The following is a 56,334-nucleotide window of genomic DNA, read 5'->3' on the forward strand; positions in this document are numbered from 1 at the left end:
ACGCGCCAAGGCGTCACGACGTCCGCCGGACGACCACGCACCGATTTTCACGCACACAGGGTGTCGCCGTCAGGCGACCGGATTACTGACCCCGGCATGAAGCGACTCGCCCTGCGCACCGGCGTCCGGTGGCTCCATCTCCCGGGGACACCCCCCGGACCCCCGGCAGCAGCCACCGCACACCCGCCGCACCCCGGATCAGAACAGGCCGCCGCATGAAGCGACTCGCCCTGCGCACCGGCGTCCGGTGGAAGATCAGCATCGCGATCGCCGCCGTCGGTGCCCTCATCGCGTTCGCGCTGAGTGTGGTCGTACACAACGCCGCCCGCATCTCGATGCTCGACAACGCGCGCGATCTGCAGATGAACCGGCTGCTCTTCGCCCAGCGGATCTACGAGACCACCAAGCCGAAGGCCGAGCCCAAGTTCGGCACCAAGCTCAACGACCCCGCGCTGCCCCGCGAGGTGAGGTACCTGCTCGAGGACGGCCGCCAGGCCACCTATGTGCAGGAACACCACAGCGGCGCCCCCGACATCTGGGCCGCCGTGCCGCTCGGCAACGGCGATGTGCTGTCGCTGCACAACCGGTTCGCCGACCGCAGCGCCGCGATCATGAAGGATCTGGACCGCGCCCTGATCATCGGCTCGGTGTCGGTGGTCTTCGTCGGTTCCGCGCTCGGCGTGCTCATCGGCGGCCAGCTCTCCCGCAGGCTGCGCAAGGCCGCCGCGGCGGCCGGCAGGGTCGCGCAGGGCAACACGGAGGTACGGGTCCGGAAGGCCGTCGGCGGCGTCGTACGCGACGAGACCGACGAGCTGGCACGGGCTGTCGACGCCCTGACCGACGCGCTGAACGAGCGCATCGAGGCGGAGCGCCGCGTCACCGCGGACATCGCCCACGAGCTGCGCACCCCCGTGACCGGGCTGCTCACAGCCGCCGAGCTGCTGCCGCCCGGCCGGCCCACCGAGCTCGTACGGGACCGGGCACAGGCCATGCGCACGCTGGTCGAGGACGTGCTGGAGGTGGCCCGGCTCGACAGCGCGTCGGAGCGGGCCGAGCTGCAGGAGATCGCCCTCGGCGAGTTCGTCAGCCGCCGCGTCACCGTGCTGGATCCGGACGCGGTCGTAAGCGTCGTGCACGAGTCCTGGGTCAACACGGATCCGCGCCGGCTCGAACGGATCCTGGGCAATCTGCTGGCCAACGCCGCCAAGCACGGCAGGACGCCGGTCGAGGTCACGATCGAGGGCCGTGTGGTGCGGATACGCGACCACGGCCCCGGCTTCCCCGAGGCGCTGCTGCGCGAGGGTCCGAGCCGCTTCCGGACGGGCGCGAGCGACCGCGCCGGGCAGGGGCACGGTCTCGGCCTCACCATCGCGGCCGGCCAGGCCCGCGTCCTCGGCGCCCGGCTGACCTTCCGCAACGCGAGCCCCGAGGGCACCGCCGATCCCGGTGCCGCCGCCGGCGGGGCGATCGCCGTGCTCTGGCTCCCGGAGCACGCCCCGACGAACACCGGCAGCTTCGCGATGCCCCAGCTCCCGGTCTGAGACCTAACAGGCCCAGTCCTGGTCCAGGTCCAGTCCCCCCTCGCGACGCTGCGTGAACGAGAACCAGTTGCCGGAGTCGTCCCGGAAGATGGCCTCCGTGCCGTACGGACGCTCCTGCGGTTCCTGGAGGAACTCCACGCCCTTCTCCTTCAGCCTGGCGTAGTCGCCGTGGATGTCGTCCGTGGTCAGGACCCCGGCACCGAGGACGCCCTTCGCGATGAGCCGCTTCATGGCCTCCGCCGACTCGGGGTCCATGGCCGGCGCGCCCGGGACCATCAGCGTCAGCTCGACGTCCGGCTGGTCCTTCGCGCCGACGGTGAGCCAGCGCATTCCGCCCTCACCCATCGTCATGTCCGTCCGGACCTCCAGGCCGAGCTTCTCGGTGTAGAACTCCTTGGCCCGGTCCTGGTCGAGTACCCAGACGGTGGAGATGGCGAGTCCCTTGATCATTTCGTGCTCCTGGTCGACGCTCGTCGTGCTTGCCCTGCCACCGTAGGCAGCGGCCCGGTCAACCGGCTTCTTCAGAATTGCGGTCCTTGCCGCCGGGGCCACGGCGCTCCGGGAAGCCGCCCGCCCAGAGCAGGGCGTAGCACCCGGGTATGAGCGCCGCGCCGCGACCCACGTGCTTCGTCCGGTACTCGCTCGGGGTCAGGCCGGTCTGCTTCTTGAACCGGGCGGAGAACGTGCCGAGGCTGCTGAAGCCGACCAGTGAGCAGATTTCGGTGACCGAGAGATCCGCGGAGCGGAGGAGCTCCTCGGCCCGCTCGATCCGTCTGCGCGACAGATACTGGCCGGGCGTCTCCCCGTAGACCACCTTGAAGGCGCGGACGAAGTGGAAGCGCGAGTAACCGGCATGGGCGGCCACCGCGTCCAGGTCGAGCGGCTCGGCCCAGTCGCGGTCCATGGCGTCCTTGGCGAGGCGCAGCTGCCGCAGATGGGCGAGGTGCGCCGTCACCGGGGTGGCGTTCCCCCCGTGCTTCTCCACGGACTCGATGCTTGCACGCCCCACTGACAACGGCCCCCGGTGCCTGTGCACCGAGGGCCGCGCCGACGAGTCGACCTGCCGGTCAGACGGCCTCCACGACCTTCGCATCGGAACCGGTGCCGGTACCCGCACCGGCGTCGGCCGCCGGCTTCGCCGGGCCCGCGCCCTTCAGCGGCACCTCCTTGACGAAGAAGGCCGCCACGAACCCGATCACCGCGACCGCGGCGCCGAGCAGGAACGCCGCATGCGTACCCGAGGAGACCGCGAGCTGGTACGCCTCGCGCACCTGCTCCGGCAGCTTCGCCAGGCTCGCGGCGTCCAGCTGCGCGGACTGCTTGGTGACCGCGGACCCGCCCCGGGCCGTCATCTCGTCCTGCACCCGTGAGGTGAACAGGGCGCCCATGATCGCGACGCCGAAGGAGGAGCCGAGCGTACGGAACAGGGTGGTGGACGAGGACGCGACGCCCATGTCCTTGAGCTCGACGCTGTTCTGCGCGACCAGCATCGTGATCTGCATCAGGAAGCCCATGCCGGCGCCGAGGACGGCCATGTAGAGCCCGGAGGTGAGCCGGGACGTACCAGTGTCCATCTGCGCCAGCAGGAAGAGACCCACCACCATCAGTGCGCCGCCGATGATCGGGAAGATCTTGTACTTGCCGGTGTTGGTGGTGACCCGGCCCGCGATGAGCGAGACGATCATCATCGACAGCAGCATCGGCAGGAGCAGCAGGCCGGAGTTGGTGGCCGAGGCTCCCTGCACGGACTGCTGGTAGAGCGGCAGGAAGAGCACGGCACCGAACATCACGAAGCCGACGATGAAGCCGATCACCGACATGAGGGTGAAGTTGCGGCTGCGGAAGATGTGCAGCGGGATGACCGGGGCCGCGGCCTTGGTCTCGACGAAGAGGAAGCCGACGAGCGAGACCACACCGATCGCGACCAGCTCCATGATCACGGCGGAGTCCCAGGCGTACTCCGTGCCGCCCCAGGTCGTGACCAGCACGATCGACGTGATGCCGACGGTGAGCAGCGCGGCACCCAGGTAGTCGATCGGGGCCTTCGCCGCGCTCCGGTCCCTCTTCGGCAGGTGCAGGACGATGGTGAGCATGGCGAGCGCGACCGCGCCGAGCGGCAGGTTGATGTAGAAGCTCCAGCGCCAGCCCCAGTGGTCGGTGATGGTGCCGCCGACCAGCGGCCCGCCGATCATGGCGAGGGCCATCACGCCGGCCATCATGCCCTGGTACTTGCCGCGCTCGCGGGGCGGAATGAGGTCACCGATGATGGCCATGACGCCGACCATGAGTCCGCCCGCGCCCAGGCCCTGCACGGCGCGGAAGCCGATCAGCTGGCCCATGTCCTGGGCCATGCCGCTGAGCGCCGAGCCGATCAGGAAGATCACGATCGCGGTGAGGAAGACGCCTTTGCGGCCGTACATGTCGCCGAGCTTGCCCCAGATGGGGGTGGAGGCGGCCGTGGCCAGCGTGTATGCGGTGACCACCCAGGACAGATGCTCCAGGCCGCCGAGTTCGCCGACGATCGTCGGCATCGCGGTGCCGATGATCATGTTGTCGAGCATGGCCAGCAGCATCGCGATCATCAGCGCGAGCAGGACCACGCGGACGCTGCGCTGCTTCGGACCGTCCGGTTCCTCGGGTATCGCTTTCTTCGTCGCCTGTCCGTCTTCCTGTCCCGCCGCCATCGGTCCCACTCCCTGCGCCCTGTGTACTTACTTGCCGCCCGGCTAGTTCACTATACTGGGGAAAGTAGACCCGCAACTAGCCGGGCGTCAAGTAAGTAATGATGTACGCACGCCCCAGGAGAGACCAATGGCCAGAGGCAACACTCGTCAGCGGATTCAGGACGTGGCCCTGGAACTCTTCGCCGAGCAGGGCTACGAGAAGACCTCGCTCCGCGAGATCGCCGAAAGGCTGCAGGTCACGAAGGCGGCGCTGTACTACCACTTCAAGACCAAGGAAGACATCGTCATCAGCATCTTCCAGGACCTGAACCGGCCGATCGACGAGCTGATCGCCTGGGCCGAGGAGCAGCCGCGCACCCTGGAGACCAAGCAGGAGATCCTGCGCCGCTACCAGGCCGCGCTCGCCGGGGCCGCCCCCCTCTTCCGGTTCATGCAGGAGAACCAGGCCACCGTGCGCGAGCTGAGCATCGGCCTGACCTACAAGGAGCGCATGATCACCCTGACCGGGCTGGTCCAGGAGCCGGACCTGAGCATGACCGACCGGGTCCGCTGCGTCAGCGCGCTGTTCACGATGCACGCCGGAACGTTCTTCATGCAGAACGTCGAAGGCGACCTCGAGGAGAAGCGCGAAGCTGTCCTCGAGGTCGCCATCGATCTGATGACCCAGGCCTATCAGGGGCCGCAGGCATAGACGTCACATGGTGACGAGCGTCGGAGTGACGGGCGTCAGATGGTGACGCCGACGCCGCGCAGGAAGGTCGCCGGGTTCAGGGCGGAGCCGTAGTTCGGGGTCGTACGGATCTCGAAGTGCAGGTGCGGGCCGGACGAGTTGCCGGTGTTGCCGGACAGGGCGATGACCTTGCCGGTGTTCACGGTCTGGCCGACGGCGACGTTGATCTTCGACAGGTGGGCGTACTGCGAGTACTTGCCGCTGGCGTGCTTGATCACGATGGCGTTGCCGTAGGCGGGACCGTCACCGCCGCCGTTCGGGCCGGCCTTCACGACGACACCGCTGTTGGCGGCCTTGACCGGGGTGCCGACCGGAACGGCGAAGTCCTGGCCGGAGTGCTTGTGGGACCACATCGCGCCGCCCTGGTTGAAGCTGGCGGTCAGGGTGTAGTGGGTGACCGGCTTGACCCAGGAGGGGGCCTTCTTCGCGGTGGCGGCCTCGTCGGTCTTCGCCTGCGCGTCGGCCTGGGCCTGGACGGCAGCGGCGGTTATGGGGCTCGCGACGACGCCGGGGGTCTTCACCGTATCGGCGGCGGCGACACCGGCACCGGCTCCGACGACCATCACGGCGCCGAGTCCGGCAGCCACGACGGCGCCACGGGTACGGAGCACGGACGGGCGGAGACGGTTGATGTTGCGCTTCGACATGCGGGGAGAACCTCCGGGCTGATCGGGCAAGAACCGACCCGGCGCTGGAGCACCGGGTGCCTCACCTTGGTAACCCGGACCCCCAACCCACCTCAAACACCCCATCTACGACATCACGCCGTAGATGGGTCGGTGTGAGCGGGACCCTTGACGCCGCCGGAATGACAGTCCGGCATTGCCCGAAATCTCCTGACGAAGCCTGGTTTAGGTCCATGTAGAGGCACTTCAGGCTGGACGTCCGCCACGGGCCACCCACCCCTCCGCCGCCACCGGGCCGAAAGTCCCACCCGTCGCCCCTGGAAGCCCCGGAGTGCAACCCGAAACTCCCACTAAGGCGCCTAGTAGGCTCGGAACGGCCTGTGCGCCTTGTCACGGCCGCGACCCGGGCAGTGCGTCGTGGGTCACACCGAAAACGGCGATTTTCCGGGGGAAACCGCCCCCTTCCGGGCCCTGGGGATCTCGACGATCTGGGGGATCACGCATGGAACCCGCACTCATCGGCACCCGGCTGGCCTCGGCGGCCATCGCGCCGCTCCTGAAGCAGCTCCTCGTACGGGAGGGAAGCGGGGCCGGTCTGACGGACAAGCCCGTGCGCCTCGCAGGGCTCGTCTCCTTCCGGGGTGAGAAGCGGGCCCTGACCGACAAGGACGTACGCAAGCTCGCCGACACGCTCGTCCGCCAGTCCCAGGCGGGGCCCGGCGAGCCGCCGTTCCCGCCGGACGAGACCGAGGCCGTCGCCGACGCCCTCGCCCGCACCCTGCTCGCCCTCGGCGACCTGGAGATGGACGACGTCCAGGCGGTGCGCCTCGGCCACCGCGAGCTGGCCCGGCTGCTGCGGACCTCGGAGGGCGCCCGCCGCGCCGAGGCAGGGCTGTCGGCGGACGCCACCCTCTATCTCGACTCGGTCACCGAATGGGCCTGCCTCCACATCCTCCAGTTCTTCACGCAGCGCTCCTCCTTTGTCGCCCGCACTCTGGTCGAGCAGAGCCGCGTCCAGGCCGAGCTGCTCGCCAGGCTCGACGAGCTGATCGTGCGCATGCCGCGCGCCGACGGCCGCGACGTGGCCTTCGAGCGCCGCTACCTCTCGTACGTGGCGAAGAAGCACGGCAACCTGACGATCTACGGCATCGACCTGCACCACTCGCCGGATGCCTGGCCGATTGACCTGGCGTATCTGAGCCTGGAGGCGAGCGAGGCGGAGAGCCCCGACCGGCTGGCCGCGCTGGAGACAGCGGCCGGCTCTGAGGCCGAGCCGTCCGCACACACGGTGAAGGCCGCGTTGCGCGAGCACCACGTCCCGGTCCGCGCCGACGAGGCCCTGGCCCGGCACGACAAGGTCCTGCTCCGCGGGGTCGCCGGCTCCGGGAAGACCACGCTCGTCCAGTGGCTCGCCGTCTCCTCCACCAGCCAGGACCGCGACTGCGGCGCCACCGAGCGGATGGCCTACCTCCGCGACCGGATCCCGTTCGTCCTGCCCCTGCGCACACTCACCCGCCACGGGGAACGGCTGCCCGCTCCCGACCGCTTCCTCGCCGCCGTCGGCTGCCCACTCGGTCCGCCCGACGGCTGGGCCGACCGGGTCCTGTCCGCGGGCCGCGGCCTCGTCCTGATCGACGGGATCGACGAGATCCCCGAGGCCGAGCGCGAACGGACCCGCCGCTGGCTGCGCGACCTCCTTGCCACGTACGACACCGACAGCGGCAACCGCTGGCTCGTCACCTCCCGCCCCTCGGCCGTACGCGACGACTGGCTCACCCCCGACGGCTTCACCGAGCTCACCCTCTCCCCGATGAGCCGCACCGAGGTCACGTCCTTCGTCCACCGCTGGCACCGGGCCGCGGGCCCCGACGCCGCCTCGTACGAGCAGCCGCTCCTCGACGCCCTGCGCACCAAGCAGGACCTCGCGCAGCTCGCCACCAACCCGCTGACGTGCGGGCTCATCTGCGCCCTGCACCGCGACCGGCGCGGTTTCCTCCCGCGCGGCCGCAAGGCGCTGTACGAGGCCGCGTTGGCGATGCTGCTCGACCGCCGCGACCGGGAACGTGACATGGGCACCCCCTCCGGGGTCGACCTCCCCGAGGCCCCGCAGATCCAGCTCATCCAGCGACTCGCCTACTGGCTCACCCTCAACGGCCGCACCGTCATGGACCGTTCACGGGCCGAGGCGCTCGTGGCCGCCGCGATCCCCGCCGTCCCGGAGGCCGCGGCGGCCGGCGATCCGCAGGCGGTCTTCGGGCATCTCCTCCACCGCAGCGGTCTGCTGCGCGAGCCCTCCCCCGGCACCGTGGACTTCGTCCACCGCACCTTCCAGGACTACCTCGCGGCGAAGGCGATCGTCGACGAGTGGCACATCGGCGTCCTGACCCAGCACGCGGCGGACGACCAGTGGGAGGACGTCATCCGTATGACGGTCACCCACGCCAGACCCCGCGAATGCGCGGAGATCCTCCGGGAGCTGATGGCGGCGGCGGACGCGGCGCAGGACCGCGTCACACAGCTGCGCATCCTGGTCGTCGCCGCCGCGGCGATGGACCAGGCGACGGAGATCTCCCCGGACATCCGCGAGGCGCTGGGCACCCGCACCGCGGAGGTCATCCCGCCGCGCACGGCCGACGAGGCCCGCGAGCTGGCCACCGCGGGTCCTCTGGTCCTCGATCTGCTGCCGGGTCCGGACGCCGTACCCGACAAGGAGGCGGCCCGCATGAGCGTGATCACCGCCTCGCACATCGCGTCGGACGCGGCGATCCCCTTCCTCGCCCGGTACGCCTCGCACCCGTCGCTGCTGGTCCGCTCGCAGCTCGTCTGGGCCTGGGACCGGCATGAGACCCGGCATTACGCCGACGAGGTCATCGCGGCCGTCGACACGACGGGCCTGCAGTTCACCATCCGGAGTGCCGAGCAGGCCGAGGCTCTGATCGCGCTGGGCGGCAGGGAGTGGATCCACTTCAGCGGCGATCTCCCGCCAGAGCTGATCGGCAGGACCGTGCGGGCCTGCTCGCCCGACATGATCCGTATCTCACGCAACAGGTCACTGACGGATCTGAGCTGCCTGCCCAAGACGCCCGGCCTCGCGTACCTCGAAGTGGACCGCTGCCCGGGGCTGACCGACCTGTCGCTTCCGGGGAACGTCCTGGTCGGGGAGCTCGTGGTGGACAACGAGCAGTTCGAACGCACGGAAGCCGCCCCACGGGTCGGCAGGCTGCGCCTGGAGCTGCGGGCCCGGGGACATGCGCTGCAACGGGTTCCCCGCCTCTTCCCGGACCTCGCCGCGGCGGTCGTCGACCACTGCTTCCCGGGACGGGACTTCGTCGCCGATCTCTCGCCGCTGCATGCGATGGAGAAGCTCCGGACCGTTCAGCTCTACGGATCCTCGGAGCGGTTCACCGGCATGGACGGGTTCCCTGCCGATGTCCGGGTGGTCATCGACCGAACCCGGTAGGCGGCCGGCGTGTGCAAGAACCGGCTACCGAAAAGGATCTGCCCCGGACCCTCATGGGATCCGGGGCAGTCCTGCGAGCGCCAGGACGCCTTACGCGTCCTTCGACAGGTTCGGACCGGTGCTGCCGCCCGCCGCCGACTCGATCGGCGGGACGTCCGGCAGGGCCGACTTCTCCTCGCCGCGGAAGGTGAACTTCTTCTCCTCACCCTCGCCCTCGGTGTCGACGACCACGATGTGACCGGGACGAAGCTCGCCGAAGAGGATCTTCTCGGAGAGCAGGTCCTCGATCTCGCGCTGGATCGTCCGGCGCAGCGGCCGGGCGCCCAGGACCGGGTCGTAGCCCTTCTTCGCCAGCAGGAGCTTCGCCTCCTGGCTGAGCTCGATACCCATGTCGCGGTCCTTGAGACGCTCGTCCACCTTGGCGATCATCAGGTCGACGATCTGGATGATGTCCTCCTGCGAGAGCTGGTGGAAGACGACCGTGTCGTCGACGCGGTTGAGGAACTCGGGCCGGAAGTGCTGCTTCAGCTCCTCGTTGACCTTTGCCTTCATCCGGTCGTAGGTGCTCTTGGTGTCGCCCTGGGCGGCGAAGCCCAGGTTGAAGCCCTTGGAGATGTCCCGGGTCCCGAGGTTGGTCGTCATGATGATGACCGTGTTCTTGAAGTCCACGACCCGGCCTTGGGAGTCGGTCAGACGACCGTCCTCCAGGATCTGGAGAAGGGAATTGAAGATATCGGGGTGGGCCTTCTCGACCTCGTCGAAGAGGACGACGGAGAACGGCTTCCGGCGCACCTTCTCGGTGAGCTGGCCGCCCTCTTCGTAACCCACGTATCCGGGCGGGGAACCGAAGAGACGGGAAACCGTGTGCTTCTCGCTGAACTCCGACATGTCGAGGGAGATCAGCGCGTCCTCGTCGCCGAAGAGGAATTCGGCGAGCGTCTTGGAGAGCTCCGTCTTACCGACGCCGGACGGGCCGGCGAAGATGAACGAGCCACCGGGACGCTTCGGGTCCTTCAGACCGGCACGGGTGCGCCGGATCGCCTGGGACAGCGCCCGGATGGCGTCCTTCTGGCCGATGACGCGCTTGTGGAGCTCGTCCTCCATGCGGAGCAGCCGGGAGGACTCCTCCTCCGTCAGCTTGAAGACCGGGATGCCGGTGGCCGTGGCGAGGACCTCGGCGATCAGCTCGCCGTCGACCTCGGCGACGACGTCCATGTCGCCGGCCTTCCACTCCTTCTCCCGCTTGGCCTTCGCCGCGAGCAGCTGCTTCTCCTTGTCACGGAGAGACGCCGCCTTCTCGAAGTCCTGGGAGTCGATCGCGGACTCCTTGTCCCGGCGGACGGCCGCGATCTTCTCGTCGAACTCGCGGAGGTCCGGCGGCGCGGTCATCCGGCGGATACGCATCCGGGAGCCGGCCTCGTCGATCAGGTCGATCGCCTTGTCCGGGAGGAAGCGGTCCGAGATGTACCGGTCGGCCAGGGTGGCGGCCTGGACCAGGGCCTCGTCCGTGATGGAGACGCGGTGGTGCGCCTCGTAGCGGTCGCGCAGACCCTTGAGGATCTCGATGGTGTGCGGCAGCGACGGCTCCGCGACCTGGATGGGCTGGAAGCGGCGCTCCAGGGCCGCGTCCTTCTCCAGGTGCTTGCGGTACTCGTCGAGCGTCGTCGCACCGATGGTCTGCAGCTCGCCTCGCGCCAGCATCGGCTTGAGGATCGAGGCGGCGTCGATCGCGCCCTCGGCGGCGCCCGCACCCACCAGGGTGTGGAGCTCGTCGATGAACAGGATGATGTCGCCGCGGGTGCGGATCTCCTTGAGGACCTTCTTCAGGCGCTCCTCGAAGTCACCGCGGTAGCGGGATCCGGCGACCAGCGCGCCGAGGTCCAGGGTGTAGAGGTGCTTGTCCTTGAGGGTCTCGGGCACCTCGCCCTTGACGATGGCCTGCGCCAGGCCCTCGACGACCGCCGTCTTGCCGACGCCGGGCTCGCCGATGAGCACCGGGTTGTTCTTGGTCCGGCGGGACAGCACCTGCATGACCCGCTCGATCTCCTTCTCGCGCCCGATGACCGGGTCGAGCTTGGACTCACGAGCGGCCTGGGTGAGATTCCGGCCGAACTGGTCGAGGACGAGGGAGGTCGAGGGGGTGCCCTCGGCCGGGCCGCCGGCCGTGGCGGCCTCCTTGCCCTGGTAACCGGAGAGCAGCTGGATGACCTGCTGCCGCACCCGGTTGAGGTCGGCCCCGAGCTTCACGAGGACCTGGGCGGCGACGCCCTCGCCCTCGCGGATCAGGCCGAGCAGGATGTGCTCCGTGCCGATGTAGTTGTGGCCCAGCTGAAGAGCCTCGCGGAGCGACAGCTCCAGCACCTTCTTGGCACGGGGGGTGAAGGGAATGTGCCCGGACGGGGCCTGCTGGCCCTGGCCGATGATCTCCTCCACCTGCTGGCGGACCGCCTCGAGCGAAATCCCGAGGCTCTCCAGGGCCTTAGCGGCGACACCCTCACCCTCGTGGATAAGGCCCAGGAGGATGTGCTCGGTGCCGATGTAGTTGTGGTTGAGCATCCGGGCTTCTTCCTGAGCCAGGACGACAACCCGCCGCGCGCGGTCGGTGAACCTCTCGAACATCGTTAATCGCTCCTCAGAGCGGTCAGTCAGTTAGGGGTCGATCCCCTCCCTGTCCTTCCGCAGCTTAGTCCCGCAAGCGGGGACCGCTCATTCCAACTGCCGACACCCGTCGATGGCCTCCTTGCCCCGAACGCCGACAAATGCTCCAACCCGATGGTGCGAGACGATGTTCCCGCAGGCCAGGCAGTTACCCGTGCCACCTGTACGCCGATGGCGAACGCGAGACTCCAAAGACTGCGTGTCGTCCGTCCCCACTAGGGATGTCTTACCCGTAAGCAGTGACACTCCATGCGGCAGACACCGGTTCCCTCAGCTACGGGCGAACATCCTTGCGTCTTCGAACAGCTCGACACCTCCCACTTTTGGCCACACTGTGCAATCAATTATCCACAATGCGTAACCAAGGGAGTGTCCCGGAAGTTCCCGGAGCATGGACCGCCATGTCCCGCCCCCTCACCCGCCGCAGCCGGTGCCGCCGCCGCTCGGCGGCGTCGCGCGCTGGTACGAGAAGGAGCTCGGGTGGGCCACGACCGGCGGCTCGCCCGTTCGGTTGCTGACCGGGCTCCGCTTCGATGCGCTGGAGCTGCCGGCCGACGCCGGGTTCGACCTGCTCACGCGGTACGGACGGACCGGCCCGGTCGCCGTCACGGGCGGGGTCCCCCGGGCCGGAGGCCCTCGAAGGATGCGGCTGCTGGTGGCCGCGGGCAGCGCCGACGAACTGCCGGGGCTGCTCGACTGGCTGGAATGGGGCGGGATCGGTCTCGATCTGACCGCCCTCGGCACGGGTGCATGGATGACCGCCCCGGTGCCGCCCGGCTCCTTCGTCCCGCAGGGGGCCGCCCGGTGGGTGCGGCCCCCTGAGCCGGGTCGCGAGGTGGAACCGTCACTGCCGGCGCTCGCCCCCGTCGGGCGAAGTGCCGGACCCGGGGGCGTTGGGGGCACCCCCGACCTCGTACGGCTCGTGGACGCGGCGGCGAACGCATGCCACCGGGCCCGCTTGCTGCGTGCGAGTGCTCAGACGTTGGCCTTCTCGTAGGCCTCGCGGATCTCGGCCGGAACGCGTCCGCGGTCGTTCACGCTGTAGCCGTTCTCCTTGGCCCACTTGCGGATCTCCGCCGTGTCCTTGCTGCCCGTCGCGGCGGCGCGGCCCTTGCCACGGCCCGTCGCGGTACGGCCGCCGGTCCGCCGGCCGCCCTTGGTGTACGGCTCGAGCAGGCCGCGGAGCTTGTCGGCGTTGGCGGTGGTGAGGTCGATCTCGTAGGTCTTGCCGTCCAGAGCGAACGTCACGGTCTCGTCCGCCTCGCCGCCGTCGAGGTCGTCGACAAGAAGGACCTGAACCTTCTGTGCCACCGGATTTCCTTTCATCGAAAATGCAGTACGCGGAAAGGAAACCGCTTTTCCCGGAAAAACACAAACCCCTGGGAGAGGTTCAGAACCTCGAGAACGCGGGAAACATGCGCGATTCGGACATAGGGATCCGGTCGGCGTTCAGGCCGGCCTTCCGGTCCGTGTTCCGGTCGGCCTTCCGATGGACGTTCCCGTCCGCGTTCCGCCCGGGTTCGATCACAGGTGCAGAAGCATGCGACTGTTGCCCAAGGTGTTCGGCTTCACTCGTTCGAGGCCCAGGAACTCGGCGACACCCTCGTCATAGGAACGCAGCAGCTCGCTGTAGACATCTCCGTCCACCGGCGTCTCACCGATCTCCACGAAGCCGTGCTCGGTGAAGAAGTCGACTTCGAAGGTGAGGCAGAAAACCCGGCGCACTCCCAGCCAGCGGGCGGTGTGCAGCAGCTGCTCCAGCACCTGGTGGCCGATGCCATGGCCCCTGAACTGCGCGTCCACCGCCAGAGTGCGCACTTCGGCGAGGTCTTCCCACATGACGTGGAGAGCTCCGCAGCCGACGACTCGGGCGTCGGCGTCGCGTTCCGCGACCCAGAACTCCTGGATGTCCTCGTAAAGCGTCACCGTCGCTTTGTCGAGCAGGATGCCTTCGCTCACGTACGGGTCGACGAGCCGGCGCACGGCCGGCACATCGGTGGTCCTGGCCCGCCGGACGGTGACGGCATTTGCTGCGGCATTGGGAAGCGGATGCGCTGAGGGCATGACCGGACGCTATCGCCCCGCTCCGCCCGTCTCGTCGTCGCCCTCTACGTCCTGTTCGGGAGGCGCTTGCCGAGAGGCCCGCGGGGGCTCTTCCCTGGCGCCTTGCGCGGCCCCTTCCTGGATCTGGGGCTGAACGATGCGGACCGCGTCCTGGAGCGCCTCGCGTTGCTCCTGCGACATCATGCCGAAGAACGCGACAAGGGCCGCCGCGGGGTTGTCACTCTTCGACCATGCTTCGTTCATCAGTGCGGCCGAGTACGCGGCCCTGGTGGAGACCGCGGTATATCGATAGGCGCGCCCTTCGACTTCCCTGCGCACCCAGCCCTTCTGATGGAGATTGTCCATTACCGTCATGACGGTCGTGTAGGCGATGGACCGTTCCTGCTGCAGATCTTCCAGGACTTCCCGGACCGTCACCGGACGGTTCCATTGCCAGATCCGCGTCATGACGGCGTCTTCGAGCTCTCCCAATTGACGGGGCACATCGCCACCATAGTGCGAGATGTCCGAATGGATGGCTATTGACGTACTACGGGTACGAAAAAGGACGTACGGCCTTGGACAGCCGTACGTCCTTGAGGGGACGGGGACCCCGGGGCCGGGAAGCCCCGGGCTCGCACCGCGGGTTCGGGCCCGGGGATCAGGCCCCGGTCGGGCGGTCCGCCGGAGCGGACTGCGGGGTGGCCTCCGCGCGGGCGATCGCCGCGTCCACCGCGGCGTCCTCCTTGGCCTTGTTGGGACCGCCCTGGCTCTTGACGATCGTCACGACGAGGCCGATGAAGAAGGCGGCCATCACGACGGGGGGCAGGAGCGCGGATACGTAGTCCATGCCCTCCAGAGTAGCTATCCGGCCGCCCGCTCCTCCGGCGGGGGCGCCGGCTTGCGGCGCGGGGGGAAGACCTCGCCGGGTGTGGGGATGGGGCGGTCCGGTCGCGGCGCGGGAGCGGGGCCGGGGGACGGCTTCGGGGCGGCCGGGCGGGGCTCCGGCTTGTCGCCCGCGGCGGACAGGCCGCCGGGGAGGGCCGTAAGGCGGGCCCGGGGGGCGGGCGGGGCGGGTGCCGCCACCTCGGTGGCGGAGGCGGCCGTACGGCGGGCGAGGCGGGCGCGTACCGACTTTTCCGCGAGGTCCTGGCAGCGTTCCAGCAGCGCGGCCGCGGCGGGCATGCGCTGCTGGAGGCCGCGCAGGGCAGCGAGATCCTCGGGGCCGGGGTCGTAGTCGGCGGCCAGGGCGTCCTGGAGGAGCTCCAGATAGCCGCCGGCCGAGCCGGGGAGTGCGGCGCGGTAGCGGACGAGGTCGGCGAGGAGGAACGCGCGCAGCCGCCCCGCCTCGCTCACGGCCTCGTCCACGGACTCGGCGAGCCGAAGACAGTCCTGGATGACGTTCTCACGGGGCTGGGCGGGATTGAGGGCGACGGCGAGGGCGCGTCGGAGCACTCGCAGCTCGTCTGCGCTGAACGCCATGCCGCCGCGGGATCCGTAAGGCGTGGGCATGCGCCGACACTACGCGCTAATCGGACAAAATTCGTTTAACGCAGATACGTGGCGCGGCGCCTCTTTGTGCGGCTTTGGGAGATGCCTCTTGCGGGGCGCCACCTTGTGGGCACCTCTTTGCGGGGCGTTCGCGGGGCGCCTCTTTGTGCGGCGGCCCCGTGGCAGCCCCACGGGCAGGCGCCGCGCTCACATACGGGAGACGTTCCGCTCGTACACGAGCCGCAGGCCGATCAGTGTCAGCCAGGGCTCGTGCTCGTCGATCACGGACGACTCGGCGAGCACCACCGGCGCCAGCCCACCCGTCGCGATCACGGTCACCTCGTCCGGGTCCTCGGCGAGCTCCCGCTTCATGCGCTCGACGACGCCGTCCACCTGGCCCGCGAAGCCGTACACGATGCCCGCCTGCATCGCCTCGACCGTGTTCTTGCCGATGACGCTGCGGGGGCGGGCCAGCTCGATCTTGCGGAGCTGGGCGCCCCTGACGCCGAGCGCGTCGACCGAGATCTCGATGCCGGGGGCGATGACCCCGCCCGCGTACTCGCCGCGGGCGCTGATCGCGTCGAAGGTCGTCGCCGTCCCGAAGTCGACGACGATCGCCGGGCCGCCGTAGAGCTCGACGGCGGCGACCGCGTTGATGATGCGGTCGGCGCCGACCTCCTTGGGGTTGTCCGTCAGGACCGGCACGCCCGTCTTGACGCCGGGCTCGACGAGGACGGCGGGCACGTCGCCGTAGTACCGGCGGGTCACCTCGCGCAGCTCGTGCAGCACGGAGGGGACGGTCGCGCAGATGGCGATGCCCTCGATGCCGTCGCCGAGCTCCACGCCGAGCAGCGGGTGCATGCCCATCAGACCGTTGAGGAGCACGGCGAGCTCATCGGCCGTGCGGCGCGGGTCGGTGGAGACGCGCCAGTGCTCCACGATGTCCTCGCCGTCGAAGAGGCCGAGGACGGTGTGGGTGTTGCCGACGTCGATGGTGAGCAGCATGGGATCAGTTCCCGGCCTCTCGGGGGTCCCGCAGGTCGAGGCCGATGTCGAGGATCGCGGACGAGTGGGTGAGGGCTCCGACGGCGAGGTAGTCGACGCCCGTCTCGGCGTACGCCCGGGCGTTGGCGAGGGTGAGCCGGCCGGAGGACTCCAGCACCGCCCGGTTCTTGACGAGGGCGACGGCCTCCTCGGTCTCGGTGGGGGTGAAGTTGTCCAGCAGGATCAGGTCGGCACCGGCGTCCAGGACCTCGCGGACCTGGTGGAGGGTGTCGACCTCGACCTCGATGGCGAGGTCGGGGGTGCCCACCTCGGCGAGCTTCTCGCGTACGGCCTTGAAGGCCTGGGCGACGCCGCCCGCGGCGACGACGTGGTTGTCCTTGACGAGGGCCGCGTCGGACAGCGACATGCGGTGGTTGACGCCGCCGCCGCAGCGCACGGCGTACTTCTCCAGGGCGCGCAGGCCGGGAGTCGTCTTGCGGGTGTCGCGCACGCGGGCGTTGGTGCCCTCGAGGACGTCGGCCCAGGCGCGGGTGGCGGTGGCGATGCCGGAGAGACGGCAGAGGATGTTGAGGGCGCTGCGCTCGCCGGTGAGGAGGTCGCGGGTGCGGGCGGTGACGGAGAGCAGCTTCTGGTCCGCCTCGACGCGGTCGCCGTCCTCGACGTGCCGCTCGACCTCGAACTCGTCGGTGCAGACGATCGACAGGACCGCCTCGGCGACGCGCAGGCCCGCGACGACGCCGGGCTCACGGGCGGTGAAGTCGCCGGTGGCGACGGCGTCCGCGGGAACGGTCGCGACGGTCGTGATGTCCAGGCCGCCGTCGAGGTCCTCCTCGATCGCCAGGTGGGCGATGTCCTCGACCTGGACGGGGTCGAGGCCCGCCTCGGCGAGGAGCTGGGCGAGGGCCGGGTCCAGGCCGCTCTCGTACACCTCGTCGGCGCAGCCGCAGCCCTCGCCGCAGCCGCCCGCCGAGTCGTCGGTGGCGGACACCGGGGCGCTGATCTGGATCAGGGGGACGTCCACGGGCTCCGGACGTTCTTCGGGCGTGCTCACGGTTGCGGCTCCCTGGGGGCGAGGGGGATGACGGGGGGAAAGGACTCGGTGCCGGTGCGGCGCACGACGAGGCGTCGGTCCGGAGTGAGCCGTACGACAATATGGCGGCGCCACTCCGCGTCGTCGCGGTCGGGGTGGTCCTCGCGCCAGTGGCACCCGCGGGTCTCCGCGCGCTCACGGGCGGCGGCGACGAGGACGCGCGAGACGAGCAGGAGGTTGGTGGACTCCCAGGACTCCACGCCCGGCTCGGCGGACTTGTCGAACTCCTCGGCGTCGTGCGCCGCGGACAGGTGCAGCGCCTCCAGCGCGTCGGCGGCGTCGTCGAGGCTGGCGGCGGACCGGAGCACGCCGGCACCGTGCGTCATGATCCGCTGGATCTCGTGCCGCGCCTCGGGGAGGAGCAGCGGCACGGGGCTGCAGCCGTCCGTGGCCGGCGGGGCCGACGTGGCAGGCGCCGCGGCGGCGACGGGCCTCGGGTCCCTCGCGATCGCCGTGGCGATGCGCTCCGCGAACACGAGGCCCTCCAGCAGCGAGTTGGAGGCCAAGCGGTTGGCGCCGTGGACGCCGGTGCAGGCGACCTCGCCGCAGGCGTAGAGACCGGGGACGGTGGTGCGGCCGTGCAGGTCGGTCCGGACACCACCGGAGGCGTAGTGGGCCGCCGGGGCGACCGGGATGGGCTGGGTCACCGGATCGATGCCATGGGCGCGGCAGGCGGCGAGGATCGTGGGGAAGCGGTTCTCCCACATCTCGGCGCCGAAGTGGCGGGCGTCCAGGAGCATGTGGTCGGCGCCCTGCTCCTGCATGCGGCGCATGATGCCCTTGGCGACGATGTCGCGCGGCGCGAGCTCGGCCAGCTCGTGCTGCCCCACCATGAAGCGGGTGCCGGACGCGTCGACGAGATGGGCGCCCTCGCCCCGTACTGCCTCGGAGACGAGGGGCTGCTGGCCCTCGGAGTCCCGGCCCAGGAAGAGGACCGTGGGGTGGAACTGGACGAATTCGAGGTCGCTCACCTCGGCGCCGGCCCGCAGCGCGAGCGCGACGCCGTCGCCGGTGGACACCGACGGGTTGGTCGTGGCCGAGAAGACCTGGCCCATGCCGCCGGTCGCCAGGACCACGGCGGGGGCGTGCACCGCGCCGACCCCGTCGTGCTGGCCCTCGCCCATGACGTGCAGGGTGATTCCGGCCGTACGCCCGCTCTCGTCCGTCAGCAGGTCGATGACCAGCGCGTGCTCGATGATGCGTATCGCCCGCTCGCGTATCGCCGTGACCAGCGCCCGCGAGATCTCCGCGCCCGTCGCGTCGCCGCCCGCGTGCGCGATACGGCGCCGGTGGTGGCCACCCTCACGGGTGAGCGCGATGTCCCCGCCGGCGTCCAGGTCGAACTGCGCGCCGGTCCCGATCAGCCGGCGCACCGCGTCGGGGCCCTCGGTGACCAGGGTCCGTACGGCCTCGTCGTCGCACAGCCCGGCGCCCGCGACCAGCGTGTCCTGCAGGTGCTGCTCGGGGGTGTCGCCGTCGCCGAGCGCCGCCGCGATACCGCCCTGGGCCCAGCGGGTGGAGCCGTCGTCGAGGAGGGCCTTGGTGACCACGACCGTACGCAGGCCCTCGGCCGCGCAGCGCAGTGCCGCCGTCAGGCCCGCGACGCCGGAGCCGACCACGACGACATCGGCGTCGATGGCCCAGCCGGGCACGGGGGCCGTCAGCCGTATGCCCGCGCCGGTCCCGGGTCCCGTTCCGGGGCGAGTGCCGGGGCCGCTTCCGGGACGGGTGCCGGGGCCACTTCCGGTCGCGGTCATGCGGGAGCTCCGAAGGTCAGGGGTACGTTGTCGATCAGCCGCGTCGCTCCGACCCGCGCGGCGACCGCCATGATCGCCTCGCCCTCGTACGCGTCCGGGACCTCGGTGAAGTCGGTCGGGTCGACCAGCGCCAGATAGTCCAGGTCGAGCGACGGCACGGCCTTGGCCGCCTCTTCGAGCACGGCGCGGGCAGCAGCCCGTACGGCATCGGCCCCGCCGCCCGGCTGGGCCGCCGCCACCGCGTGCGCGTCGGCGGCCGCACGGGCCTCGCCGAGCGCGGAGAGCGCGGCGGCACGGGCCGTCGGCGCGGGGGCGGACTCGGCGCGGGCGCGCAGCGCCTGCTGCGCGGCGAGCCGGTCGTGGGCGGCGAAGAGGGCCCGGGAGAGCGCGAGCGCGGTCCTCCGTTCGGCGGGCGACAGGTAGCGGTTGCGGCTGGAGAGCGCGAGGCCGTCCGGCTCGCGCACGGTCGGGACGCCGACGATCTCGACCCGGAAGTTCAGATCGCGGACCATCCGGCGGATCAGGGCGAGCTGCTGGGCGTCCTTCTGGCCGAAGAACGCCACGTCGGGCCTGGTGAGGTGGAGGAGCTTGGCGACCACCGTGAGCATGCCGTCGAAGTGGCCGGGGCGGAAGGCGCCTTCGACGAGCTCGCCCATCGGGCCCGCGGAGATCCTCACCTGCGGCTCGCCGCCGGGGTAGACCTCGTCCACGGACGGGGCGAACACGAGGTCCGCACCGGCCTCCTGCGCGGTCTTCACGTCGGCGTCCAGGGTGCGCGGGTAGCGGTCGAGGTCCTCGCCGGCGCCGAACTGGAGCGGGTTGACGAAGACGGTGACGACGACGGTGCCCTTGCGGCCGACGTGCTCGCGGGCGGAGCGGATCAGGGTGGCGTGGCCCTCGTGGAGGGCGCCCATGGTCATGACGACGGCGACAGGGCCACCGGAGGAGTGGTCCAGACGGTCGTCCAGGTCGTCGCGCGTGTGGATCAGCTCGGTGTCACGGCTCATCGGTTGTCTCCCTCGGCCAGTACCCCCAGCAGGTCCTCGGCCAGCTCCGGCTTGAGCAGACCGTGCGCGAGCGCCCGGTCCGCGGTCGTACGGGCCATCGCCAGATAGCCGGCGACGGTGCTCGGCGCGTGCTTGCGCAGCTCTGCCACGTGCGCCGCGACCGTGCCCGCGTCGCCGCGGGCCACCGGGCCGGTGAGCGCGGCGTCGCCCGAGCGCAGGGCGTTGTCGAGCGCGGCGCCGAGGAGCGGGCCGAGCATGCGGTCGGGAGCCGAGACACCCGCGGCGCGGAGCAGCTCCATGGACTGGGCGACCAGGGTGACGAGGTGGTTCGCCCCGATGGCGAGAGCCGCGTGGTAGAGCGGGCGGGCCTCCTCCTCGATCCACTCGGGCTCGCCGCCCATCTCGATGACCAGCGCCTCGGCCGCGAGCCGCAGCTCGGCCGGGGCGGTGACCCCGAAGGAGCAGCCGGCCAGCCGCTGGACGTCGACGCTCGTCCCCGTGAAGGTCATGGCGGGGTGCAGCGCGAGCGGGAGGGCGCCGGCCCGGCGGGCGGGGTCGAGCACGGCCGTGCCGTACCGCCCCGACGTGTGGACGAGGAGCTGTCCGGGACGCACGGCTCCGGTCTCCGCGAGGCCTTCGACCAGGCCGGTCAGCGCGTCGTCCGGGACGGTGAGCAGCACCAGCTCCGCGCGCGCGAGGACCTCGGCGGGCGTGACCAGCGGCACGTCCGGCAGCAGCATGGCGGCGCGGCGCACGGAGGCGTCGGAGACGCCGGAGACCGCGACCGGGCGGTGGCCCGCCAGCCGCAGGGACGCGGCGAGGGCCGGGCCGACACGGCCCGCTCCCACGACACCCACGGTGAGGCGGGCCGGGCGGTCCTTGGGGTCGACGGGCTCGGATGCGGGCGGGGTGGCTGAGGGTGGTGGTGCGTTCACGCGGCGACGGCCTTCCGTTCCAGTCCGCGGGGGGTACCGGACGATTCTTCGTCATGCTACGCCAGCGTTTCGACGGGGCTCCGGGTTGTCCACAGCCTGTGGAGGCGCGGGGGTTGCGCGCGCGCCGGGTGGGTGCCGTGGGGCGTGGCCGCCTGCGGCGGGCCTCTCCCCGCCCCGCCCCTTCCCGCTGTGTCGATGTGCGGCTCCGCCGCGTGGGGGGCTCCGCCCCAGTCCCCCTTCCGGGGCTCCGCCCTGGACCCTGCCCCTGCGCCCGGCGGGCGTGACCGCAGCAGGGCTCCTTTGGAGCCGGTCCGGCGCTGAGGACGGACCCCCGGCCGACCCGCCGGTACCGGACACGCCCCCGGGGCTCCGGGACCGGAAGCGGTGGCCCTAGAGGCAGTGAGGGCTTCCCCGGCGGAAGAGGCGGGTCGTGGCCGTGCGAAGCGGGTGGAGGGGGCGGCCCGCGAGGACCTTCGTGAAGCGGTGGTGGTCGCGGAGCGACCGCAGCGTACGCCAGTCGTCGCGGCCCGGCGGCGGTGGAGCCGGGGCGCCGTGCCGGGCGGCCCGGTAGGTGTCGAGGAGGTGCTGCTGGATGGCGTCCATGCCTCTCAGGCTCCGCCCGCGGCCCACCCCGCGCCCGTCGATTGACCAGCACCGTCAAATGGGGCGACGGATCGCCCCGGGGACCCCGCACCATGGGAGGCGTGAGTGTCACCATCGACATCGCGGGCCTGCCGCCCGAGCGGATCCTCTTCGAGATCTCGCCCCTCGCCGAGCTGGGCGTCGCGCTGCACGCGCTGGCCGAGCCCGGGCATCATCCGGGGCTGCATGGCTGGGCCACGGCCACCGCGGCCGGGCTGAAGCCCGATCTCGCCGACCGGCTGCACGAGGCTGACTTCCTCTGGACATCGACCTTCTCGGACGTCTTCATGCCGTTCGCCGGCGTACGCGGCGGCGACGGCCGCACGGGCGCCACCCTCGCCGAGGAGCTCGACATGATGGACCGGCTCGACGACGAGCGGTTCATCGCCTGCACCATGGAGTTCACCTGCTCCAGTACGTACGCCACGGGCGGCCCCGTGGACCTCGACCGGGCGCTGGAGCTCGCCGCCACCCGCGGCCCCAAGCAGCTCGACTTCGTCCGGCGGCTGATGGACGACCCCGCCTCCGTACGCGCCTGGCTGCGGCGCCTCTTCGAGGACTGCGAGCAGGCCTTCTTCGCGGACACCTGGAACCGGGTCCGCACCCAGCTCGCCGCCGACGCCCGCCACAAGACCGAGATACTGCGCCGCAAGGGCCTCGCGGAGGCACTGCGCGCCGTGTCCCCCGCGCTCTCGCTCGACGAGCAGACGGCGGCCCGTATCGAGGCCGACAAGCTCACGGTGGGCCACACGACCGCCCTGGACCCGGCCGTGGGCGCCGGGGTCACCTTCCTGCCCTCCAGCTTCGGCTGGCCGCATCTGATGGTGCTGCACGCCCCCGGCTGGCGGCCGGTCGTGCTGTACCCCGTCGGCTCCCCCGAGCTTCCCGGCCCCGCCTCGGTACAGCTGCTCAAGCTCCGGATGGAGGCGCTCGCCCACCCCATGCGCATGCGGCTGTGCCGCAACCTCGCCCGCGCCCCGTACACGACGGGCGAGCTCGCCGACACGCACGGAATCACCGCGCCCGAGGTCTCCCGCCATCTGTCGGTGCTGAAGAAGGCCGGCCTGATCACGACCCGGCGCCGCGGCCGGTACGTCCTGCACCAGCTCGACGTCTCGGTCGTGGCCCGGCTCGGCAGTGATTTCCTGGAGACGGTCCTGCGCTGAGGCCGAGGCGGAATCGGTCGGTCGAAGCGGATGTGGGACAGGCCCACCCTGGCCCGCCGCAGCCGGTGCCGCAGCCGGCCGTATGTGTTCGGTGCGAGGCGCAGCCCCGCCGACTCCGCAGTCCTGTCCGCGACCTGAGGCACGGTCATCCGGTCGGTACGGAGGTGCTCCGCGAACTCCGGCCCGCGCAGGCGCTCCAGGCACTGGTCCAGCTTCCGCACGGCGAAGCTCTCCCGCTTGGCCTGCGCCCGAGCCCCCGCTCGGTGAGACGCCGCACACCGTCTCGCGCTCGGCGAGCAGGGCGAAGTGGCGCACCTCGTGGCCGGCCTCGTCCCGCAGCCGCCCGACGACCTCCTCGAAGTACGCCGGTTCGACCAGGGTCATCGGGGCGATCACCACACCCCCTGCCCGCGGAGCGTCAGGTCCAGCACCTCGTACACGCCCTGGCGCCAGGACCGCAGGTCCTGGCTGTGTCCATCAGCGGCCCCCGGCCGCGGCCGTGCCCCAGCCCCCGCGGGATCATGCGGTGCAGCCCGAAGCCGACGCGCTCGGGATCGCCGACCACGCTGCCGGGCAGCCGGCGCGCGAGCTCGTACGCCGTCTGCGTCTTGCCGCCCCCGAAAGGCCGTTGATCCACAGCAGCGTGCGGCTCAGGCCGCCCCGCCGCCCGCCCGCACGAGACCCGTCTCGTACGCGAGCACCACCACCTGCACCCGGTCGCGCAGGTTCAGCTTGGTGAGGATGCGGCCCACGTGGGTCTTGACCGTGGCCTCGGACAGGACGAGCCGCGCGGCGATCTCGCCGTTCGACAGGCCCTGTGCGACCAGCAGCATGACCTCGCGCTCGCGGTCGGTGAGCCGCTCCAGCTCCTTGTGCTGCGGCGGCCCGCCGGGGGACGGCAGCATCGGCGAGAAGCGGTCCAGGAGGCGGCGGGTCGTGGACGGCGCGACGACGGCGTCTCCGCTGTGCACGGAGCGGATCGCCCCGAGCAGCTCGCCCGGCGGGACGTCCTTGAGCATGAAGCCGCTGGCGCCCGCCTTGAGCCCGGAGAAGGCGTACTCGTCGAGATCGAAGGTGGTCAGGATGATCACCTTCGGCGCGTCCGGTTCCGCGCAGATGCGGCGGGTCGCCTCCACGCCGTCGAGCTTCGGCATGCGTACGTCCATCAGGACCACGTCCACAGGGGTGGAGCGCAGGGCCTCGATCGCCTCGGCCCCGTCGCCCGCCTCGGCCACGACGTCCATGTCCGGCTGCGCGGCGAGCACCATGCGGAATCCCGTGCGCAGCAGCACCTGGTCGTCGACGAGCATCACGCGGATCGTCATGTACTGGTCCCCTGTCTGATGGGCGTGCCGGGCTCTGGTGGGCGTTCTGGACTGTGGTGGTGTGCTGGGCTAGTGGGCGGGTCTGAGCGGGAGCAGTGCGCTGATCCGGAATCCGCCGCCCGGCCGCGGCCCCGCGTCGAGCGTGCCGCCGACCATACCGACGCGCTCGCGCATGCCGATGAGGCCGTGGCCCTTGCCGTCCGCACCGCCGTCCTCGTACATCTCGTGCGAGGCTCCCCGGCCGTCGTCCTCGACCAGCAACCCGAGCCCGTCGTCGAAGTAGACGAGCCGCACGCTCGCCCCGACGTCCGGGCCGCCGTGCTTGCGGGTGTTGGTCAGGGCCTCCTGCACGATGCGGTACGCCGTCAGCTCCACGCCGCTCGGGAGCGGGCGCGGAGTGCCCTCGACCTTGAAGTCGACTGCGAGGCCGGCGTGGCGCACCTGTTCGACCAGCTCCTCGATCTGCTGGACGTCGGGCTGGGGCACGTACTCCCCGCTCTCCGGGGCGTCGCCGGTACGCAGCACGCCCAGCAGCCGGCGCATCTCGGCGAGCGCCTGGCGGCCGGTGCTGGAGATGGTCTCCAGCGCCTGGCGGGCCTGGTCGGGCGCGGCGTCCAGGACGTACGCGGCGCCGTCGGCCTGGACCACCATGACCGAGACGTTGTGCGCGACGACGTCGTGGAGCTCGCGGGCGATCCGGGCGCGCTCGGCGGCGACGGCGACCTTGGACTGCGCCTCGCGCTCCTTCTCCAGCCTGGAGGCACGCTCCTCCAACTGGGCGAAGTACGCGCGGCGGGTACGCAGCGAGTCACCGAGCACCCAGGCGAGCGCGAACGGGACGCTCATGACGACCGTGAAGAAGATCTTGCCGCCGGTGCTGGTGTTCTCTATGGGCCAGCGGATTTGCGAGAGCGTGGCGGCGGACAGTCCGCCGATGAGCGCGAGACGGGAGGCCCAGCGGGGGCCATCGTGCGCCGCGACCGTGTAGATGATCACCAGCATGGCGAAGTCCGCGGCATTGCCCTTGATGCCCAGCACGAGCTGGGCGATGCCGAGGGCAGCTACGAGCAGCAGCATCTTCTCGGGTGCGCGACGGCGCAGCGCGATGCTGAGGCAGAGCAGGAGGACGATGACGGCGGCCGCGATCCGGGGCTCGTTGCCGACGTTCTCCTGGATCACCCACATCATGGAGAACCCGAAGAGGACGACGGCCCAGAAGCTGTCGACGCCCGTCGGGTGTCTGCGGATGAAGTCGTAGAGGCGCTGCACGTAACCCAGCGTAGGGAAAGCGGAAAGGTGCATGGGTCAACCGGAGGGCCGATCCGGTCGGCGGACGCCTACTCCGCAAGGTGGAGACTGACACGCGTGACGAATGAGGCGACATATCAGGCAACGGACGGGCCGGCCGCCGGCTGGCTCTCCTGGCGGGAGGCGACCGAGCGGGCGCTGTACGGGCCCGGTGGGTTCTATCGGCGGCCCGAGGGGCCCGCCGGGCACTTCCGTACGTCGGTCCACGCCTCGCCGCTGTACGCCTCCGCGGTGGCCCGGCTCCTGACCGAGACGGCGGAGTCCCTGCCGGGTGCCTCCGAGATCGCCCTGGTCGACATGGGCGCCGGGCGCGGGGAGCTGCTGACGGCCGTGCTGGCGGCGCTACCCGGCGGGCGGCTGCCGGACGGGCGTCCGGTACGGGCCTGCGCCGTCGAGCGGGCAGACCGGCCGGAGGGGCTCGACCCGCGCATCGACTGGGCCGGGCGGGCCCCGGCCGGGGTGACCGGGCTGCTGTTCGCGAACGAGTGGCTGGACAACGTCCCGGTGGACGTCGCGGAGGTCGACGGGGCGGGCGTCGCCCGGTACGTCCTGGTCCGCGGCGCGGACGGCGAGGAACGCCTCGGGGAGCCGGTGACCGGGGCGGACGCGGAGTGGCTGGACCGCTGGTGGCCGCTGATGGAGCCCGGGGTACGGGCGGAGATCGGGCGGCCGCGGGACGAGGCGTGGGCGGCGGCGGTCGCGACGCTCGACGCGGGGCTCGCGGTCGCCGTCGACTACGCGCACCGCGCGGGCGCGAGGCCGCCCTTCGGGACGCTGACGGGCTTCCGCCAGGGCCGGGAGGTGCCTCCGGTCCCGGACGGCGGCTGCGACATCACGGCGCACGTGGCCCTGGACGCGTGCGCCGGCGCCTTGGGCGGTGAGGGTGGCGGCGGCGACTTCGAATTGGTGACCCAGCGCGATGCCCTGCACCGCCTGGGCATCACGGGCGAGCGCCCGCCCCTGGCCCTGGCGTCGACCGACCCCGCGGCGTACGTACGCGCCCTGTCGTCGGCGGGCGAGGCGGCCGAGCTCACGGCCCGCGGCGGCCTCGGCGACTTCACATGGCTGCTGCAGCGGGTCCCGGCGGAACTTCCCCCTCCCCACCCCTTCCCCTGACCGGGGCCCATCCGACGGCCCCGGCACACCCCAAGCCCGTCCGGCGCTGAGGACGGACACCCGAGTCCACCGCGCGGTCCCGGGCACCCTCACAGCCCGTCCGGCCCTTGGGGAGGGACACCCCGGTCGGCCCACGGTCCCGCGCGCCCAGGCGCCCGGGGCCCGGGCCCGTCGGGGCTCGGTGTCCGGAGCGTGGGCGGGGCCGCGCGGGGTTCGGCGCGCGAGGGATACTGTCGCTCATGACGGAGACGACGATCGGCATCGGCGGCGCGGCGGAGAGCACCGACATGGTGCTGAACATCGGCCCGCAGCACCCCTCCACCCACGGCGTGCTCCGCCTCCGTCTCGTCCTGGACGGAGAGCGCATCCAGCACGCCGAGCCGGTGATCGGCTACATGCACCGCGGCGCCGAGAAGCTCTTCGAGGCGCGCGACTACCGGCAGATCGTGATGCTGGCCAACCGCCACGACTGGCTGTCCGCCTTCTCGAACGAGCTCGGCGTCGTCATGGCCGTCGAGCGCATGCTCGGCATGGAGGTGCCGGAGCGGGCGGTCTGGACGCGGACGCTCCTCGCCGAGCTGAACCGGGTCCTCAACCACCTGATGTTCCTGGGGTCGTACCCGCTCGAACTGGGCGGGATCACCCCGGTCTTCTACGCCTTCCGTGAGCGCGAAGAGCTCCAGACGGTGATGGAGGAGGTCTCGGGCGGCCGGATGCACTACATGTTCAACCGGGTCGGCGGCCTCAAGGAGGACCTGCCCGCGGGCTGGACCGGCCGGGCACGGCAGGCGGTCGCCGACGTCCGCTCCCGCATGGACGTGTACGACCGGCTCGTCCTCGGCAACGAGATCTTCCGCGGCCGTACGCGCGGCGTCGGCGTCCTGACCGCGCAGACCGCGCACGCCTACGGCGTCTCCGGCCCCATCGCCCGCGCCTCGGGCGTCGACTTCGACCTGCGGCGCGACGAGCCGTACCTGGCGTACGGCGAGCTCCAGGACACCCTCAAGGTCGTCACCCGTACCGCGGGCGACTGCCTGGCCCGCTTCGAGTGCCTGCTGGAGCAGACCCACAACGCGCTCGACCTCGCGGACGCCTGCCTGGACCGGCTCGCCGAGCTGGCGCCCGGGCCGATCAACCAGCGCCTGCCGAAGGTCCTGAAGGCACCCGAGGGCCACACGTACGCCTGGACCGAGAACCCGCTCGGCATCAACGGCTACTACCTGGTCTCCAAGGGCGAGAAGACCCCGTACCGGCTCAAGCTTCGCTCGGCGTCGTTCAACAACATCCAGGCGCTGACCGAGCTGCTGCCGGGCACGCTGGTCGCCGACATGGTGGCGATCCTGGGGTCGCTGTTCTTCGTCGTCGGCGACATCGACAAGTAGCCCCGCGCACGCGCCGGAAAAGCAGAACGCGCCCGGAACACACCGGGCGCGTGGCGCCGGACGGCGGGCGCCGGATGCCCGACGCCCGACGCCGGACGCGTCAGGAAATCGCGCTGCGCAGCTCCGCCACGTCCAGCTGCTCGGTCTCGTCGTGCGCGGTCAGGTCGATGACCTTCCCCACGGCGCGGTCCGCCGCGGGCCTGCCAGCGGCCAGCGTCTCCTCGCCCACGACGTCCGCCAGATCCTCGTCCTGGACCGCCGCGAGCTGGGCGGCGGCCGGCGCCGCGCCCGTGCCGAAGAAGTCGAAGCCGCCCAGGGGACGCGGTGCCTGGCGGGCGGTGTACGGAACGATCGCCGAGGCGACCGGGACCGGCATCCTCGCGGGGACGGCGGACGACGGGCGGGCATGCTGCTCTCCCCCGGCGGCCGCCGCGTGCTTCCCCTGCGGCTCCTCCGCCTCCCGCGCCCGCTCGGCGAGATCGCGCCGACGGGCCTCCTCGACGGTGTGCCTGGCCTGCTGGGCCGCCGCGTTGCGCGACAGGTCCTCCAGCGCCTTGGCGGCCCGCAGATACGCGGACGGCGTCGGCGTGGAACCGGCGGGCAGCAGCTCCTTCGGTGCGGCGGCCTCGAGCGCGAGCTGCCGCCGGCCTTCGAGCGCGGTGGCCCGCTCCGTCTCGGCGTTCGCATAACGCCGCAGCAGCGCGGCGTGCTCGTTGCGCAGCCCGGCGAGCTCGACCCGCTTGGAGCGGAGCTTCGCGTCCAGCTTGCCGCGCAGCTCGCGGGACTCGTCGAGGTCGGCCTCCAGCTCGGCTATCCGCTCCTCGGTCTTCCAGGCGTCGCTGGCGCGGGCCCGGGTGAGCTCGGCGACGCGGCGGCCCGCGCTCCGGTCCCAGCTGCGCATGAGCACCGCGCCCGTGACCGCGGCTGCCGCCGCTGCCGCGACGAAGGTGCGCAGCACAACGGGATCCGCGAAAAGCCAGGCGCCGGCGGCACAGAGAACCGACGCTCCGGCGACCGCGGAGGGCTGCAGGAGCCGATGCAGAGGTGGGGAATGGCGGTGGCGTCCACGTGGCATGGCCAGAAATTTACCGTGCGTAGGTGACGAATGGGGGGCCGGACCGGCAATCTCTTGGCCACTTTGCCGCGCCGACCCGACTCCCTTTACCCATCGCCCACTTGAGCGACCACCTCTGCGGCCACTTCGGGGGCCACTTCGGCGGCTACTTCTTGATCAGACGCTTGGACTCCAGATACTCCTTGGCGACGTCCTCCGGCTTCGCCCGCTCCGCGTCCACCTTCCGGTTCAGCTCCACGAGATCCTGCGTGGTCAGCGTCTCGGTGAGCTTGCCGAGAACGTCGGCTATCTCCTGCGCACCGGCGTCCTTGGCGTTGACCACCGGCAGCACGTTGTCCGCGTTCTGGAGCTTCTTGTCGTCCTCCAGCAGTACGAGACCGAAAGTCTCCAGCGTGGCGTCGGTGGTGGTGGTCAGCACCAGCTGGTCCTCACCGTCCTTGACCGCCTGCTTCGCCTGGGGCGTGCCGACGCCCTTCGGGTCGATGCCCGCCACATCGATGCCGTAGGTCTTCTTCAGACCGGGCGCGCAGAAGGGCCGTACTTCGCACTCGTCGCCGGCCGCGATCCTCACCTCGATCTTCGCCTCGCCGAGATCGGAAAGGGTCTTGAGCTTGTTCTTCTCGGCGAATTCCTTGCTCACCGCGAACGCGTTCTGGTCGACCGCCTCTCCCGCGGGCAGCACCTTCAGTCCGCGCGGCTCCGCGAGCTTCTGCAGCCCGGCGACGGTGGCCGCGACATCGCTCGAGGCGACCGGCTTCTCCTCCGGTGCCTTCGGGCCGTTCACCTTCGCGTTGAGGAATTCCGCGACCGTCGCCGCGTATTCCGGTACGACGTCGATCTCGCCCTTCTCCAGCGACGGTTCGTACAGCTCGCGGTTCTTCACGGTCGTGACGGACGTGCTGTACCCGGCGTCGCCCAGCGCCTGCGCGTAGAGCTCGGCGAGCACCTTGGACTCCGTGAACGCCGCCGCGCCGACGACCAGCGTGCCCTTCTTGCCGCCGCCCGCGTCACCGCTTGAGCCGCCCGTACCGCCCTTCTCCTGCTCCAGACTGTCGCCGCCGCACGCGGCGAGCGAGCCGACGAGGGCGACGACGCCCAGCACCGCACCCGCCATACGCGAGGTTCTGCTCATGAGGTTCACCATCCAAGGGAGTGAGTCGTCACACGGATTTCCGCTGGGGGCGCAGGGGACTGCAGAGGCGGTCCACCAGCACCAGCACGGCCTCCACAAGGAGGGCCAGCACGGCCACGAGCAGGGCGCCCGCGACTACTTGAGGGGTGTTGTACGTGTTGAAACCGGCCGTGATGATCCGGCCGAGGCCGCCCTGACCGACCATCGCCGCGATCGTCGCGGTCGCGACGACCTGGACGGAGGCGGACCTCAGCCCGGTCATGAGCATCGGGTACGCAAGAGGCAGCTCGACCCTGGCGAAGAGCTGCCGGCCCGACATCCCCATGCCCCGCGCGGCCTCCACGACCGCCCGGTCCACTTCCCGCATCCCCACATAGGCGTTGGTGAGCAGCGGCGGTATCGCGAACAGCACCAGGGCGATGACGGTCGGGACATATCCGGCACTCCGCAGCGGCGACACCATGAACAGGGCGAGCACCGCGAAGACGGGGACGGCCCGCCCCACGTTGGAGACATTGACGGCGAGTGCACCGCCGCGTCCGATGTGTCCCAGGTACAGGGCGACCGGCAGGGCGACCGCACAGGCGAGCGCGAGGGCGACCCCGCTGACGTACAGATGCTCCCCCAGGCGGTGCCAGGCACCACTCTCTCCCGCCCAGTTGGACCCCGTGGTCAGCCAGGACCAGGCGTCGGCCATGACCCCCATCAGTGGGCCTCCCGGGTCCGGGGCGTACGTATGCGGGTCCAGGGCGTCAGCAGACGCTGGAGGCCGAGCAGCAGCAGGTCGGCGGCGACGGCCAGCAGCACACAGAGCACCGACGCGGTCAGCACCTGGGCCTTGAAGAAGCTGGGCAGCGCGTCCTCGATGAGATTGCCGAGGCCGCCGCGTCCGACGATCGAGCCGACGGTGGTGAGCGCGACCGTCGACACCGTGGCGATCCGCAGGCCTGCCATCAGCGCCGGGAGGGCCAGCGGCAGCTCGACCTCCCACAGCAGCCTGCCCGATCCGTACCCCATCCCCCGCGCCGCCTCACGCGCGTCCTGCGGCACGGCCTCCAGGCCCGCCAGGATGTTCCGCACGAGGATCGTCAGCGAGTACAGCACCAGGCCCGTGATCACCAGGGCGGCGGAGAGCCCGAAGAACGGCAGGAGCAACGAGAACATCGCCAGCGACGGAACCGTGTAGAGCACGGTCGTCAGGCCGAGGACCGGGCCCGTGAGGCGCGGACTGCGCCGGGCGAGCAGCGCCAGCGGGAAGGCGACGGCCAGTCCGATCAGCACCGACACCACCGTGATCCAGACATGCTGGACCGTGGCGTCGATCAACTCCTGGCTGCGGGACCGGAGATATTCACCGCAGATCCAGTCGTTCGTGACCAGGCAGTTCTGCCCGCTCATGCACCCCACCCCACCCCCGTCGCCCGTCGCCGCGTCGCCGGTCGTCCGTCGTCGAACGCTCGAATGTCCGACCGAAACCGACCCTAACCCCCGCCACTGACAATCACCGAGGAGCCTCGCGTTCCGGCAACACGCCCTTCACACATGGCCGGTCCCCACCCGCCACAATGGGGCGCATGATCCGATTCGAGCACGTCACCAAGCGCTATCCGGACGGCACCACGGCCGTCGACGACCTCTCGTTCGAGGTCGCCGAGGGCGAACTGGTGACGCTCGTCGGACCTTCCGGCTGCGGCAAGACGACCACGATGAAGATGGTCAACCGGCTCATCGAGCCCACCAGCGGCCGGATATTCCTCAACGATCACGACATATCCACCACCGACCCCGTCGAACTGCGCCGCCATATCGGCTACGTCATCCAGCAGGTCGGGCTCTTCCCCCACAAGACCGTGCTGGAGAACACCGCCACCGTGCCCCATCTGCTGGGCTGGAAACGCGGAAAGGGCCGCGAGCGCGCCGCCGAACTCCTCGACCTGGTCGGCCTGGACCCCAAGAAGTACGGCGACCGCTACCCGGACCAGCTCTCCGGCGGGCAGCGCCAGCGCGTCGGCGTGGCCAGGGCGCTGGCGGCCGACCCGCCGGTCCTGCTGATGGACGAGCCGTTCGGCGCGGTCGACCCGGTCGTCCGCGACCACCTCCAGAGCGAGTTCCTCAAGCTCCAGGCGGCGGTCCGCAAGACGGTCCTCTTCGTCACGCACGACATCGAGGAGGCCGTGCGGCTCGGCGACCGCATCGCCGTCTACGGGCAGGGCAGGATCGAGCAGTTCGACGCCCCGGCGACCGTGCTGGGCGCGCCCGCCACCCCGTACGTCGCGGACTTCGTCGGCGCGGACCGCGGGTTGAAGCGGCTGTCGGTCACCCCCGTCGAGGAGGGCGACCTCGACCAGCCGCCGGTCGTCCATCTCGACGACCCGCTGCCGCGCGAGCTCGGCGCACGCTGGGCCGTCGTCCTGGACGGGGAGGACAACCTGCACGGCTGGATCTCCGCCGAACAGGCCTCGGGCGGCAAGGGAGCCGTACGGGACCACGCCCGCCGGATGGAGGCCTGGCTTCCCGTCGGCGCCTCCCTCAAGCAGGCGTTCGCCACGATGCTGCAGCACGACGCGGGATGGATCGCGGTCATCGACCGTGAGGAGACGGGACGTTTCCTCGGCGTACTGACCCCGGCACGGCTGCACGAGGCACTGCGCCGCTCCATCGACGCGGACGCGCAGGACATCCCCCGGACGGCAGTGGAACTTCAGACGATCACGCCGCGCTGAGCCCCCGCCTCGGGCCGCGCCGAGCCCACACGTCCCACCGTGCTGAACCCCTGCGTCACGCCGCGCTGAGCCTGCCGCTCATCCACACCAGCGCCGGCGGGATCTCCCGGTTCCAGGTGTTGAAGTTGTGCCCGCCGCTGTCGAGCGTGATGGACGAGACGCGGGCGGGCGCCTTCACCTTCTCGACGAAGTCGAGCGTCCCCTTCAGATTTCCCTCGCCCTGCCGGGACGTGGTGACAAGGAAGGACGACTTGCCCTGCGGCAGGTGGTCCAGGCTCCAGAGCAGATTCGCCCGGTTCCGCTCCTTGCTGTTCCCGTGGAAGAGGTCGCCGGTCGTCACGTCCTCGGCGGCCTTGTAGTACGCCGACAGACCCGCGCCCGCCGCGTACCGCTCCGGGTGGTGCAGCGCGATCTTCAGCGCGCAGTAGCCACCGGTCGAGTTCCCCATGAAGCCCCAGTTGCGCGGCTCGGTGCCGACGCGGTACGCCTCCGACACGGCGGCCGGAAGGTCCTCGGCGAAGAACGTCTCGGTCCGCGGCCCGCCCGGAACGTCGGCGCACTCGGTGTCGCGGGGCGGCGCGACGGTCGGCCGCAGCATCACCAGGATCATCGGCTGCATCTTCCCGTCCTTGGCCTGCTGGTGCGCCGTTCTCGGGTACTTGAGGCCCTTGATCAGGTTCTCCGCGGTCCCCGGGTAGCCGGTCAGGACGACCGTGGCGGGAAAGGTCTTCTTCGCGTACGCCGCCTGGAAGTACTCGGGCGGCAGATAGACGTACGCCGGGGTGTCGATGCCCGACTTCTCGCCCTCGATCACGACCTGCTGGATCTGCCCGCCCACCGCGGCGCGCGAGCCTCCCGGCACGTCCGGCCTCTGCTTGCCGGTCACCTTGATGTGCGCACTGCTCAGCGAATGGTCCACGACCACGCCCATCTCCTGTTCCCGGCCGAGGAGATCGGCCCAGGACCCGTAGAACAGGAAGGACTTGTTGGCGGCGAGGCCGGCCGCGGCGAAGAGCGCCAGCTGTGTCGCGAGCAGCAGCCCCACCCGGCCGAGCACGGCACGCCGGCTGCGGCGTGACAGCCGTGGCCACAGCCAGATCGTCGCGGCGAAGAGAGCCACGGCGGCCAGTACGGCCAGCGCCAGAACCGTGTTGCTGGTGAGACCCATGGGGCGATCGAGCTTCTTCCGTGAGACGCGGACGTGAGATTTTCCTGAGAGGGGATGAACCCGCTCCCCCGAAGTGCCGTCCTAGAGAGCGCAAATTGTCCGAGCCGCCTGTTCTGCGGCCACGGACTCCACGATCTCTCTCGGAGCCACGGGAAGCGATGTCTGTCACGGTAGATGGGGACAAGTCGGGGTTGGTTCCGGTTCGGGTGCGCCGGATCCTCAGTGGCCCCCGCGCCGAATCCGTACCCACGCTGGTCGGCACGGCCTGCACCTTCATCGGCCTGATCGACATCGCCGCCGGCGTGTTCCCGCGCTTCCGGCACAGCCGGATGCATGCCTTGGCCGAGGTCCTCCCGGGCGCCCTCGGCCCCTTCGCCGCCGCGCTCTCGCTCAGCGCGGGCGTCCTCCTGCTGCTCCTCGCGCACGGCCTCAAGCGGAACAAGCGGCGCGCCTGGCGGGCCGCCGTCATCCTGCTGCCGGCGGGCGCGGCGGCCCAGTTCGCCTACCGCAATTCCGTCATCGGCGCCCTGCTGTCGCTGGCCCTGCTCGCGCTCCTGCTGCGCCACCGGGACCAGTTCGCGGCCCTGCCCGACCCGCGCAGCCGCTGGCGGGCCCTCGCCAACTTCGTCCTGATGGGCGCCGGCTCCCTCGGCCTCGGTCTGGTCATCGTCAGCGCCCACCCGTACAAGGTCGTCGGCAGCCCCAGCCTCAGCGACCGCCTCGAACACGTCCTGGTCGGCCTCGTCGGCATGGAGGGCCCCGTCGGCTACCGGGGCGGCGTCGACTGGACCGTCGGCTACTCGCTGGGCGCGCTCGGCCTGCTCACCGCCGTCACCACCATCTACCTGGCGTTCCGCCCCGAGCAGCCCGCCGCCCGGCTCACCGAGGACGACGAGGCCCGGCTGCGCGAGCTGCTCGCCCGGCACGGCGGCCGGGACTCCCTCGGCCACTTCGCGCTCCGCCGCGACAAGGGCGTCGTCTTCTCCCCCAGCGGCAAGGCCGCCGTCTGCTACCGCGTCGTCTCCGGGGTGATGCTCGCCAGCGGTGACCCGATCGGCGACGTCGAGGCCTGGCCCGGCGCCATCGAACGCTTCATGGACGAGGCCAAGGCCCACTCCTGGACCCCCGCCGTGATGGGCTGCTCCGAGACGGGGGGCGAGGTGTGGACCCGGGAAACCGGCCTGGACGCCCTCGAGCTCGGCGACGAGGCGGTGGTGGACGTCGTGGATTTCTCGCTCAACGGGCGCGCCATGCGGAACGTGCGCCAGATGGTGAAACGCATCGAGCGGAACGGTTACGAGACCCGTGTCCGCCGGGTCCGTGACCTCTCCGACGGCGAGCTGGAGCGGATACGCCGCGCCGCCGAGGACTGGCGCGGCACGGAGACCGAGCGCGGCTTCTCGATGGCCCTCGGCCGGATCGGCGACCCCTCGGACGGCGACAGCGTCATCGCCACCGCCCACAAGGAGGACGCCGACTCCCCGTACGGCGACCTGAAGGCCGTCCTCCACTTCGTCCCGTGGGGCACCGACGGCATGTCCCTGGACCTCATGCGCCGCGACCGCTCCGCCGACCCCGGCATGAACGAGCTGCTGATCGTCGCCGCCCTGCAGGCATCCCCGAAACTGGGCGTCGAGCGGGTCTCGCTGAACTTCGCGATGTTCCGCTCGGCGCTCGCACGCGGCGAGAAGCTGGGCGCGGGGCCGGTGCTGCGCACCTGGCGCGGGCTGCTGGTCTTCCTGTCGCGCTGGTTCCAGATCGAGTCGCTGTACAAGTTCAACGCCAAGTTCCGGCCGCGCTGGGAGCCGCGCTTCGTGGTCTTCCGCAACACCCGCGACCTGCCGCGGATCGGCTTCGCCGCGATGCAGGCGGAGGGCTTCGTGACCTTCGCCGTGCCCCGCCCGTTCCGCCGCCGGCGGACCCGCCCCGCACGCCCCTGCGCCCACATCCGCCCGGCCACCACGGCGGAGCGGGAGGTCCGCGCGGCGTAGCCGGGTGGGGGCACCTCCCGTGCCCGAAGGGCTACGGGGGAGTCGGTGACCGACGACAACGCGGCGAGGTGCCGTGTGGTGCGGTGCCAGGGCACGCGAGCCCGGCAAGATCCACACGACACCCCCTAGGCTGGACGCATGAGTACCTTGCGCGGACGGGGCACGGCCACGGGCCTGCCGGAGTGGGACCGCTGTGCGGTCATGGGAGTCGTCAACGTGACGCCGGACTCCTTCTCCGACGGAGGCCGCTGGTTCGACACCACGGCCGCGGTCAAGCACGGCCTCGACCTGGTCGCCGAAGGTGCAGACCTCATCGACGTCGGCGGCGAGTCCACCCGGCCCGGCGCCACCCGGGTCGACGAGGACGAGGAGCTGCGGCGCGTGCTCCCCGTCGTACGGGGCCTGGCGGCCGAAGGCGTCCCCGTCTCCGTCGACACCATGCGCGCCTCGGTCGCGGCACAGGCGGTCACGGCGGGCGCGGTGCTGGTCAACGACGTCTCCGGCGGTCTCGCAGACCCGGACATGGTCCCGGCCGTCGCCTCCGCCGAGGTCCCGTTCGTCGTCATGCACTGGCGCGGGTTCAGCGAGGACATGAACAGCAGGGCGGCGTACGAGGACGTCGTCGGCGAGGTCGTCGCCGAGCTGCGCGAGCGCATGGACGCCGTCGTCGCGGGCGGTGTGGCCGCCGAGCGGATCGTCATCGACCCGGGCCTCGGCTTCGCCAAGCAGGCCGAGCACGACCTCGCCCTGGTCGCCCACCTCGCCGACCTGCGCGCGCTGGGCCGCCCACTGCTGGTGGCGGCCTCCCGCAAGCGGTTCCTCGGCCGTGTGCTGGCCGAGGGCGCCGCCACCCCACCCCCTGCCCGCGAGCGCGACGCGGCCACCGCCGCCGTCTCCGCGATCGCCGCCCACGAGGGCGCCTGGGCGGTCCGGGTCCATGAGGTGCGGGCCACGGCGGACGCCGTACGGGTCGCCAGGGCCGTCGAAGGAGCGCGGAACGCCGAGGGAGCCCGGTGACTTCCCCCACGGACGTCGAAAGCGTCGAGGAGGCCAACACCGCCTTCTACGAGGCGATGGAGCGCGGCGACTTCGAGGACGTCTCCGCGCTCTGGCTGAACGGGGACGGCGCCGACGACGTCTCGTGCGTGCACCCCGGGTGGCCGGTGCTGTCCGGGCGCGGCGAGGTGCTGCGCTCGTACGCGCTGATCATGGCGAACACCGAGTACATCCAGTTCTTCCTCACCGACGTGCGGGTGAGCGTGGCCGGCGACACGGCCGTCGTCACCTGCACCGAGAACATCCTGAGCGGCGGGCCCGCGGAGGAGGCGGGCGAGCTCGGGCCGCTCGTCGGGCAGCTCGTGGTGGCCACGAATGTGTTCCGTCGCACACCCGACGGATGGAGGATCTGGTCACATCACGGTTCACCCGTTCTGGCCGAATCCGACGAGGACGAGGACGACGAGCCCCCCGCCTGAGTGGGTAAGCGCCCTGGTGAAGGTTGAGTTTCGGCGGACGGGGTAGGCGGCGCGCTACCAGCCGTCGGCGTGTCTGTCCATAGCCCCCATGGGCGGGAGTTGTCGGTGTCCGCAGGTAGATTCGATTCCGTGCACTGCTGCCGTCCGCACGCGGCAACGTGCGCGCAATACCTACGACAGCAGGAGTGATTCGCGTGGATCGTGTCGCGCTGCGCGGCCTCAAGGCCCGCGGGCACCATGGCGTTTTCCCCCGGGAACGCGAAGAGGGCCAGACCTTCATCGTGGACCTGGCGCTCGGCATCGACACCCGCCCCGCGGCGGCCGACGACGACCTGGCGAAGACCGTGCACTACGGAGTGGTGGCGGAGGAGGTCGTCGACGTCGTCCAGGGCGAGCCGGTCGATCTGATCGAGACGCTCGCGGAGCGGATCGCCCAGCAGTGTCTCAAGCACGAAGGGGTCCAGGAGGTCGAGGTCGTCGTGCACAAGCCGGACGCCCCGATCACCGTCCCGTTCGACGACGTGACCATCACGATCACCCGGAGCCGAGGATGAGCGACCCCACCGTGCAGCCGGTGCCCGCCGCAGTCGTCGAGCAGGTCGACGCCGCGGACACCACCCTGTCGAACCCCAAGCGCGCCGTCATCGCCCTCGGGGCGAACCTGGGCAACCGCCTGGAGACGCTCCAGGGCGCGATCGACGCTCTCGAGGACACGCCCGGCGTCCGCGTGAAGGCGGTCTCGCCCGTGTACGAGACGGAGCCGTGGGGCGTCGAGCCCGGCTCCCAGCCGTCGTACTTCAACGCGGTGGTGGTCGTGAAGACGACGCTGCCGCCCAGCTCCCTGCTGGAGCGCGGCCAGGCGATCGAGGAGGCGTACGACCGGGTGCGCGAGGAGCGCTGGGGCCCGCGGACGATCGACGTGGACATCGTGGCGTACGCGGACGTGGTCTCCGACGACCCGGTCCTCACCCTGCCGCACCCGCGGGCCCACGAGCGGGCCTTCGTGCTGGCTCCGTGGTACGACGTGGAGCCGGAGGCCCAGCTGCCGGGTCGCGGGCCCGTGGCGGAGCTGCTGGCGGCCGTGGGCCGGGAGGGCGTCGTGGCTCGTGTGGACCTGGAACTCCGTCTGCCCGAGTAGTCGTTACGCTCTTCAGGGTCGCCAGGGTCGCCAACACGAAGGACACACGGTGAAGCAACTACGGCTCGGAGTACTGGCCGGGCTCTTCGTGGTGGCCGGGGTGCTGTCGTGGGGCGGCGCGCGGCTCTGGGACTCGTTCGGGACGCTGCCGAGCGTGCCGCTGGCCGCGCCGATCGTCCTCGCGGCGATCGCGGCGGTGCTGGCGGCGACCGCGCTGTCGATCCGCTCCCGCCTGCGCGCGCAGCGCGAGCGCCGGCCCGGCGCGAAGGGCGTCGAACCGCTGATGGCGGCTCGTGCGGTCGTCTTCGGCCAGGCGAGCGCCCTGGTCGCGGCCCTCGTGAGCGGCATGTACGGCGGCGTGGGCGTCTTTCTGCTCGGCTCCCTCGACATCCCGGCCCGCCGGGACCAGGCGATCTACGCCGCGTTCTCCGTCCTGGCGGGCATCGCGGTGGTCGCCGCGGCCCTCTTCCTGGAGCGCGTCTGCAAGCTCCCGGAGGACGAGGACAACGGCACGGGGCACGTCCCGGCGGCGTGAGCGACCCGATCCGGGCTCACCACGGCTCACGGGCCAGGTGCGCGTTCACGAAGAACGTCAGGTACGGGTCGAGCCGGTAGCTGTAGAGGGTGAACGGCTTGACCGGGATGGCACGCTTGCGGATCTCCAGGACCTGGACCACCGAGATTCCCGCGACTCCAGTGGGTGATCCTCCGCCTGGAACGTCCCACGCTTCGGCCAGGCGTCCGAAACCGCCAAGGCCGACGCCCGGCCATTGTCCCTGGGCGTGAACCGCGCCCGACGATCCCCGCCAACTCCACGAGGAACGGGACGTTGGCGCTGACGCGCCCAACAGCTGTCCCGGTGCTGCCATGAACGTGGCGTGGTCCGTGACAACCTCGACCGCCTCACGCGCCCTGACGGCTGTCACCGCGGTGACAGCCGTCTGAGCCGTGCGCTCCCCGTCGAGCGTCCATAACTTGTCGCCCACACGGATGTCCCGTGCGCGTTCACGGCCACCCACGACCTTGACGCTCTGGCGGCTGGGAAGCCCGTGCTCCGCCGCGATCCCCCTTGACCAGCGATCAACTCCACTGATCGGGGACCATATCGGGCACCACTGACAATCCGGCTATCGCGCCAGTATCAGGCTCATCGCCTCAGAACGCGTCGAGGCGTCCCGGAGCTGACCACGCACCGCGGAGGTCGTGGTCTTGGCGCCGGGCTTACGGATACCGCGCACCGACATGCACATGTGCTCGGCCTCGATCACGACGATCGCGCCACGGGCCTCAAGGATCCGCATGAGGGAGTCGGCGATCTGCGTGGTGAGCCGCTCCTGGACCTGCGGTCGGCGGGCGAAGACGTCGACGAGTCGCGCGAGCTTCGACAGTCCCGTGATCTTGCCCGTGGTGGCCGGGATGTAGCCGACGTGCGCCACACCATGGAACGGAAGAAGATGATGTTCGCACAGGGATACGATTTCGATGTCCTTCACCAGGACCATCTCGTCGTGCCCCAGGTCGAACGTCGTCGTCAGGACGTCCTCGGGCTGCTGCGTCAGCCCCGCCAGGAGCTCCCTGTACGCCCGGGCCACCCGCCCCGGCGTCTCCCGCAGGCCCTCACGGTCCGGGTCCTCGCCGACCGCGATGAGGAGTTCACGTACGGCGTTCTCGGCACGCTTCTCGTCGAACTCGCCGATCGTGCCCTCGCCGTCCAGCGTCACCGGGTCGGTCATCTGTGCCTCGTTCCTGTCCTCTGGCATGGCGCGAAAACGCCACGCCTCCCAGGCTAAAACCTGGGAGGCGTGGCGTTAATTCCGGGTTTCGGGCCGGTGGGCCCGAGAACCGCCTGGTCAGGCGTCCGGACGCTCCTCCTGGACCACCTCGGCCGGCGCCTTGGTGACATCGGTCACCGTGGTGCTCGAGCCGGCCGTCGCACTCGCCGCAGCGCCGTTGGTCAGCGCGAGCTCCTTGGGGGAGAGCACGGGCGGACGGGTCGACGGCGTGCGCCGCGAGGAGCCCGTCCACGCCGGGCGGGCCGGGCGCTTCACGATCGGCGCGAAGATCTCGGCGATCTCCTCCTTGCCGAGGGTCTCCTTCTCCAGCAGCTTGAGAACCAGGGCGTCGAGAACGTCGCGGTTCTCGACGAGGATCTCCCAGGCCTCGTTGTGCGCGGTCTCGATGAGCTTCTTGACCTCTTCGTCGACCAGCGCCGCGACCTCTTCCGAGTAGTCACGCGGGTGCGACATCTCGCGGCCGAGGAACGGCTCCGTGTTGTCGCCGCCGAACTTGATCGCGCCGAGCCGCTCGGTCATGCCGTACTGCGTGACCATCGCGCGGGCCGTGGCCGTGGCCTTCTCGATGTCGTTCGCCGCGCCCGTGGTCGGGTCGTGGAAGACGAGCTCCTCGGCAGCGCGGCCGCCCAGCATGTACGCCAGCTGGTCGAGCATCTCGTTGCGCGTGGTCGAGTACTTGTCCTCGTCCGGGAGCACCATCGTGTAACCGAGGGCACGGCCGCGGGACAGGATCGTGATCTTGTGGACCGGGTCGGAGTTCGGGGAGGCCGCCGCGACCAGGGCGTGTCCGCCCTCGTGGTACGCGGTGATCTTCTTCTCCTTGTCCGACATGATCCGGGTCCGCTTCTGCGGGCCGGCCACGACGCGGTCGATCGCCTCGTCCAGCATGTGGTTGTCGATCAGCTTCTTGTCGCTGCGCGCGGTGAGCAGCGCCGCTTCGTTCAGCACGTTCGACAGGTCAGCACCGGTGAAGCCGGGGGTACGGCGCGCCACGGCGGCCAGGTCGACGTCCGGGGCGACCGGCTTGCCCTTCTGGTGGACCTTGAGGATCTCCAGACGGCCCTGCATGTCCGGGCGGTCGACGGCGATCTGCCGGTCGAAGCGGCCCGGGCGCAGCAGCGCCGGGTCGAGGATGTCCGGCCGGTTCGTGGCGGCGATCAGGATGACGCCACCCTTCACGTCGAAGCCGTCCATCTCCACGAGCAGCTGGTTCAGCGTCTGCTCGCGCTCGTCGTGGCCACCGCCGAGACCGGCGCCACGGTGGCGGCCCACCGCGTCGATCTCGTCGACGAAGACGATCGCCGGGGCGTTCGCCTTGGCCTGCTCGAAGAGGTCACGGACACGGGAGGCACCGACACCGACGAACATCTCGACGAAGTCGGAGCCGGAGATCGAGTAGAACGGGACGCCCGCCTCGCCCGCGACGGCGCGGGCGAGCAGCGTCTTGCCCGTACCGGGCGGGCCGTACAGCAGCACGCCCTTGGGGATCTTGGCGCCGACGGCCTGGAACTTCGCCGGCTCCTGCAGGAACTCCTTGATCTCGTGGAGCTCCTCGACGGCCTCGTCGGACCCGGCCACATCGGAGAAGGTCGTCTTCGGGGTGTCCTTGGTGATGAGCTTGGCCTTGGACTTCCCGAAGTTCATGACCCGGGAGCCGCCGCCCTGCATCTGGTTCATCAGGAACAGGAAGACGACCACGATGAGCACGAAGGGCAGCAGCGAGAGCAGCACCGAGAGGAACGGGCTCTGCCGCTCCGGCGAGACGGTGTAGCCCTTCTCGATCTCACCGGCCTCGTACTTCTTCTGCAGGGTGTTGGCAAGCTCGACGCCCTGGTTGCCGATGTAGCTGGCCTGGACCTTGTCGCTGCCGTCGACCTTCTGGCCGTCCTTCAGCTCGACCTTGATGATCTGCTCGTCGCCTGTGGTCAGCTTGGCCTGTTCGACCTGGTTCTTGGAGATCGCCTGGACCACCTCGGCGGTGTCCACCGTCTTGTAGCCGCCCGACGAGCCGACGACCTGCATCAGCACGACCACGGCGAGGACGGCCAGCACGATCCACATGACCGGCCCACGGAAGTATCGCTTCACGTCCATCCATACGGAGCGGTGTCGCTCCGTCCCTCCTGCCCGTAGGTAAATGCTGCTATGAGACTCAACTGAAAAGACTGTTCTTCGGACGGTACCCCAGCATTGTCACCCGGTACCGCCTTCCCATGCTCCAACGGCGGGAAGACGGTACGGGTTCCCGTGCCTCTGCGGGATCGTCGTGTCAGCCGCCGTAGACGTGCGGTGCGAGGGTGCCCACGAACGGCAGATTGCGGTACTTCTCGGCGTAGTCGAGGCCGTAGCCGACGACGAACTCGTTCGGGATGTCGAAGCCGATCCACTTCACGTCGATCGCGACCTTGGCCGCCTCCGGCTTCCGCAGCAGCGTGCAGACCTCCAGCGAGGCCGGCTCACGCGAGCCGAGGTTCGACAGCAGCCAGGACAGAGTCAGCCCGGAGTCGATGATGTCCTCGACGATCAGGACGTGCTTGCCCTTGATGTCGGTGTCCAGGTCCTTGAGGATGCGGACCACACCGGACGACTGGGTGCCCGCGCCGTACGACGACACGGCCATCCAGTCCATCGTGACGGGGGTGGACAGCGCACGCGCCAGGTCCGCCATCACCATCACGGCGCCCTTGAGGACTCCGACGATGAGCAGGTCCTTGCCCGCGTACTCTGCGTCGATCTTCGCGGCCAGCTCGGCCAGCTTCGCGTCGATCTCTTCCTTGGTGATGAGAACCGATTTGAGATCGGCGCCCATGTCCTTCTCGTTCACCCGCGTCGCTTTCTGTCGCTAGCCCTTGCCGTATCGGCGGATCGGCCCGCTGGCCCGCTGTCGGCTCAGCCTTGCCGAATGACCAGTCTGCCACCCTGCCGGCGGGCTTCGACGCGGCCGGGCAGGTTGATGGCCCCCTGGCCGCGCCAGCCGGTGATCAGCCGCTCGACCTCCTCGACGTGCCGCGCGAAGAGCGAACCCGCAGGTGAACCGGCTGCGACCAGGGCCCGGCGGAGCACCCTGCGACGGACTGCGGGGGGCAGTGCGTAGAGCTTCGCGCAGTCGAGAAGGCCGGCTTCGTCACGTACGGACGAGTCCACGTCGGCGGCCCAGGCGTCCAGGGCGTCGGCATCGTCGCGGGAGAGCTGGGCGGTGCGCGCGAGGGCCTCGACGACACCCTTGCCGAGCGCCTTCTCGAGGGCGGGCAGGCCCTCGTGGCGCAGCCGTGAGCGGGTGTACGCGGGGTCTGCGTTCATCGGGTCGTCCCAGACGGGCAGGTGCTGGACGAGGCACGCCTTGCGGGCGGTCTGCCGGTCGAGGTGGAGGAAGGGGCGGCGGTAGCGGCCGGAGGGGGACACGGCGGCCATGCCGGACAGCGAACGGGTGCCGGAACCGCGGGCGAGGCCCAGCAGGACCGTCTCCGCCTGGTCGTCACGCGTGTGGCCGAGCAGGACGGCGGCCGCACCGAGGCGCTCGGCGGCCTCGTCCAGCGCGGCGTAGCGCGCGTCGCGGGCCGCGGCCTCGGGGCCGCCGTCGCGGCCGACGGTCACGGCGATCGCCTCAACGGGATCGAGCCGCATGGCGGTGAGACGGGCGGCGACCTCGGCGGCACGCTGGCCCGAGCCGGCCTGCAGGCCGTGGTCCACGGTGATGCCGCCGGCGCGCACGGAAAGCTTGGGGGCCTCGAAGGCGAGGGCGGAGGCGAGCGCCATCGAGTCGGCCCCGCCGGAGCATGCGACGAGGACGAGGGGCGGCCGGTCGGGGCCCTGCCCCTCGGTGGAGCGCCGGTCCGCGGAGCGCCCGTCCGCGTAGCGCGCGGTGCCTGTCGTGGCGCCGACAGCGGTGCGCGGGATCTCGGTCAGTTCGTTGAGTACGTCGTGGAGTACGCGGCGGACCGCCAGGCGTATCGCCGCGACCGCAGGATGGGGACCCATGTCCGGTGCCCTTCGTGAAGTTGGGGTGCCTCGTCGGAGTCGGGAGGGGAGGATCGGTCACTCAGAGTGCGTCGATGGTGACAGAACCGGGCCGTTCCCCGAGCATTGCACGCCTACCCATCGCCTACGGTCCCTCGGATGGGTGATTAGGGGGGCGTCCTTCTGCCGCCGGCCGCATGCCCCTCGTCAGTCTGCCTTACGGTGCACCCTCGCGACCCAGTCCGCCGGTTTGGCGATCTCCGCCTTCGTGGGCAGGGTGTTGGGCGAGGTCCAGACCCGGTTGAACCCGTCCATACCGACCTCCTCGACGACGGCCCGTACGAAGCGCTCGCCGTCCCGGTACTGGCGCAGCTTCGCGTCGAGGCCGAGCAGCTTGCGCAGCGCGATGTCGAGGCGCGAGGCGCCCCGGGCGCGGCGCTGCTGGAACTTCTCCCGGATCTCGCCGACGGACGGCACGACCTGCGGGCCCACGCCGTCCATCACGAAGTCCGCGTGGCCTTCGAGGAGGGACATCACGGCGGTCAGCCGGCCGAGGATCTCGCGCTGCTCCGGCGTCTGCACGATCTCCACGAGGGAACGGCCCTCGTTCTCCTCGCCCTCGGGGCGTCCCCCGGCGAGCGACTGGGCGGCCTCGCGCAGCCGCTCCAGTACGGTCATCGGGTCGACGTCGGTCTCGGCGAGGAACGCCTGGATCTCGCCCTCCAGATGGTCGCGGAGCCAGGGCACGGCCGTGAACTGGGTGCGGTGCGTCTCCTCGTGGAGGCAGACCCAGAGCCGGAAGTCGTGCGGCTCCACGTCCAGCTCGCGCTCGACGTGGACGATGTTCGGCGCGACCAGGAGGAGGCGGCCGTTGCTGCCCGCGGCGCCGGGCAGTTCGCGCGTGGACGGGGCGAAGGTCTCGTACTGGCCGAGGACGCGGGACGCCAGGAACGAGAGCAGCATCCCCAGTTCGACGCCCGTCACCTTGCCGCCGACGGCGCCGAACATCGCGCCGCCGGGCGTGCCGGCGCGGCGCTCCTGCATCTTGTCCAGCAGCGGTTTCAGCAGCTCGCGGAAGCCCGCGACGTTGGCCTTCACCCAGCCGGCCCGGTCGACGACGAGGACCGGGGTGTCCTCGGGCTCGTGCCCTTCGGGGATCATCCGGGTGAAGTCCCGGACGTGCTGCTCGGACGACTTGGCATGCCGGCGCAGCTCGGCGACGACGGCGCGTGCCTCGTCCCGGCTGACGTCGGGGCCCGGCCGTACGAGGCGGGTCGCGGTCGCGACCGCGAGGTTCCAGTCGACCATCTCGGCACCACCGATGCTCGTCATGCGTCAACCGTACGTTGTCGGGGCCACGGTGCGAGCGGGTTACGCCCTGCCGGGCGGGGGCCCGTCGCCCCGGCGGGGCCGGGCCGGTACCCGGCGGGACGCACCCCGTCAGCCGACCAGCGCCGCCGCCATGCGGTCCAGGGCCGGGCGGCCGGCGCCGTAGGACGGGGTGCGGCCGGCCATGAAGGCAAAGGCCAGCACCCGGCCGTCACGGGCGACAACCGTGCCCGCGAGGGTGTCGACCCCGGTGAGGCTGCCGGTCTTGGCCCGGACGAGACCGGCGGTCCTGGCCTCGGCGCGGCCGCTGAGGGTGCCGGTGAAGCCGGCGACCGGGAGCCCGGTGAGGACGGGGCGGAGCTCGGGGTGGGCCGGGTCGGCGGCGCGGGCGAGCAGGGCGGTGAGGAGGCCGGCCGAGACCTTGTCCGCGCGGTTCAGCCCGCTGCCGTCGGCGAACCGGGCCTTGCCCACCGGGAGTTTGAGCCGCTTCAGCCGTTCGGCGACGGCGGCCTGCGCGCCGGCGAAGCTCGCCGGGCGCCCGCCCACGATCGCGGTCTGCCGGGCGAGCGCCTCCGCGAGGTCGTTGTCGCTGTTGGTCAGCATCCGTTCGACCAGCGCGGACATCGGCGCGGAGAGGGTCTTGGCGACGGGCACGGCCTTGGCCGGGACCTTGCCCAGGTCCGGGCCCGCCTCGGTGTTGATGCCGCGCACGGCGAGCATCCCGACGAAGGCGGCGGCGGTGTCGCGCGCCGGGTCCCCGCCGCGCGGAGCGGGCCCGCTGGAGGATGCGTCGAGCCGTCCTTCGTTGAGCATCAGGGGGCTGACCGGGGCGATGTTGTTGTTGGGGCCGATCGGGTGCCGGACGGGTCCCTTGTAGAGCGAGGTGTCGTACGACAGCCGGATCGTGCTGACGCCGTGCTCGCGCAGGGCGCGCGCGGTGGAGTCGGCCAGGGTGCGCAGCCGGGGCATGTCGAGGGTGGGGTCGCCCCCTCCGACGAGGGTGATCCCGCGGTAGTCGGGGGCGGCGACGACCGTGGTGGGGATGCGGTGGGCGGGTCCGGTGGCGGAGAGCGCGGCGACCGCCGTGGCGATCTTGATGGTCGACGCCGGGGTCATGAGGGTGCCCGGGCTCTTCCCGTACAGCTGCTTGCCGGTGGAGACGTCGACGACGGACGCGGTGAGGACGGGGCCGAGCCCAGGGGTGCGGAGCAGCGGCGTGAGGGCCTTGGTGAAGGGGGCGGGCGCGGGCGGGGCTGCCGGTGGGACGGGCGCGGCGAGCACGCCGGGGGCGCTGGGCGCGGGCGCGGGCTCGGGGGGTGCCGCCTCGTCGGGTGCCGCCCCTGCGGGCTCGTGATGTGCGCCACCTGTGCGGGCGAGGGCAGCGGCCCGGTCGCGCTCGGCCTTACGCTGACCGGAGTCCCAGGGACCGGCCGCGGCCACCGCTCCGGCCGCGACGGCGAGGCCCACCACGGCCGCGCCTGCCGTGAGCTGCCACGTTCTGTGGTCGGGCACCACTGACCAGCCCCTTTCGCGATCACACACCTGCGTAGGGGACACTTAATCACTGCGCCCTGCCGCGAGCATGGCACCCGGCGGGTCCGCCGGGCACAGCGTCACCTACATATGTGTTGATCATGGAGGAGTGCCACCCGTGGAGTTCGACGTCACCATCGAGATCCCGAAGGGGTCGCGGAACAAGTACGAGGTGGACCACGAGACCGGCCGGATCCGACTGGACCGTCGTCTCTTCACCTCGACCAGCTACCCCGCCGACTACGGCTTCGTCGAGAACACCCTCGGCGAGGACGGCGACCCGCTGGACGCCCTGGTCATCCTGGACGAGCCCACGTTTCCCGGTTGCCTGATCAAGTGCCGCGCCATCGGCATGTTCCGGATGACGGACGAGGCCGGCGGCGACGACAAGCTGCTGTGCGTCCCGGCTTCCGACCCGCGCGTGGAGCACCTGCGGGACATCCACCACGTCTCCGAGTTCGACCGCCTGGAGATCCAGCACTTCTTCGAGGTCTACAAGGACCTGGAGCCCGGCAAGTCCGTGGAGGGTGCGAACTGGGTCGGCCGCGCCGAGGCCGAGGCCGAGATCGAGGCCTCCTACAAGCGCCTCGAGGCGCAGGGCGGCGCGCACTGACGCGGTCCCACTGACCTGACGGTCGGCCCACGGGCGGTGCACCCCACGCGGGGGTGTACCGCCCGTCGCATACTGGGGGCGCAGACACGGCCTCGGCGCGGGAGAGGAATCGGGAGAGCGGTGGTGGCGGAGCGGGAGAAGCCGGCGGAGGACCGGAAGCCGCAGTCGGACGAGGCGCACAGCGCCTTCACCGCGCCGGAGGGTGTGGAGCAGCCCGGACCGCCCGAGGAGGACCATCCGTCCTCCGAGTTCGCCGTTCCCGCGGGCCTGGCGGCGGAAACCCCGGCCGAGCCCGAGGGGTCCGCGTTCGCGCCGCCGTCGACGTACCGGGCGAAGGAGTCCCCGCCGGCCTTCACCCCGGCCCATGGCATCCCGGTGGTCCAGCTGTCCAAGGACGCGCCGTGGCAGGACCGGATGCGCACGATGCTGCGGATCCCGGTGAGCGAGCGGCCCATGCCGGAGCCGGTGCAGCCACCCGGCGAGGCGGGGCCCGCCGTGCCGCGCGTGCTCGACCTGACGCTGCGCATCGGCGAGCTGCTGCTCGCGGGCGGTGAGGGCGCCGAGGACGTCGAGGCGGCGATGCTCGCCATCACGAGCTCGTACGGACTCGACCACTGCGAGCCGACCGTCACCTTCACGCTGCTGTCGATCACGTACCAGCCGTCGCTCGTCGACGATCCGGTGACGGCCAACCGCACGGTACGGCGCCGGGGCACCGACTACACGCGGCTGACCGCCGTCTACCAGCTCGTCGCCGACATCAGTGCCGAGGACCACGACGTCAAGCTGGACGAGGCGTACCGGCGTCTGGCCGAGATCCGCCGTAACCGGCACCCGTATCCCGGCTGGGTGCTCACCACGGCGGCGGGCGTCCTGGCCGGCGCGGCCTCGGTGCTGGTGGGCGGTGGCCCGCTGGTGTTCGTGGCGGCGGCGGTCGGCGCGATGCTGGGCGACCGGCTGGCGTGGCTGTGCGCGGGGCGCGGGCTGCCCGAGTTCTACCAGTTCGTGGTGGCCGCGATGCCGCCCGCCGCGATCGGGGTCGCGCTCAGTGCGCTCCACGCGGATCTGCGGCCCTCCGCCGTCATCACCGGTGGGCTGTTCGCGCTGATCCCGGGGCGGGCGCTGGTGGCGGCCGTGCAGGACGGGCTCACCGGCTTCTACATCACGGCGTCGGCCCGGCTGCTGGAGGTCGCCTACTTCTTCGTGGCGATCGTGGTCGGCGTGCTCACGGTGCTGTACGTGGGCGTGCAGTTCGAGGCGAATCTGAGTCCGGAGGGCTCGCTGGACATCGTCGAGCGGCCCGTGGTGCAGATCCTGGCGTCGATGGTGCTGTGCCTGACCTTCGCGATCCTGCTGCAACAGGATCGCTCCACCGTCATGATCGCCGCGGCGAACGGCGGGGTCGCATGGGTGATCTACGCGGCGATCGCCGTGACGGCGGGAGGCTCGGCCGTCCTGGCGACGGCCGTGGCAGCGGGGCTGGTCGGTCTCTTCGGGCAGCTGCTGGCGCGCTTTCAGCACACCTCGTCACTGCCGTACGTGACGGCGGCGATCGGTCCGCTGCTGCCCGGTAGCGCCATGTACTTCGGGGTGCTGCACATCGCGCAGAACAACATGGACCTGGGTTTCGCCTCGCTGGCGCGGGCGGCGGCGCTTGCGCTGGCGATCGCGATCGGGGTGAACCTGGGCGGCGAGATGGCCCGGCTGTTCCTGCGCAGCCCGGCGGCGGCGGGCCGGCGCCGCGCGGCCAAGCGGACGCGCGGCTTCTGACGCCGACGGCCGGACACCGCCGAGGCGGGTCCGGCCGTCGCACTCGGTCCCGGCGGTCAGCGCTTGGCGTGGCGCCCGCGCGCGGCGCCCTGCGGTGCCCCGTCGGGAAGCGCCTCGGCCTCCTTCTTGCCCTTGGAGCGGGCGCGCAGGAACTCGATCACGATCGGGACGACCGAGATGAGCACGATGGCGATGAGGATCGCCTCGATGTTCTTGTGGACGAACTCGATCTTGCCGAGCGCGGCGCCGAGCAGCGTGACGCCCGCGCCCCAGAGCATGCCGCCGATGACGTTGAAGGTGATGAACGAGCGGTAGTTCATCCGGCTCACACCGGCGATGATCGGCGTGAACGTCCGGACGATGGGCACGAAGCGGGCCAGGACCAGGGACTTCGGGCCGTACTTCTCGAAGAACTCGTGCGCCTTCTCCACGTTCTCCTGCTTGAAGAGCTTGGAGTCCGGGCGCTTGAAGAGCGCGGGGCCGACCTTGCGGCCGAAGAGATAGCCGACCTGGTCGCCGATGATCGCGGCCAGCACGACGAGTGTGCACACCACCCACAGGGGCTGCTTGATGACGCCGGTCGTCACCAGCAGGCCGGTCGTGAACAGCAGCGAGTCCCCGGGCAGGAAGAAACCGATGAGGAGACCGGACTCTGCGAAGACGATGACGAGAACGCCGATCAGACCGAACGTGGTGATCAGATAGTCCGGGTCCAGCCAGCTCGGTCCGAGCGCAAGGGTGTTCACGAGGTCCGGGCTCCTGTGGTGTTGAAGGTCGATCGGCTGCGTGCACCGCGCCGTACGGCGTGTCGGTCGGCGTGTCGGCAACCCAAAGCTATCAACGCATCCGAGTGACGACGGGTTCCACCGGCCCTCTGCGGATGCGGGGTGAACGGGCGGCAACGAAGCTGTGCCCCATGGGCATCGATGACTACGGCGGCGGGCAGGGCAAGCACCCCGATGTGCTGGTCGTCACGACGAACGACGTACCGGGCCACGAGGTGCAGCATGTGATCGGGGAGGTCTTCGGGCTGACGGTCCGCTCGCGGCACCTGGGCAGCCAGATCGGCGCGGGGCTCAAGTCGATGATCGGCGGCGAGCTGAAGGGCCTCACGAAGACCCTCGTGGAGACCCGCAACCAGGCGATGGAGCGCCTGGTGGAGCAGGCGCGGGCGCGCGGTGCGAACGCGGTGCTCATGTTCCGTTTCGACGTGACGGAGGCGGCCGACGTGGGCACGGAGGTCTGCGCGTACGGCACGGCCGTGGTGATCGCCCCGCGGGCGTGACGCGCGTCCGTGGCGGGGCCGGGCCGATCCGGGCTCGTTCGGGCCAGTCGAACCGCTCGGGCCGTCCAGGCCGTCCGGGCCGGTCGAGCCCATCGGGCCGTCCCGGATCGTCGAGGAGCTCCGGTACGGGCTGAGTTCACCGTGTGTGCACCATTCATGCCGTTATCGTGAGCCGCGTGACGACGACCGACCGCCCCCAGGCGGCCACCCCGGCGCGGGCGCTGCTGCCGCTGATCCTTCCCGCGGGGGTCGTCGGCGTCGCGTCGAGCCTGCTTCTGCTCGGCGTGACCGAACTCTCGGACCAGCTCAAGAACGTCCTGTGGGAGGTCCTGCCCGACGCCATCGGCATCGGCCGGTACTCGTCGCTCTGGGTGATCGTCGTGCTCACAACGACGGGTCTCGCGGTCGGGCTCGTGGTGTGGAGGGTGTACGGGCACGCCGGGCCCGATCCGGCTACGACGGCGCTCGTCGACCCACCGCTGCCCGCATCGGTGGTGCCGGGCCTGCTGCTGGCGGCCGTGCTCGCACTGGCGGGCGGCGTCAGCCTCGGCCCCGAGAACCCCATCACGGCCTCGAACATCGCGCTCGCGGCCTGGCTGGGCAGCAAGGCGATGCGCGGCTCGAGCGGGGAGCTGTGGGCGGCGCTGGCGGCCGCGGGGACCGTCGGGGCGCTCTTCGGCACACCTGTGGCGGCCGCGCTGATCCTCACCGAGTCCCTCGCCATGCGGCCTGCGCCCGGCGCGCTGTGGGACAAGCTGTTCGCCCCGCTCATCGCGGGCGGGACCGGTGCGCTGACCACCGTACTGATCGCACATCCGACGTTCGATCTCTCGCTGCCAGAACTGTCGGGCTCACGCTGGGGCGACGTGCCGGCGGCGCTGGCGGTCGCGTCGCTGGGCGCGCTCGTGGGGATGGCGGCCGTCCACGCGTTCCCCTACCTCCACGCCGCCTTCCGGCGGCTCGGGAACCCCGTACTGGTGATCACCGCGGGCGGGCTGGTGCTGGGGTTGCTCGGAGCGCTGGGCGGCGAGCTCACGCTCTTCAAGGGCCTGGAGCAGGTGAAAGTGCTGGCGGCGGATCCGTCGGGCTGGTCGTCCGGACAGTTCGCGCTGATGACGATCGTGAAGCTGGCAGCCCTCACGGTCGCGGCGGCGTGCGGATTCCGGGGCGGCCGGATCTTTCCCAGCATCTTCGTGGGGGTCGCCCTGGGGCTTGGCGTGAGCGCGCTCGTGCCCGAGGTGCATCCGACGCTCGGGGTGGTCTGCGCGGTGCTCGGGGTGCTGCTGGCAGTGACCCGGATGGGCTGGCTGAGCCTGTTCACCGCGGCCGTTCTCGCCGCCGACCCGCATGTGTTCCCGCTGCTGTGCGTCGCCCTACTGCCGGCCTGGCTGCTGGTGACCGGGCGGCCCCAGATGCAACTCCACAACGACGGCACACCACTGCGCTGAAAGGCGATCCGACATGGCACTGCACAAGGGCGGCACCGGCCGCGAGGAGAGCGAGGAGCGCCGCAGGCTCTCGCTCAATCCGTTCTACGGGGAGGCCGATCCGACGGGGTCGATGACGTCGGCACCGCCGAAACATCAGCTGCCGGACGGGCCGATGGCGCCCGCGACGGCCTATCAACTGGTGCACGACGAGCTGATGCTGGACGGCAACTCCCGGCTGAACCTGGCCACGTTCGTGACGACGTGGATGGAGCCGGAGGCCGCGGTGCTCATGGCGGAGTGCCGCGACAAGAACATGATCGACAAGGACGAGTACCCGCGGACGGCCGAGCTGGAGCGACGGTGCGTGGCGATGCTCGCCGACCTCTGGCACGCGCCGGACCCGGCGTCGACGGTGGGGTGTTCGACCACCGGGTCGAGCGAGGCGTGCATGCTCGCCGGGATGGCGCTGAAGCGGCGGTGGGCGAAGCGGAACGCCGACCGCTATCCGGGGCGGGACGCCCGGCCGAATCTCGTCATGGGCGTCAATGTGCAGGTCTGCTGGGACAAGTTCTGCAACTTCTGGGAGGTGGAGCCGCGGCTGGTCCCGATGGAGGGCGACCGCTTCCACCTCGACCCGCGGGCCGCGGCCGATCTGTGCGACGAGAACACGATCGGGGTGGTCGCGATCCTGGGCTCCACGTTCGACGGGTCGTACGAGCCCGTCGCGGAGGTCTGCGCCGCGCTGGACGCCCTGCAGGAGCGCACGGGGCTGGACGTCCCGGTCCATGTGGACGGGGCGTCGGGGGCGATGGTCGCGCCCTTCGTGGACGAGGACCTGGTCTGGGACTTCCGTCTGCCGCGGGTGTCGTCGATCAACACGTCCGGGCACAAATACGGGCTGGTCTACCCGGGCGTGGGCTGGGCGCTGTGGCGCTCGCGCGACGAGCTCCCCGAGGAGCTGGTGTTCCGGGTCAACTACCTGGGCGGCGACATGCCGACGTTCGCGCTGAACTTCTCCCGGCCCGGGGCCCAGGTCGTGGCGCAGTACTACACCTTCCTGCGGCTCGGCCGCGCGGGCTACCGGGCCGTGCAGCAGACGACCCGGGACGTCGCGCGGCATCTCGCCGACCGGATCGAGGAACTGGGCGACTTCCGGCTGCTCACGCGGGGGGACCAGTTGCCGGTCTTCGCCGTCACGACCGCCCCGGACATCAAGAACTTCGACGTCTTCGACGTCTCGCGGCGGCTGCGGGAGAACGGCTGGCTCGTGCCCGCGTACACCTTCCCGCCGAACCGCGAGGACCTGTCGGTGCTGCGCTTCGTCTGCCGCAACGGCTTCTCGGCGGACCTGTCGGCGCTGCTGGTGGAGGATCTGAAGCGCGCCATGCCGGATCTGCGGGCCCAGACAGCACCGCAGAGCAAGGACAAGGCGGCCGCCACCGGCTTCCACCACTGAGGCGCGGGCACAGGTACGGCACGGGCACGGGCACGAAGCAGGGGAACGGCACGCGCCGCGCCCCCGCTCCTCCCCTCTGTGCCTCTGTGCCGGGTCCATTGAGACACGGGCGGCGTGGTCCGCCGCGTGCCGGATGCCTGCCCGGAGCGGCGCGTCAGCGGCTGATGGCGGCGCCGTCGCGGGGGGCGATGGGCGCCGGTGTCAGGTCCATGAGGGATGCCTCCGTGTCCTGCAGGCTTCCGCCCGGCTCGGCTCCGCCGGTGCGCTTCCGGCGGCGAGCGTTGCACCGGGCCCTCCTGGGCCGGCGGCTCCATGGGAGGCATGTTCATGAGAATCCCCTTGGCAATGTTTCTCGAGCGTCACGGCGTAGGCGGGACCTCGATATCGAGGAGCGCGCGCGATTGAGGAGCGTGTGCGCGCGGTGCGGGATCCGGCCGCCGGCTACGGCGGGGCTGCGTCCAAGGGCTGAGCGGACGGGCCGCCACCAGGCTGGTCACGGCCCGTCGCACCTGTGGGTGGGTGACTGACGTGTGTCAGCGGCCGGGGAACCGCTGCTTGATCTCCTGCAGCACCCAGCCGTTGCCGTCGGGGTCGCTGAAGGTGGCGAAGGAGCCGTAGGAGGCGCGGTCGGGGTGCAGGCCGGCGAGCCGCCCCTGTCCCTCCACCTGGTGGGTGACCTCTCCGGCCTCGTGGCCGTGGTACAGGAGTCCTCCGGCGTCGTGGAACACCTCGCTGACCTCGATGCCGCGGCCGACGAGCTCCGCGCGGGCCTCCTCGATGTCGAAGACGGCGAGGTAGAGGCCCTGGGCCGAGCCCGGCGCGGCGGAGGTCATCCCGTTGCCGAACATGACCGAGCACTCGGAGCCGGGCGGCGTGAAGTGCACCGCGCGCCAGTCCTCACTGGCGGCCTTGTCAAGATCCAGACGGAATCCCACCGCCTCATAGAAGGCCTTGGCCCGATCGACGTCGGAGACGGGCAGCACGATGACTTCGAGCTTCATGTACATGTGGGGCTCTTTCTTTCTTGACGTCGGTGAATCTCGCACCCGCGAGTCACCGGTTCCATGGGTGTCCGAGGCCGGCGCCGAGGCGCTTGTTCCCTGGCCCACTCCGCGAGCGGGCTCGGCCCGGGTCGTCGACGCGGCCGTTGGCCGCGCTCCCGGAGCGGCTCGCATGCCCTTCTCGGTCCGAGCGCCGAGAGCGGCGAAGCGGCGGCTTGTCGGCGACCACCACGCCAAAAAAGTGCCTTCCGGCACGTGCGGGACGGGAGAAGGGCTCGGGCGGGCCGCGCCGAGGTCTTCAGCATGGCGGGGTGCGTTCGCCATAGTTGGGACCGTAAGGTGTTAGAACATAACCTGCAACTCTTCGCGGAGAGGCGAACGTCACTACCCGGCCTGCGCGGGTTCGTCGTCGAACTGCTCGCAGCAGCTCGAGCCGTTTCGCCTGCCCGTTCGGGAGATGGATGACGTCCGGCAGGCCGGACAGCAACGGGTGACGCCGCTCTTCGTTCATTTCCTGAGCCCGCACAACGGCACGGTCACCTCGTCGTCGAGCGAGAATGCCCTGATGGAGGTGACGATGCGGGGTCGTCCCGGGCGCTTCGGCCGGGAGGCGGCACCATGCCGGTCGTGCGGTCAGGTCGCGGTGCCGGCGCAGCACCGTGTCCGGTCGCACCAGCAGACGCAGGCGCGGTGTCGCGAAGGCGTTCGTCACGCCCGGGTCAGCCAGTCACAGAAGGACGGTCGATCGTCATGCCGCTGCGACCTCCGGCCGCGCGAGAGCGCCGACTCGAGCCAACGCGGTCGACGTCCACGGCACCCAGCACACCCACCCCCACCAGGGCGGATGAGGTTTTGTCGGGCTTGACGTCGCGGTGGACCACAGGGGGCGCCGAGCGCGGCCTCGAGGGCCTGGCAGATCTGCCGTCCTCAGCGCACCACATCCGCCATGACGGGCAGGCCGCGCTTGAGGACCCGGTTCAGCAGTGTGCTCTCGACCAGCTCCATCACCAGGTACACGAGCCGCCGGTCACCTGCGCCTCGCCGACGTGTGCGGCGTGACGGCGTGCCCGTGGGACAGAGCGGCCGCGGCCTGCGCCTCCCCGTACAGGCGCGTATTCGGCGTCTCCACGCCCGGCCGGGCGAGGACCTTGACCGCGACGGGGCGATCGGGCCGCTCGTCGACGCCGCGCCAGACCTCACCCACCCCGCCGGCGCCGAGAAGCCGGCCGATAGCGGCCCGCCAGACGGTGCGCGCGGTGGTGTTCGACGACAAGGCGGTCCTGCGCACGCCGACGCGCCCGTACGACGGGATCACCGAGGTGTTGCACTGACTGGAGGAACGGGATGCGGCCCGGGTGCTGCTGACCGGCGATCCGATGGACGCCGCGAGCGTCACCGCTGCGGCCGGACCTTCCCAGCCCGCCCTCAAGGCGATGGGGACGGCGTGGTCCCGGTTGCGCACGCAGGTGGGCGGACTTCCCAACGGTGCAGGCGGACAC

At 71.0% G+C, this 56,334-nt stretch carries 52 protein-coding genes and 1 pseudogene; 19 read left to right on the forward strand and 34 right to left on the reverse strand.

Translation table 11 applies throughout. The features are described from left to right. Positions 1-215 precede the first annotated feature (215 nt). Positions 216-1,541, forward strand: a complete 1,326-nt coding sequence (gene cseC / locus ACFV9O_RS23680; protein ID WP_385420933.1) for a two-component system sensor histidine kinase CseC — start codon at positions 216-218, stop codon at positions 1,539-1,541. A 3-nt stretch (positions 1,542-1,544) separates the two neighbouring features. On the opposite strand, the gene ACFV9O_RS23685 is transcribed toward cseC, so the two are convergent. From ACFV9O_RS23685 to ACFV9O_RS23695, 3 genes are all read right to left on the reverse strand, one after another. Continuing rightward, a complete protein-coding gene (locus ACFV9O_RS23685) occupies positions 1,545-1,991 on the reverse strand; it encodes a VOC family protein (RefSeq protein WP_385420934.1) in 447 nt (148 codons plus the stop codon). Positions 1,992-2,049: 58 nt separating this feature from the next. Continuing rightward, on the reverse strand, positions 2,050-2,445 hold the full coding sequence (locus tag ACFV9O_RS23690; RefSeq protein ID WP_385421063.1) for a helix-turn-helix transcriptional regulator: 396 nt from the start codon (positions 2,443-2,445) through the stop codon (positions 2,050-2,052). Positions 2,446-2,608: 163 nt separating this feature from the next. Then, the gene (locus tag ACFV9O_RS23695) at positions 2,609-4,225 is read right to left on the reverse strand and encodes an MDR family MFS transporter (RefSeq protein ID WP_385420936.1); all 1,617 of its coding nucleotides are present in this window, start codon (positions 4,223-4,225) and stop codon (positions 2,609-2,611) included. A gap of 127 nt (positions 4,226-4,352) precedes the next feature. Between ACFV9O_RS23695 and ACFV9O_RS23700 the strand changes: the two genes are divergently transcribed. Continuing rightward, positions 4,353-4,916: a TetR/AcrR family transcriptional regulator gene (locus ACFV9O_RS23700; protein ID WP_385420938.1), complete on the forward strand. Its 564-nt coding sequence runs from the start codon at positions 4,353-4,355 to the stop codon at positions 4,914-4,916. 35 nt (positions 4,917-4,951) lie between these two features. Here the strand turns inward: ACFV9O_RS23700 and ACFV9O_RS23705 are convergent, their stop codons facing one another. After that, positions 4,952-5,602 carry a M23 family metallopeptidase gene (locus tag ACFV9O_RS23705; RefSeq protein ID WP_385420940.1) on the reverse strand — a complete coding sequence of 217 codons (651 nt, stop codon included), beginning with the start codon at positions 5,600-5,602 and terminating at the stop codon, positions 4,952-4,954. Positions 5,603-6,083: 481 nt separating this feature from the next. Between ACFV9O_RS23705 and ACFV9O_RS23710 the strand changes: the two genes are divergently transcribed. Next, a complete protein-coding gene (locus tag ACFV9O_RS23710) occupies positions 6,084-9,041 on the forward strand; it encodes an NACHT domain-containing protein (protein ID WP_385420942.1) in 2,958 nt (985 codons plus the stop codon). A gap of 90 nt (positions 9,042-9,131) precedes the next feature. On the opposite strand, the gene ACFV9O_RS23715 is transcribed toward ACFV9O_RS23710, so the two are convergent. Further along, positions 9,132-11,660: an ATP-dependent Clp protease ATP-binding subunit gene (locus ACFV9O_RS23715; RefSeq protein ID WP_385420944.1), complete on the reverse strand. Its 2,529-nt coding sequence runs from the start codon at positions 11,658-11,660 to the stop codon at positions 9,132-9,134. A 430-nt stretch (positions 11,661-12,090) separates the two neighbouring features. Between ACFV9O_RS23715 and ACFV9O_RS23720 the strand changes: the two genes are divergently transcribed. Continuing rightward, the gene (locus ACFV9O_RS23720; RefSeq protein ID WP_385420946.1) at positions 12,091-12,696 is read left to right on the forward strand and encodes an SCO3374 family protein; all 606 of its coding nucleotides are present in this window, start codon (positions 12,091-12,093) and stop codon (positions 12,694-12,696) included. On the opposite strand, the gene ACFV9O_RS23725 is transcribed toward ACFV9O_RS23720, so the two are convergent. From ACFV9O_RS23725 to ACFV9O_RS23775, 11 genes are all read right to left on the reverse strand, one after another. After that, positions 12,675-13,010, reverse strand: a complete 336-nt coding sequence (locus ACFV9O_RS23725) for an Lsr2 family protein (protein WP_385420948.1) — start codon at positions 13,008-13,010, stop codon at positions 12,675-12,677. The two genes, ACFV9O_RS23720 and ACFV9O_RS23725, sit on opposite strands and share 22 nt — an antisense overlap. A gap of 213 nt (positions 13,011-13,223) precedes the next feature. Next, positions 13,224-13,763, reverse strand: a complete 540-nt coding sequence (locus tag ACFV9O_RS23730; protein ID WP_385420950.1) for an amino-acid N-acetyltransferase — start codon at positions 13,761-13,763, stop codon at positions 13,224-13,226. Between the two features lie 9 nt (positions 13,764-13,772). Further along, the gene (locus ACFV9O_RS23735) at positions 13,773-14,246 is read right to left on the reverse strand and encodes a BlaI/MecI/CopY family transcriptional regulator (RefSeq protein WP_385420952.1); all 474 of its coding nucleotides are present in this window, start codon (positions 14,244-14,246) and stop codon (positions 13,773-13,775) included. Positions 14,247-14,403: 157 nt separating this feature from the next. Further along, positions 14,404-14,592: a hypothetical protein gene (locus ACFV9O_RS23740; protein ID WP_385420953.1), complete on the reverse strand. Its 189-nt coding sequence runs from the start codon at positions 14,590-14,592 to the stop codon at positions 14,404-14,406. 14 nt (positions 14,593-14,606) lie between these two features. Next, positions 14,607-15,224 (reverse strand): hypothetical protein, encoded by a 618-nt coding sequence (locus ACFV9O_RS23745; RefSeq protein WP_385420955.1) that lies wholly within the window; start codon positions 15,222-15,224, stop codon positions 14,607-14,609. A gap of 216 nt (positions 15,225-15,440) precedes the next feature. Next, positions 15,441-16,238 carry a type III pantothenate kinase gene (locus ACFV9O_RS23750; RefSeq protein WP_385420957.1) on the reverse strand — a complete coding sequence of 266 codons (798 nt, stop codon included), beginning with the start codon at positions 16,236-16,238 and terminating at the stop codon, positions 15,441-15,443. A gap of 4 nt (positions 16,239-16,242) precedes the next feature. Continuing rightward, on the reverse strand, positions 16,243-17,289 hold the full coding sequence (nadC, locus tag ACFV9O_RS23755; protein WP_385420959.1) for a carboxylating nicotinate-nucleotide diphosphorylase: 1,047 nt from the start codon (positions 17,287-17,289) through the stop codon (positions 16,243-16,245). Further along, positions 17,286-19,085 carry an L-aspartate oxidase gene (locus ACFV9O_RS23760; RefSeq protein WP_385420960.1) on the reverse strand — a complete coding sequence of 600 codons (1,800 nt, stop codon included), beginning with the start codon at positions 19,083-19,085 and terminating at the stop codon, positions 17,286-17,288. Before ACFV9O_RS23760 ends, nadC begins: the two co-directional genes overlap by 4 nt. After that, complete coding sequence (gene panC / locus ACFV9O_RS23765; protein WP_385420962.1) at positions 19,082-20,092, reverse strand: pantoate--beta-alanine ligase; 1,011 nt, start codon at positions 20,090-20,092, stop codon at positions 19,082-19,084. Before panC ends, ACFV9O_RS23760 begins: the two co-directional genes overlap by 4 nt. Next, positions 20,089-21,027, reverse strand: a complete 939-nt coding sequence (locus ACFV9O_RS23770; RefSeq protein WP_385420964.1) for a Rossmann-like and DUF2520 domain-containing protein — start codon at positions 21,025-21,027, stop codon at positions 20,089-20,091. The genes panC and ACFV9O_RS23770 overlap by 4 nt, the downstream gene beginning before the upstream one ends. A gap of 390 nt (positions 21,028-21,417) precedes the next feature. Next, the gene (locus ACFV9O_RS23775) at positions 21,418-21,630 is read right to left on the reverse strand and encodes a hypothetical protein (RefSeq protein ID WP_385420966.1); all 213 of its coding nucleotides are present in this window, start codon (positions 21,628-21,630) and stop codon (positions 21,418-21,420) included. Positions 21,631-21,722: 92 nt separating this feature from the next. Here ACFV9O_RS23775 and ACFV9O_RS23780 point away from each other — a divergent pair, with 92 nt between their 5' ends. Continuing rightward, a complete protein-coding gene (locus ACFV9O_RS23780; protein WP_385420968.1) occupies positions 21,723-22,835 on the forward strand; it encodes a DUF5937 family protein in 1,113 nt (370 codons plus the stop codon). A gap of 20 nt (positions 22,836-22,855) precedes the next feature. On the opposite strand, the pseudogene ACFV9O_RS23785 reads toward ACFV9O_RS23780, so the two are convergent. The 3 genes and pseudogenes from ACFV9O_RS23785 to ACFV9O_RS23795 form a co-directional block, all read right to left on the reverse strand. Beyond that, positions 22,856-23,489 (reverse strand): annotated as a pseudogene (locus ACFV9O_RS23785) (AAA family ATPase); the annotation flags it as partial. Beyond that, on the reverse strand, positions 23,486-24,160 hold the full coding sequence (locus ACFV9O_RS23790; RefSeq protein WP_385420970.1) for a response regulator: 675 nt from the start codon (positions 24,158-24,160) through the stop codon (positions 23,486-23,488). The gene ACFV9O_RS23790 and the pseudogene ACFV9O_RS23785, both read right to left, overlap by 4 nt. Before the next feature lie 69 nt (positions 24,161-24,229). Beyond that, positions 24,230-25,429 (reverse strand): sensor histidine kinase, encoded by a 1,200-nt coding sequence (locus ACFV9O_RS23795; RefSeq protein WP_385420972.1) that lies wholly within the window; start codon positions 25,427-25,429, stop codon positions 24,230-24,232. A gap of 96 nt (positions 25,430-25,525) precedes the next feature. Here ACFV9O_RS23795 and ACFV9O_RS23800 point away from each other — a divergent pair, with 96 nt between their 5' ends. Together ACFV9O_RS23800 and ACFV9O_RS23805 are read left to right on the forward strand one after the other, a co-directional pair. After that, positions 25,526-26,584 carry an SAM-dependent methyltransferase gene (locus tag ACFV9O_RS23800; RefSeq protein ID WP_385420974.1) on the forward strand — a complete coding sequence of 353 codons (1,059 nt, stop codon included), beginning with the start codon at positions 25,526-25,528 and terminating at the stop codon, positions 26,582-26,584. A gap of 239 nt (positions 26,585-26,823) precedes the next feature. Next, on the forward strand, positions 26,824-27,966 hold the full coding sequence (locus ACFV9O_RS23805; protein WP_385420976.1) for an NADH-quinone oxidoreductase subunit D: 1,143 nt from the start codon (positions 26,824-26,826) through the stop codon (positions 27,964-27,966). A 100-nt stretch (positions 27,967-28,066) separates the two neighbouring features. Here ACFV9O_RS23805 and ACFV9O_RS23810 read toward each other — a convergent pair whose 3' ends face one another. From ACFV9O_RS23810 to ACFV9O_RS23825, 4 genes are all read right to left on the reverse strand, one after another. Continuing rightward, the gene (locus ACFV9O_RS23810) at positions 28,067-29,041 is read right to left on the reverse strand and encodes a hypothetical protein (RefSeq protein ID WP_385420978.1); all 975 of its coding nucleotides are present in this window, start codon (positions 29,039-29,041) and stop codon (positions 28,067-28,069) included. A 145-nt stretch (positions 29,042-29,186) separates the two neighbouring features. Then, on the reverse strand, positions 29,187-30,173 hold the full coding sequence (locus tag ACFV9O_RS23815) for an ABC transporter substrate-binding protein (protein WP_385420980.1): 987 nt from the start codon (positions 30,171-30,173) through the stop codon (positions 29,187-29,189). 28 nt (positions 30,174-30,201) lie between these two features. After that, positions 30,202-30,879: an ABC transporter permease gene (locus ACFV9O_RS23820; RefSeq protein WP_385420981.1), complete on the reverse strand. Its 678-nt coding sequence runs from the start codon at positions 30,877-30,879 to the stop codon at positions 30,202-30,204. Further along, on the reverse strand, positions 30,879-31,571 hold the full coding sequence (locus ACFV9O_RS23825) for an ABC transporter permease (protein WP_385420983.1): 693 nt from the start codon (positions 31,569-31,571) through the stop codon (positions 30,879-30,881). The genes ACFV9O_RS23820 and ACFV9O_RS23825 overlap by 1 nt, the downstream gene beginning before the upstream one ends. A 176-nt stretch (positions 31,572-31,747) precedes the next feature. Here ACFV9O_RS23825 and ACFV9O_RS23830 point away from each other — a divergent pair, with 176 nt between their 5' ends. Further along, positions 31,748-32,896: an ABC transporter ATP-binding protein gene (locus ACFV9O_RS23830; protein ID WP_385420985.1), complete on the forward strand. Its 1,149-nt coding sequence runs from the start codon at positions 31,748-31,750 to the stop codon at positions 32,894-32,896. Positions 32,897-32,951: 55 nt separating this feature from the next. Here the strand turns inward: ACFV9O_RS23830 and ACFV9O_RS23835 are convergent, their stop codons facing one another. After that, complete coding sequence (locus tag ACFV9O_RS23835) at positions 32,952-34,064, reverse strand: alpha/beta hydrolase (protein ID WP_385420987.1); 1,113 nt, start codon at positions 34,062-34,064, stop codon at positions 32,952-32,954. A 158-nt stretch (positions 34,065-34,222) separates the two neighbouring features. Here ACFV9O_RS23835 and ACFV9O_RS23840 point away from each other — a divergent pair, with 158 nt between their 5' ends. From ACFV9O_RS23840 to ACFV9O_RS23865, 6 genes are all read left to right on the forward strand, one after another. Then, a complete protein-coding gene (locus ACFV9O_RS23840; RefSeq protein WP_385420988.1) occupies positions 34,223-36,055 on the forward strand; it encodes a phosphatidylglycerol lysyltransferase domain-containing protein in 1,833 nt (610 codons plus the stop codon). A gap of 138 nt (positions 36,056-36,193) precedes the next feature. After that, on the forward strand, positions 36,194-37,072 hold the full coding sequence (gene folP / locus ACFV9O_RS23845; RefSeq protein ID WP_385420990.1) for a dihydropteroate synthase: 879 nt from the start codon (positions 36,194-36,196) through the stop codon (positions 37,070-37,072). After that, on the forward strand, positions 37,069-37,530 hold the full coding sequence (locus ACFV9O_RS23850; RefSeq protein WP_385420992.1) for a nuclear transport factor 2 family protein: 462 nt from the start codon (positions 37,069-37,071) through the stop codon (positions 37,528-37,530). Before folP ends, ACFV9O_RS23850 begins: the two co-directional genes overlap by 4 nt. Before the next feature lie 194 nt (positions 37,531-37,724). Further along, positions 37,725-38,084 (forward strand): dihydroneopterin aldolase, encoded by a 360-nt coding sequence (gene folB, locus ACFV9O_RS23855; RefSeq protein WP_385420994.1) that lies wholly within the window; start codon positions 37,725-37,727, stop codon positions 38,082-38,084. Then, on the forward strand, positions 38,081-38,668 hold the full coding sequence (gene folK, locus ACFV9O_RS23860) for a 2-amino-4-hydroxy-6-hydroxymethyldihydropteridine diphosphokinase (RefSeq protein WP_385420996.1): 588 nt from the start codon (positions 38,081-38,083) through the stop codon (positions 38,666-38,668). The genes folB and folK overlap by 4 nt, the downstream gene beginning before the upstream one ends. A gap of 49 nt (positions 38,669-38,717) precedes the next feature. Further along, entirely contained in the window at positions 38,718-39,203 is a 486-nt protein-coding gene (locus tag ACFV9O_RS23865; protein WP_385420998.1) for a DUF3180 domain-containing protein, read from the forward strand. Positions 39,204-39,219: 16 nt separating this feature from the next. Here ACFV9O_RS23865 and ACFV9O_RS23870 read toward each other — a convergent pair whose 3' ends face one another. From ACFV9O_RS23870 to dacB, 7 genes are all read right to left on the reverse strand, one after another. Then, the gene (locus ACFV9O_RS23870; protein WP_385421000.1) at positions 39,220-39,345 is read right to left on the reverse strand and encodes a hypothetical protein; all 126 of its coding nucleotides are present in this window, start codon (positions 39,343-39,345) and stop codon (positions 39,220-39,222) included. A gap of 450 nt (positions 39,346-39,795) precedes the next feature. After that, a complete protein-coding gene (folE, locus tag ACFV9O_RS23875; RefSeq protein ID WP_385421002.1) occupies positions 39,796-40,401 on the reverse strand; it encodes a GTP cyclohydrolase I FolE in 606 nt (201 codons plus the stop codon). A gap of 117 nt (positions 40,402-40,518) precedes the next feature. Then, positions 40,519-42,555, reverse strand: a complete 2,037-nt coding sequence (gene ftsH, locus ACFV9O_RS23880) for an ATP-dependent zinc metalloprotease FtsH (protein ID WP_385421004.1) — start codon at positions 42,553-42,555, stop codon at positions 40,519-40,521. Between the two features lie 175 nt (positions 42,556-42,730). Next, positions 42,731-43,270, reverse strand: a complete 540-nt coding sequence (hpt, locus tag ACFV9O_RS23885) for a hypoxanthine phosphoribosyltransferase (protein WP_149184520.1) — start codon at positions 43,268-43,270, stop codon at positions 42,731-42,733. Between the two features lie 80 nt (positions 43,271-43,350). Next, complete coding sequence (gene tilS, locus ACFV9O_RS23890) at positions 43,351-44,439, reverse strand: tRNA lysidine(34) synthetase TilS (protein ID WP_385421005.1); 1,089 nt, start codon at positions 44,437-44,439, stop codon at positions 43,351-43,353. A gap of 186 nt (positions 44,440-44,625) precedes the next feature. Next, entirely contained in the window at positions 44,626-45,750 is a 1,125-nt protein-coding gene (locus ACFV9O_RS23895) for a zinc-dependent metalloprotease (RefSeq protein ID WP_385421007.1), read from the reverse strand. Positions 45,751-45,858: 108 nt separating this feature from the next. Beyond that, complete coding sequence (gene dacB, locus ACFV9O_RS23900) at positions 45,859-47,259, reverse strand: D-alanyl-D-alanine carboxypeptidase/D-alanyl-D-alanine-endopeptidase (protein WP_385421009.1); 1,401 nt, start codon at positions 47,257-47,259, stop codon at positions 45,859-45,861. A 139-nt stretch (positions 47,260-47,398) separates the two neighbouring features. Between dacB and ACFV9O_RS23905 the strand changes: the two genes are divergently transcribed. After that, entirely contained in the window at positions 47,399-47,893 is a 495-nt protein-coding gene (locus ACFV9O_RS23905; protein WP_019888410.1) for an inorganic diphosphatase, read from the forward strand. A 120-nt stretch (positions 47,894-48,013) separates the two neighbouring features. Continuing rightward, positions 48,014-49,663, forward strand: coding sequence for a threonine/serine exporter family protein (locus ACFV9O_RS23910; RefSeq protein ID WP_385421011.1), 1,650 nt, complete (start codon positions 48,014-48,016; stop codon positions 49,661-49,663). A gap of 56 nt (positions 49,664-49,719) precedes the next feature. On the opposite strand, the gene ACFV9O_RS23915 is transcribed toward ACFV9O_RS23910, so the two are convergent. Then, complete coding sequence (locus tag ACFV9O_RS23915; RefSeq protein ID WP_385421012.1) at positions 49,720-50,409, reverse strand: DedA family protein; 690 nt, start codon at positions 50,407-50,409, stop codon at positions 49,720-49,722. A gap of 170 nt (positions 50,410-50,579) precedes the next feature. Here ACFV9O_RS23915 and ACFV9O_RS23920 point away from each other — a divergent pair, with 170 nt between their 5' ends. The 3 genes from ACFV9O_RS23920 to ACFV9O_RS23930 all read left to right on the forward strand — a co-directional run bounded on the left by ACFV9O_RS23920 (position 50,580) and on the right by ACFV9O_RS23930 (position 53,834). Next, positions 50,580-50,948 (forward strand): YbjQ family protein, encoded by a 369-nt coding sequence (locus tag ACFV9O_RS23920; protein ID WP_385421014.1) that lies wholly within the window; start codon positions 50,580-50,582, stop codon positions 50,946-50,948. 176 nt (positions 50,949-51,124) lie between these two features. Continuing rightward, positions 51,125-52,396, forward strand: a complete 1,272-nt coding sequence (locus ACFV9O_RS23925; protein ID WP_385421016.1) for an ion channel protein — start codon at positions 51,125-51,127, stop codon at positions 52,394-52,396. Positions 52,397-52,409: 13 nt separating this feature from the next. Beyond that, positions 52,410-53,834: a glutamate decarboxylase gene (locus ACFV9O_RS23930; RefSeq protein WP_385421018.1), complete on the forward strand. Its 1,425-nt coding sequence runs from the start codon at positions 52,410-52,412 to the stop codon at positions 53,832-53,834. A gap of 533 nt (positions 53,835-54,367) precedes the next feature. Here the strand turns inward: ACFV9O_RS23930 and ACFV9O_RS23935 are convergent. Next, complete coding sequence (locus ACFV9O_RS23935) at positions 54,368-54,841, reverse strand: VOC family protein (RefSeq protein WP_385421019.1); 474 nt, start codon at positions 54,839-54,841, stop codon at positions 54,368-54,370. 1,021 nt (positions 54,842-55,862) lie between these two features. Next, positions 55,863-56,297, reverse strand: a complete 435-nt coding sequence (locus ACFV9O_RS23940) for a hypothetical protein (RefSeq protein ID WP_385421021.1) — start codon at positions 56,295-56,297, stop codon at positions 55,863-55,865. Between the last annotated feature and the right edge of the window lie 37 nt (positions 56,298-56,334).

This window comes from Streptomyces sp. NPDC059909, assembly GCF_042730885.1.
In the GTDB taxonomy this organism is placed as follows: Bacteria; Actinomycetota; Actinomycetes; order Streptomycetales; family Streptomycetaceae; genus Streptomyces.

Coding starts and splice junctions, on each gene's coding strand:
- cseC (WP_385420933.1), top strand. CDS start 216: ATGAAGCGACTCGCCCTGCGCACCGGCGTCCGGTGGAAGATCAGCATC.
- ACFV9O_RS23685 (WP_385420934.1), bottom strand. CDS start 1,991: ATGATCAAGGGACTCGCCATCTCCACCGTCTGGGTACTCGACCAGGAC.
- ACFV9O_RS23690 (WP_385421063.1), bottom strand. CDS start 2,445: ATGGACCGCGACTGGGCCGAGCCGCTCGACCTGGACGCGGTGGCCGCC.
- ACFV9O_RS23695 (WP_385420936.1), bottom strand. CDS start 4,225: ATGGCGGCGGGACAGGAAGACGGACAGGCGACGAAGAAAGCGATACCC.
- ACFV9O_RS23700 (WP_385420938.1), top strand. CDS start 4,353: ATGGCCAGAGGCAACACTCGTCAGCGGATTCAGGACGTGGCCCTGGAA.
- ACFV9O_RS23705 (WP_385420940.1), bottom strand. CDS start 5,602: ATGTCGAAGCGCAACATCAACCGTCTCCGCCCGTCCGTGCTCCGTACC.
- ACFV9O_RS23710 (WP_385420942.1), top strand. CDS start 6,084: ATGGAACCCGCACTCATCGGCACCCGGCTGGCCTCGGCGGCCATCGCG.
- ACFV9O_RS23715 (WP_385420944.1), bottom strand. CDS start 11,660: ATGTTCGAGAGGTTCACCGACCGCGCGCGGCGGGTTGTCGTCCTGGCT.
- ACFV9O_RS23720 (WP_385420946.1), top strand. CDS start 12,091: ATGGACCGCCATGTCCCGCCCCCTCACCCGCCGCAGCCGGTGCCGCCG.
- ACFV9O_RS23730 (WP_385420950.1), bottom strand. CDS start 13,763: ATGCCCTCAGCGCATCCGCTTCCCAATGCCGCAGCAAATGCCGTCACC.
- ACFV9O_RS23740 (WP_385420953.1), bottom strand. CDS start 14,592: ATGGACTACGTATCCGCGCTCCTGCCCCCCGTCGTGATGGCCGCCTTC.
- ACFV9O_RS23745 (WP_385420955.1), bottom strand. CDS start 15,224: ATGGCGTTCAGCGCAGACGAGCTGCGAGTGCTCCGACGCGCCCTCGCC.
- ACFV9O_RS23750 (WP_385420957.1), bottom strand. CDS start 16,238: ATGCTGCTCACCATCGACGTCGGCAACACCCACACCGTCCTCGGCCTC.
- ACFV9O_RS23760 (WP_385420960.1), bottom strand. CDS start 19,085: ATGACCGCGACCGGAAGTGGCCCCGGCACCCGTCCCGGAAGCGGCCCC.
- panC (WP_385420962.1), bottom strand. CDS start 20,092: ATGAGCCGTGACACCGAGCTGATCCACACGCGCGACGACCTGGACGAC.
- ACFV9O_RS23775 (WP_385420966.1), bottom strand. CDS start 21,630: ATGGACGCCATCCAGCAGCACCTCCTCGACACCTACCGGGCCGCCCGG.
- ACFV9O_RS23780 (WP_385420968.1), top strand. CDS start 21,723: ATGGGAGGCGTGAGTGTCACCATCGACATCGCGGGCCTGCCGCCCGAG.
- ACFV9O_RS23790 (WP_385420970.1), bottom strand. CDS start 24,160: ATGACGATCCGCGTGATGCTCGTCGACGACCAGGTGCTGCTGCGCACG.
- ACFV9O_RS23805 (WP_385420976.1), top strand. CDS start 26,824: ATGACGGAGACGACGATCGGCATCGGCGGCGCGGCGGAGAGCACCGAC.
- ACFV9O_RS23810 (WP_385420978.1), bottom strand. CDS start 29,041: ATGCCACGTGGACGCCACCGCCATTCCCCACCTCTGCATCGGCTCCTG.
- ACFV9O_RS23815 (WP_385420980.1), bottom strand. CDS start 30,173: ATGAGCAGAACCTCGCGTATGGCGGGTGCGGTGCTGGGCGTCGTCGCC.
- ACFV9O_RS23820 (WP_385420981.1), bottom strand. CDS start 30,879: ATGGGGGTCATGGCCGACGCCTGGTCCTGGCTGACCACGGGGTCCAAC.
- ACFV9O_RS23825 (WP_385420983.1), bottom strand. CDS start 31,571: ATGAGCGGGCAGAACTGCCTGGTCACGAACGACTGGATCTGCGGTGAA.
- ACFV9O_RS23830 (WP_385420985.1), top strand. CDS start 31,748: ATGATCCGATTCGAGCACGTCACCAAGCGCTATCCGGACGGCACCACG.
- ACFV9O_RS23835 (WP_385420987.1), bottom strand. CDS start 34,064: ATGGGTCTCACCAGCAACACGGTTCTGGCGCTGGCCGTACTGGCCGCC.
- ACFV9O_RS23840 (WP_385420988.1), top strand. CDS start 34,223: ATGTCTGTCACGGTAGATGGGGACAAGTCGGGGTTGGTTCCGGTTCGG.
- folP (WP_385420990.1), top strand. CDS start 36,194: ATGAGTACCTTGCGCGGACGGGGCACGGCCACGGGCCTGCCGGAGTGG.
- folK (WP_385420996.1), top strand. CDS start 38,081: ATGAGCGACCCCACCGTGCAGCCGGTGCCCGCCGCAGTCGTCGAGCAG.
- folE (WP_385421002.1), bottom strand. CDS start 40,401: ATGACCGACCCGGTGACGCTGGACGGCGAGGGCACGATCGGCGAGTTC.
- ftsH (WP_385421004.1), bottom strand. CDS start 42,555: ATGGACGTGAAGCGATACTTCCGTGGGCCGGTCATGTGGATCGTGCTG.
- hpt (WP_149184520.1), bottom strand. CDS start 43,270: ATGGGCGCCGATCTCAAATCGGTTCTCATCACCAAGGAAGAGATCGAC.
- tilS (WP_385421005.1), bottom strand. CDS start 44,439: ATGGGTCCCCATCCTGCGGTCGCGGCGATACGCCTGGCGGTCCGCCGC.
- ACFV9O_RS23895 (WP_385421007.1), bottom strand. CDS start 45,750: ATGACGAGCATCGGTGGTGCCGAGATGGTCGACTGGAACCTCGCGGTC.
- ACFV9O_RS23920 (WP_385421014.1), top strand. CDS start 50,580: ATGGGCATCGATGACTACGGCGGCGGGCAGGGCAAGCACCCCGATGTG.
- ACFV9O_RS23930 (WP_385421018.1), top strand. CDS start 52,410: ATGGCACTGCACAAGGGCGGCACCGGCCGCGAGGAGAGCGAGGAGCGC.
- ACFV9O_RS23935 (WP_385421019.1), bottom strand. CDS start 54,841: ATGTACATGAAGCTCGAAGTCATCGTGCTGCCCGTCTCCGACGTCGAT.